Genomic DNA, 46,965 nt, shown 5'->3' with positions numbered 1-46,965 from the left:
TTAATTCCGCCTTGGCCGGGGGCGGCGGGCTGAGCGCCAAAGCGGCGGAAGCCGAGCGGGCGCAGGCGTGCGCGGACGGGGATCGGGCCGCTCCGGCGCCAGCATGCCGCCCCCGGGCTGGCGGAATTCATCGGCGGTTCCCTAGAGAACGGCACCCATGAGCAGTCGATGCCGCCCGCCTCCCGCAGATCTCTGCAAATGTGCAGCCAAACCGTATTGCGATCTTGCTCGCATTGGCATGTCCGAGGGGAGGAAAAACCAGCTGTGAACAGCCCCCGCTACTTAAACGCGATAACTAAAGGGGTAAACAATCAGGAACTGGCCCCTGATCTCCTCCGGAGTCAGGGAGTCGGCTCCTTCAACTTAACCCGCGCTCCCTACGCGGCGAGTTTGCTGGCCTCGACTTTCTTCACGTACCAGCGCATGAACCGCTCGAAGGGTTTGCGCAGGGCGAGCCCTAGGAGCAGGGCGATCGCGGCGAAGGGCAGCAGATAAGCGAGCTCGACCCAGAAATCGCCCTGGTAGACGCCCATCATGGCGGCGCGCATCGCGTTGATCACGTGCGTCGCCGGCACATAGGGGCTCACCTGCTGGAAGAAGTCGGGCAGCATCTGCAACGGGAAGCTGCCTCCGCCTGCGGTCACTTGGATGATCAGGAAGAACACGGCGATGCCCTTCCCCAGGTTCGCAAACGACACCACCAGAGAATAGATGAAGAGCGTGAACACCAGCCCCGCGACCCAGAAGCAGATGAGGTACAGCAGCGGCTCGACGGCCTGGACCTTCAAGAAGACAAGGTTGCCCACGGCCATGATGGTGCTCTGCGCGAGCGAGAGCAGGGCGAACACGCCGAAGCGCCCGAAGAACAGCTCGCGCGGCTTCGGATCGGCCAGATTCTTCCGATTGTCCTTCGACACGACGACCTTGATGGCAACCGCGAGGAGCAACGACCCGATCCATAACCCCAGCGTGGAGTAGAGCGGCGCCATCTGGCTGCCGAAGTTCTCCGCGGGGAACACCTCGTGGCGGTCGAGTTTCACCGGGGCGGAAAGGACCGAGGCGATGGCCTCGGGGTCGCTTCCGATAGCCGCCTTGAGCGCGGCGGCGTCATCGTTGGCAAGCGCCGTGCTCAGCGCTTGGGAAAGGGAGGACAGCCGCGCGGCCGACCCATCGACATCGTCGGCTGCAGCCAGCAGGTCTTCCTTCGTCGACCGAAGCCCGCCCTGCACCGAGTCGGTCGCGCCCGTCAAGTCGCTATCGATGTCGGCGAGCTTGCCCGCGCTGCCCTTGAGCGTCGATACCGCGACGGAAACGCTATCGGCAAGGTCGTCGAGGGCCGGTTCGACATTTTCCTCGAAATCCCGATCGACCTGCTGCGCCGATTCCTTTGCGGAATCGACCTGCTGCTTCGCCTTGTCGAAGCCCTCCTGCGCACCGTCTGCGCCCGCTGCGATGTCGGCGGCGGACTGGGACAGGCTCTTCGAAAGCTCGGCCTGCGCATCGGCGAGGCCGTTGATGCGGGAAGCCGCCGCTGCAAGGGAGTCCTTCGCCGCGCCGTCGGGCAGATCTTTCGCAATCGCGGCAAGCTGGTTCGCCGCACTGCGGTACTCGTCCGAGCGTTTCTGCGCTTCGTCCGCCTGCGTTTGCAGGCGCGACGAGGCGTCGGAGGCACCCTTCTTCGCGGCGCTGAACGCAGACTCGATATCGGACGCGACAGTATCGTAATCGGCACTGCTCTGCTTCAGGGACGCCCTCAAACTGGCGGAGGACTCCTTCAGCACATCGGAAAGCCCCGAGGAGGCCTGATCGCCCTGCTGTGCCGATCGCCCGACATCCGCAACCGCACCTTGCGCCTGCTCGAGCAGCTGCGTCGAATCGCCCACCAATGCCTGCGCGGCATCCATGATCTGCGCGTATGAGCGCAGCACCGAGGACGCCTGCGTCATCTGGCCGCTCATGGCGTTCACGCGCGATGCGATGATGCCGATGCGGCCCTTCGCATCCGATGTATCGACGTAGTCGGACAGAGCGGAGGCCAATCCCAGGGCGGTTTCCGATATGGTTTCGCTGAACACTTTGTTGACCTGGTACGATACCTGATCGGCGCCACGGCCGGTGATCTTGGGCGCGACGGCGTTCTTCTTCTCGTTCGTGTAGTACTCGAGGCTGCTATGCTCGGAGCCCTGCGAGTAGAACGTCATCATGTCGCGGCTGAACGACGCCGGGATGACGACCGCGGCGTAATACTCGCCCGACATCGCGCCATCCACTGCCTCGTCGGCGTCCACGAACACCCAATCCAGCTGGTCGTTGGCGCGCAGCGAGCTCACCAGCTGCTCGCCGATGTTGATCCGCAGGGGCATCAGATCGCTCGTGTACCCTTCGTCGGCGTTCGCCACGGCAACCTCCAGGTTGCCCGTGTTGGCGAACACATCCCAGCATCCGATGATGTTGTACCAGCTGAAAATCGAGGGCATGAACACCAGCCCGATCACGATGATGGCCGTGACCACGTTCATCCCCAGCCGTTTCAGGTCGTCGACGAAGAGGCGCCAGATATTACGCACCGGAATCGCCTCCCGCCGGCCCATCCCCCGGTTCGACGTTCGGTCCGATCTTCTGGCTGCGAACGCGGAACAGGCCCCGCAGCTCCTCGTCGCTCATGTCCGCCAGGCCCAACCGATGCTGCACGCTGTCGCGCACGAACTCGACGACGACCAGGAAGGTTATCATCAGGACCAGCCAGATGAGCCACACCGTCAAAAGCACGACCTTCTCGCCCTCGTTCAACGTCAGCACCACCGTCATCAACGCCGGCACCCCGATCCCGAAGGCCCAAGCGCATGCCTTCAGGCGGGGATAGACGTGCAGGAAGCGGGCGGCCGAGACGCGCATCCCCTCGCGGTACTCCTCGCGGTCCGACAGGGCGTCCATCAGCTGCTCCCACCGGTAGCGCCGCGCGGGGGCGTGGACCTCCTCCCCGTTGAATATGTCGCTTTCCCTGATCTGCGAGGCGAACATGCGGTTGAGGTTGGTCAGGTAAGGCCGCAGCGCCAGGCCGAGAATGAGGAATATCACACCGAACAGCACGAGCATGCCCATCATCGACAGCCATGCATCCTGATAGAAGCCGCCGATGGTCTCGCGCAGCGCGTTGATGCCATAAGTGAACGGGAAGAACGGGTACACGTTCCGGAAGAACTCGGGCATCATCTCCACCGGGTAGAGGCCCGTCGCCCCTGGTATCTGCACGAACACCAGCACGACGCAGAGGCCCTTGCCGATGTGCTGCAGCGACACCGACAACGTGAACTGGATGGTCAGGTACGTGAGGGATGCGACCACCGCGGTGACGAAGAATAGGGGCACGCTTGCCGGAAGCATGCCGAGCACCAGGCACCCGATGCAGCACACCACCGCCTGCAGGGCCGCGATGGGGGCTAGGAACAGGTAGCGGCCCCAATACCGCTGCCCCAGCGTGAGGCCCGGGATGCCCTCGTCGTCGACTTCCTGCAGGAGGATGACCATCAGCATGAACACACCGATCCACAGCGTCAGGTTGAAGAACAGGGGCGCCATCGCCGCGCCGTACGAGTTGGGCGCGTACACCGGGATCGTGGTGATCTTCGTGGGCGAGAGCATGAAATCGGCGACCGTGCCCGAATCGATCTTCCCTCCCGCGATCTGCGACAGGAGGTCGGAGGTTCCCAGCGCGGCGAGATCGGACTGCGTGGATCCGAGTCCCTGCTCGACGTTCGCCATGAGCGAGTCGGTCTGATCGAGCGCCCCGGAGAGGCCGTCGAGCGTCATCGACAGCTGGTTGCATGCCGTGATGGCCTGATCGATGAGCATCTTCTGGGTGGAAGCGGCCGTGGAGAGGTCCGCGGCAAGCGAGACCGTCCGCGAAAGCGCGTCGTTCACCGCGGGCAATGCGGTGTCTGAGACCGCGGATCGATATGCATCGGCGCGGGACAGGGACTGCTGCACGGCGCTGTCGGCGTCGTCGCCGGCTTGGACGATGCCGGATGCGAAGGCCTCGACGTCCGTGTCGGCCGTCTTCAACGCATCGAGGGCGCTCTGGAGCTTGTCGCGGTTGTCCTTCACCTTGGAGAGCACGGCGTCGAAATCGCCCTGCCGGTCGGCGGGAAGGGCTGCTTTCACCTGCTCCAAGCGGGCGATGATCCGGTTGTACTCGTCAAGCGCCCTCTGGCCTTGCGCCAGGGCGGATTTCACCGTGCCCGAAGCGCCCTCGATCGTGGACGCCACGCCGGAAAGCTCCACATGCGCTTTGGAGACCCCCTGCGAGGCGGAAAGCGACCCCCTCTCCAACGACGAGAGGATCCGCGTCGACAGCGGTCCGAGCTCGTTCTGCACGGTGACGGTGTCATCCGAAATGCGGGAGATCTGGTCCTGCAGCGCCTCGACGGTGGACCGCGCCTCCTGCAAGGCGGAAACGGCCTCTTGCGACTTCCCCTTCGCGGCGGATCCGGCAGAGCCCAGGTTCTCGAGCGACACCCGGGCCTCGCCCACGTGGGCCTTGGCCTCCCCGATCTTCCCCGCGGCGCTATCCTGCGCGGAGCCGATCTCCGCGCGGGCGTCATCGAGGTCCTGCTGCAGCCGATCCGCCACGATGCCGCTCGCCACCGAGACGAACGTGCTGTTGATGGTCTGCTCCAAACTGGTGGCGCCTGTGTCGGTCACCTTCGGGGAGACGGCGCCCGCCTTCTCGTTGACGTAGTATCCCAGGGCGGGCTGCTGCACATCGCCGGAAAGCAGCGTCGTGAAGCAGTAGCTGAAATCGGAGGGGATCACGAACGCCGCATAGGCTTCCCCCGATTCCACCTCCCGCATGGCGGTATCGTAGTCGGTGAACGTCCATCCCAGCTGGGTGTTTCCGTGCAGCTCGTCGACGATCTCATCACCCAGGCGTAAGTCGCCCGTGAGCTCGCTCGAGGCGCCCTCGTCCTGATTCACCACGCATATGCGCAGGTTGCCGGTGTTGTCGTAGGGGTTCCAGAATCCCGCCACGTTGAACCAGGTGTACAGCGAAGGCAGCACGATCAGCACCAGCACCACCACCAGGGCGGCAGGCGCCTTCAGCAGACGCAGGATATCGCGCTTGAGCACGCGCCAGATGTTACGCACGGACGGCACCTACTCCGCGGGAGGCATGGATGACGGTCGCTTGAAGCGGCGGTGGGGATGCTTCCGACCGGTCGCATCGGCGATGGCGCTGCCCTCGAGGCTGGGCGACCCTTTGAAGAAGACGCCGTCGGGGGCGACGATGGTACGGCCGGTGCGCTTCTCGAAGAAGTACACGAACAGGGACTTTCCCAAGGCCGCAGCGGGGATACCGAGCAGCATGCCCGTGAGCCCGCCCACGATGCCGCTCATCTGCGTCCCCACCGCCAGGCCGATGACCATCGCGAAGATGACCATCATGGGATGCACATCGACGGTGTCGCTCATGATCTTCGGGCTGACAAAGGTGTACACCACCTGTTGCACCGCCACGGTGAGGATGATCGCCATCAAGGCGGTGAAGGGACTCGTGCCCAACGCGGCAAGGCCCGCTGCGGCACCGCCGAGCCAGGGCCCCACCACGGGGACGAAATTCAAAATGCCGGTGATGATGGCGAACGCCACCGCGTTCGGCACGCCCAGGCACAGGAACAGCACTGCGCAGGCGACCGTGATCAGGCCGCATTGCACCAGCATGCCCTTGATGTAACCGCCCACCACGCGCGTGAAGGTGAAGTAGATGAACTCCATGCTCTCACTATGCGCCCCGCCGGTCAGCCGCCTGATCTCACGGCCCATGTCGGGCAGGGCGAGCAGCATCCAGAACGCCACGACCAGGGCGAAGCCGATGCAGAGCACGGAATTCGCCACGATGATGCCGATGTCGGCCAGGCTGTCCAGCCCGTTGCGCATCGCCTCCTCGAGCGTTCCCACAAGCGAGCTGGTGACATTGTTGACCACATCGGTCACCGCGGGATTCTGCATCAGGTCGGGATGCTCCTCGACGAACCCGTTGTACGCGCTCTGGACGCCGGAGATGTAATCCGGCAGGCTGAGCGCCATGCTCTTGAACTGATCGCCGATGCCGAACAGCGGCGAGGACATCAGCCCCACGATGGCGCCGATGGCGACGGCAAGCACGATATACGACCAGGTGACCGCCACCATCCGCGAATGGCCGCGCTTCTCGATCGCGATCACGAGGCCACGCAGGCAGAAGACGATGACCGCCGACCAGATGAGGATGCCCACGGGAATCGCGAGCACGTTGAGGACGTAGCCGAAGCCGAAGAGCAGGAGGAACGAGCCGATGATGGCCCAGACGGCATATGCTCGGCGCCGCCATGCGCCGAGCGAGACATCGACGCCGCCGGTGCCTGGCACCGGCTCTTGCATCCGGCGCTCCGCTGACTCTGCCTGCCGATCGAATTCTCCCATGGAGAGGCTACTCGACCTTATCCGCTGAATCCCCGTCGGACGCTTCCTCCACGCGCTCTTCGGCGGCCTCCGCCAGCTGGGCGGACATGGAAGACGTCTTCTTGCCGTTCAGGGCGCGATAGAAGCGATCCGAAACGGAGGTGACCAGCTTGGCGGGCGCCGCCGTGACGGTATCCACCGCGCCCGCGGCGTTGGAAGCGGTCGCCGTCACATCACCCAGGTCGCTGAGGAGCTGGTCCACGCGCATGAGTTCCAGGTTGAGCTCGTCGACGGTAAGGTTCACGCGATCCATGAGGGGGTTCGCCTTCTTCACGACGGGCTGGAGGTCGTTCGTGAGCTGCTCCACATGGCCCAGCGTGGGCATGAGCCTCGCCTTCATGTCGTCGACCATCGACGTGACGGCATCGACCGTCTTTTTCAGACGGAGGAAGAGCACGCCCAGCGCGACGACCGCGAAAACGATAGCGAGCACGAGCAGCGCGTTAAGAAGTGTCGCAGCATCCATTGAAGTTACCTCTCTGCCGAAGGGGGCGCCAGCCGCCCGATATACCTCCGGGAAATTCTACCACGCAGCCTGGGGGAATTGGATGGTTTGGAGCAGCCCCCACAAGGCAGGGCGCCCGTTTCGCTATGCATTTTCCGCAACCCGTAAGGCTCGTCTGCCCCGATCGCGGCGGGCGCGGACTCCTCACCCCTTGCGGTCGCGTCAAATGCCACCGGTCGTATTTCATTTAATAATATTTTTTATGATAAAATCTTTTATTATTAAAACCGAAGGGGAGAGACTCATGGAGTTCATCGGCAGGGAATCCGAACTTGCGATACTCGAACGAGAGTACGCGCGGGACCATGGATTCGTCGTTATCTATGGTCGCCGGCGCATCGGGAAGACCAGGCTCGTCAAGGAGTTCGTCTCCGGCAAAAATGCGCTTTACTTCCTCGCCTCGCAGGAAAGCGAGCCCATGAACCTGCAGCGATTTGCCAGGCTCGTCGCAAGCTTCACCGGGGCAGGCTATCTTGCAGAAGCCTCTTTCACCGATTGGCGCCCCCTATTCAACGCCTTCGCGGCTTTCGACCCCGAGACGAAGAAAGTTCTCGTGATCGACGAACTTCCCTATCTCGCAAAAACGAACCCCGCATTCCTTTCGGTGCTCCAGAGCGCTTGGGACGAGATGCTCTCCCAGGCCAATGTAATGCTCATTCTATGCGGCTCATCCGTTCATATGATGCGCGACCAGATCCTCTCTCGCGAGAGCCCCCTTTACGGCAGGCGGACAAGCCAGCTGAAACTGCCTCCCCTCCCGTTCCATGAATTGGAGGCCCATTTCGTCGGGACCCCCTTCAAAAGGCTGGTCGAACTCTACTCGGTCACGGGCGGGGTTCCGAAATATCTGGAATTCTTCGAAGCGGATTCGTTCCGCGAAGAAAGCGACGTGGACCGGGCGATAGCGGAGAATGTTTTACGGACAACCGGCTTTTTGCACGAAGAGCCTTATTTTCTGCTGGGGCAAGACCTCAGCGATCCCGTGAACTACCTTACGTTGCTGACCGCCATCGCCCTCGGCCACCACAGGCTTTCCGACATCTCGCGCATGGTCGGAAAGCGGGCAAGCGATTTGACAGGATACCTCAAGATACTCATCTCATTGGGATACCTGGAGAGAAGGGTGCCCTTCAACGAGGACAAGCCCGAGCGCAGCAAGAACGGCTTGTACCATATAACCGATCCGTTCCTTCGTTTTTGGCTGCGCTACGTGCAACCGTTCGAGGGAGAGCTGGAAATGGGCAATCTGGGGCCGAGCAACGATGCGATGATGAAAACGTTTCGCAGCAACCATGTGCCCTTCGCATTCGAGGACATCTCGCGCGAGACGTTCGGCAGGCTTTGCACACAGGGGCAGATACCTTTTTCACCGAAGCGGATCGCATCGTACTGGAACCGATCCGGAAGCGTCGAGGCCGACGTATGCGCCCAGGCGACGGAGGGGACGAGCCCCGCTCGATTCGTTGGGGAATGCAAATACCATGCAACCAAGGCGTTCTCGGTGCGCGAGCTCCAAGAAGTCCTTGCGAAGCTGCCCTCGATCCCCGGTTCCGACCAACGCACGCTCGTCGGGCTGTTCTCCGCAACCGGTTTCGAAGACGCTCTCATCGAGCAATCGGGAAGCGGAAGATCCCTCATCCTCATCGACAAAAACAGAATCGTCAGCGACCGTCGAGGATGATAGGATGCCCTGCGATGCGGATGCGGAATTTACAAAGGGACCCGGTCGCCAATTCGCCCGATATACCTCCGGGAAATTCTACGACGCAGCCTGGGGGAATTGGATGGTTTGGAGCAGCCCCCACAAGGCAGGGCGCCCGTTTCGCTATGCATTTTCCGCAACCCGTAAGGCTCGTCTGCCCCGATCGCGGCGGGCGCGGACTCCTCACCCCTTGCGGTCGCGGCGGGTGGTTTCCACGCGATAAGCTTCCCATCCACGTTCGGTGGGATGGAAGAACGCACCCTTCTCCAAGCCTTCGGGGAGATAGCGCTGATCCGCCCAACCTCCGGGAAAATCGTGGGGGTATTTGTATTCGCCGTACCCCTCCGAGCCGGGGCGATGGCGGTCGCGCAGGTGGCTGGGCACATCGCGCGCGGGCCCATGGCGCACCTCCGCGAGGGCGGCATCGATGCCCGCCTCCGCCGCATTGCTCTTGGGCGCCAACGCGAGATAGATAGCGGCCTGCGCAAGGTTGATGCGGCATTCCGGCAGGCCGATCACCTCCGCTGCCTTGAACGCGGCCGTGGCGACGAGCAGCGCCTGGGGATCGGCGTTGCCCACGTCCTCCGATGCGGCGATCACCATGCGCCGCGCGATGAACTTCGGATCCTCCCCGCCGTCGATCATGCGCGCCAGCCAGTATAGGGCGGCATCGGGATCGCTCCCGCGCATGCTCTTGATGAAGGCGCTGATCACGTCGTAATGCATATCCTTCCCCTTGTCATAGGGAAGCATGCGGTACGGCGTGGCGGTGTCCACGTCGTCCAGCCCGATCACCGCGGGCGCGTCCGGCGTGCCCGCGTCCACCAGGGCGGCGGCGAGCTCGAGCGTCGTCAACGCACTGCGCCCATCGCCGCCGGAAAGCAGCTCGATGCGGTCGCGCGCTTCGTCGGAAAGCGCGTAGGCGCCGCCGAAGCCGCGCTCGTCCTCGAGCGCATGGTCGAGCAGCTCGCCGATTTCGCCATCGGAGAGCGCCTTCAGCTCCACCACGCGGCTGCGGGACAGCAACGCGGTGTTGACCTCGAAAAACGGGTTCTCGGTCGTGGCACCCACCAGCACCACCGTGCGGTCTTCCACCGCATGCAGGAGCGCATCCTGCTGGCTGCGGTTGAAGCGGTGGATCTCGTCCACGAAGAGGATGGTGCGCCTGCCCTGCAGGGCAAGCCGCTCGTCGGCGGCCTTGATCTCGCGCCGCAGGTCGGCAACCGTGCCTCCGATCGCGCTGACCTCGACGAACATCGCTTTCGTGTGCTCGGCGATGATGCGCACGATGCTGGTCTTCCCCGTGCCGGCCGGTCCGAAGAGGATCACGCTGGTCAGGGTGTCGCGCTCGATCGCGCGGGCAAGCCAGCTATCCGGGCCCACTGCCTGCTGCTGGCCCACGAGCTCGCTCAGGGTGCGGGGGCGCATGCGAACGGCCAAGGGGGCGATCCGCCGCCTCGCCTGATCCGCCAAGTCGCTGAAAAGAGTGTCCATGGAAGTCATTGTATACGACGGTGCAGAGAAAGTTCCACCCCCGCCCTTAGGATGAACCCACCTAAGAAAGGTGGGTGCCCGCAGCCGACTTCCTGGCTTTCGCATCAACGGATGCCAATTCCCATTCCGACGGCAATCTGGAGCTCCCAAAGAAAATGCATCGGTCCATCGCAAAAAACGAGGAACGAAGGTGGAACTATTTTCAGGATACTTTCGCCATTCCCAAAGACAAGTCTTGACTTTGACGCCCAAAGGGAGGAATGCTTTGCGTCCCGCCCATCGCGACGGGAAAACGCACCCTCCGCGCCCGCGCCGGGCGCTATCGGAATGCCTCGGACGGGATCGCCGATGCCGCGAAACCGGTGGCGTGCTGCCGCGCGATGCTGCCGAGGCTATTCGACGGTCCCGTACACCTGGCCCCAAGCATGGCCGCTGATCGCGCTGTTCAGCTGATCGCACATGCGTTGCCGCGTGTACGTGCCAGGAGGAAGCAGGTTCACTATCTCGACCAAATCGGCCGGCAGGTCGAACGATTCAGCCAGCACGATCGCATCCACGCGGCGAACGAACTCGGCGTCGCCGAACAGTACGTCGATGAGATGCTGCAATATCCCGTAATCCTCGGAACGCTGCAGGTTGGTGATGGGCTGGCGGCGTGCCATGGCTACCGAACGGTCGGGAGCCCCGCCGTCGCGGCGGAGAGGGCGCCGGTGTAGCTGGGCGTCGCCGAGCCTGCGGCACGCAGGAACTGCACGCCGGCGGCGCGAAGAAGCTCTGCGGCGGCAACCATGGTGTCGGGATGCCAGTAGGGGTTACCCTCCGCGGGCGCGACCCGGCGCGGCGCCGGCTCCCCCACGTCCAGCTGCACGAGGATGGGCAACCCGCTCGCCCGGGCCATGCGCCTCGCGATCGCCGCGGCATCGGACGGGGCGGCCTTCGTGCGGATACCCACCGCATCAGCTTGGAGATCGTCCGCAACGGCAAGCACGTCCTCGATCGTCTGGCTGCGGCCGAGCAGCGTGCCTTGATCATCCACGTCGACGCTGACGATGACGGGCGTCGCGCACTCCTTGCGCGCCCCCATGAGGGCGCATCGGACGTCTTCGGCGCCCGCCAGCCCGTTGAAGAGGAAAGCGTCCACGTTTTCCGGCCCGAACGCGACCACCGCCTCCGCATACTGGTCGCGGTTGGCCACAAGCGACGCCTTCGACATCGCGTCCAGCGGCAGGCGGGTGGACCCTACCTCCGCGATGAGGTGCTGCGGGCGGAACGGACGGCACAGCCCGATCGCCGCTTGCGCCGCATCGCGCTGGCGGTCGCGCATGCGGGCGTGGGCGAGCCGGGCGCGCGTGATGCCGAAGGTGGGCGTGCACAGGCATTGCGGCCCCGCCGCCATCTGGGTGCGGAGAGCCTGCTCGACGGCTTCTTCCTCGAGCAGGTCGAGCATCTCCAACCCCGATTCCACATCGTACCCCGCCTTCGAGAGCACGCCGTTCAGCGGCTCGGAGATGACGAGCATATCGCGGTGGAACCTCATCTGAATGTCGGGCATGGATCCTCCCTCGCAATTCGAACGGCGTTACAGCGCGTTGCGGCGCACGTACAGGCGGTTGTTGGTGTCCAGCCAGGTGTCCACGGTGCCGGTGTCGAAACCCTCGTCCGGGGCGACGACCAGCGCGTACATCTCCTCTTCGCCCAAGAGCGCCGCCAGTGCGTCGGTCAGTTGGATCTCGCCGCCCTCCCCCGGCTTCGTCGTGGCGAGCAGGTCCATGACGCGCGGCGTCAGCAGGTAACGGCCGAACACGACCATGTTCGAGGGAGCCTCCCACACGCGCGGCTTCTCCACGAGGCCCGTGACCTTCCATACGTTGCTGTCGATCTCCTCGCCGGCGATGACGCCGAAGCGGTCGACCTTGTCGTGCGCAACCGGCATGACGGCGATCACGCTCGCGCCGCCATGGTCGTCGGAAACCTTCTTCATCCGGTTGAGGATGTTGTAGCTGGGGACGATCACATCGCCCAGAAGGACGTAGAACGGCTCGTCGCCGGTCCTCTCGGCGGCGCAATGCACGGCGTCGCCCAGGCCCAGGGGCTCGTTCTGGTACACGAAGCTCACGGGGAGGTTGCCCGCATGGTGCACGGCGTCAGCGCGGTCATCCTTGCCGCGCGCGCGAAGCAGCCGCACGAGCTCGTCATCCTGCCTGAAATGCTGCTCGATGGCCTTCTTATCGTGATTGCTGATGATCACGACCTCATCCGCACCGCTGGCCAGGCCTTCCTCCACGACATACTGGATGACGGGACGGTCGACCACCAAGAGCATTTCCTTCGGCATCGCTTTGGTGGCGGGCAGGAAACGCGTGCCCAAGCCGGCTGCGGGGATAAGTGCTTTCATGCTTTAATCCTTCTTCAAGATGTCTTCCGCGGCACCTTGCCGGCGAGCCGCAAGGGCTTCCTCCAGCACTGCCATCTGCGCCTCGGTTTTCTTCAGGCGCACGGTGATGAAGACAACGTACACCAGCAAGGCCACCCAAATCAACGCATACGCGGCAATTACAAAAGGCGCGGACGGGAGGATGGTGGCATAGATCTGCTCAAGGATGGGGTTCATACTATCTCCTTAGGGGTAATCGCACGGAACGCAAGCGCGGCATTCATTCTTCGTCCAGCAATTCTTTCGCACGCTCCACGCGCTCGGACAGCTCGGCGGTGCGGAGACGCAACCGGAACAGGCCGTACACCACGCACAGCATGCCGAAGAGCGAGAGCAGGAACGGGATGAGCATGTCGGGCGAAAGCCCCGAATCGGTGCGGAACACCACCGGATGCACGCTCGAGGGGATCAGCCGCGTGATCAGCATGCAGATGGGCACATCGACGAACATGATGATGCCGAATACGCTGCTGAACGCGGCCTTGCGCTCGGGGTCGTCGATGGCGGCGCGCAGCACGAAGTACGCAATCACCAGCAGCATGAGGATCAGGTACGTGGTCAAACGCGGGTCCCATGTCCACCACACGCCCCATTCGAACCGCGTCCACGGCACGCCGGTGACCATGACGGCCACCACGAAGACGAAGGAGACTTCGGTTGCCACCTGCGCCCGCAGGTCGAACGCCGCGTCCCGCGTCATGAGGAACCGCACACTGTAGTACGCCTCCACGGTCAGGGCGAGGAAGCTGGCGATGGCGACGGGCACGTGCCAGTAGAAGATCTTCTGGCTGAACAGCAGCTGGTTCGCCACCATCTGCCCGCCGATGAGCTCCACCCCGTTGACCGAGGCGCCGTTCACCGGCCCCGCCAGCGTGAAGGCGAGCACGAAGCCCGCCGTGCTGAGGATCGCGCCGACGACGAGCACGAGGGGGGTCACCCTATCCCATACCTCGCCGACGCGCGGACTCTTTCCCGTTCGATTCATCAAGCTTTTCCTTTCAAGCAATGGCCGCCATCAGGCGCTGATCACGTAGTCGTACAGCACCCAGGACAGCAGCACCATGATCACATCGTAACCGCCCGCCAGAAGCAGCGCGTAGCCGTACACGCCCTCGACGTCGCCGCCCGCGAGCACGACCGTCGTCGCGGAGACGCACGCGTACAGCAGCGGGTAGACCAGGGGTATGAACAGCACCGCCAGCAGCACATCCTTCCCGCGCGTGCCAACCGTGATGGTGGCGAGCAGCGTGCCGATACCCGCGATGCCGACGGTACCCGCCAACAGGGGGCCGGCGATCAGCGGCAGATCGAGGGACGGCGCGGTAGCGGTGAGGAAGAAGAAGTAGAACAGCGGCAGCACGATGGCCTCGACAACGAGCAGGAACAGCAGGTTGCTGGTCGCCTTCGCCAGAAACACGACGCTGCGGTCGAGCGGGACGAGCAGTATGCCCTCGAGGCAGCCGTTCTCCTGCTCGTGCGAGAAGGAGCGGTTCAAGCCCAGCAGGCTCGTGAATACGATGAGCGCCCACAGCAGGCCGCCGCTCATCTGCATGATATCGAATTGGCTGGACGTCTGGCCCAACGCGGCGCCGTACACCACCAGCACCAGGACGGAGTAGATCCCCATCGAGGTGAGCATCTCCTTGGTGCGGAATTCGCGGCGCAGGTCCTTGTCGAGAAGCGCCTTGTACTGCTGCCACGTGCTGGGACGTTTGATCTCGACCGGCACCTACGACACCCCCATCCCCACGGTTCGGCGGTATAGGTCCTCGAACGCGGCGAAATCGATGTCTTCCCTCGGGGCGAACGCGACCTTCTTGCCGCGCGCCAGGACGAGCGCATGGGTGCAGGCGCCGAACCCTTTTTGCAGGTCGTGGCTGACCATGACGAAGGTGCGATCGGATCGCACGCGTTCGATCAGCCCGTCGAAGATCTCGATCGCGTGGGGATCGAGCCCCGAATACGGCTCGTCGAGCAGCACGACCTTCGGGTCGTGGAGCAGGGCGCGGGCGATGCAGACGCGCTGCGTCATGCCCCGGCTGAACGTGCCCACCGTGTCGAGCCGGCGATGCGAGAGCTCCACGGCTTCGAGCATCTCCGCCACCCGCTCCCGCGCATTCGCCACGCCGTAGAGCCGTGCCGAGAGCAGCAGGTTCTCCTCGGCGGTGAGATCGCGGTAGAGCATGCTGTTATGCGAGATGAGGCCGATGCGTTCGCGCGCCTTATCGGGATGCTCCCTCGCGTCGACCCCCGAGATGACAATGCGCCCCTGCGTGGGGCGGCTGAGCGTTGCGAGCATGCGGAGCAATGTGGTCTTGCCCGCTCCATTGGGTCCGAAGATGGAGAGATACGCTCCCTCGGGCACCTCGAGGCTCAAGTTATCGACCGCACGCCGACGGCCGAAGACCTTGCTCACCCGCTCGATGCGAATCGCCGCGTCGCGATTTCCGATCTCTTCCATCATCCCCTGCCCCGCTAGACAGCTGCCCGGATGCGGGCCCCGAGGAGCCGCATCCGGGGGCTGCGGTTAACGCTCTTCCGCCGCCCCGGCGTTCGGCTTCCGCTTCGGGCTCAGGCGCCCCAGCGCCGCCACGGCCGTGCCGACGACCAACATGCCGAACCCGGTCCACACAAGACTGATCTGGGGGTTCACCCGCACATCCATGCTGTATGCACCTTCGGTGTTCACACCCTTGTATACCACGAAAAGGTCCTCGGTGGGCAGGTTGATGACCGCGGCGTTGGCCTTGGTCTGCTGGTTGCGCTCCACCAACTGCATGCTCGGGGCGACGTGGCCGATGTAGTCGTCGCCGCGGTACACGTCGAATTCCACCGTGTAGTAGGCGTTCGCGTGGTTCGCATCCTCGCTGATGGAGTTGCTCGTATACTTGAGCGTGTAATCCTGGATGGTGAACTCCGCGGCGCTGTCGGTGCGCTGGTCGTAGGTGATGTAGCCCGTTTTCTCGGTCACGAACATCGAAGAGCAGACCAGGCCGATGAGGATGACCGCCATGCCCAGATGGGCGATGTAACCGCCCAGGCGCGAGGCGTTGCCGGCGATCATCTGGAAGAAGCCGACGACCGGGTTCTTCCCACCATGCGAGGCGCCCCAAGCGCCCGCCGTCTTGCCGATCAGGAACAGCGTGTTGAAGAAGAGCACGCTCGCGACCAGGAAGCCGGCGACCGCCAGCCCCTTGTAGTACGCGGCCGGCCCCTCGCTCGCAAGACCCTCGCCCATGCTGCCTCCGGCGGCGATGATGGCATCGTAGCTGGGCGACAGGTAGGTGGCGAAGTACACCATCAGCGCGACGAACAGCGCGACGGCGAAAACCGCCGGCACCTTCGCGCGCTTGGCGAACTCGGCGCGGTCCGTATGCGCCCAGCCCAGCAGCGGGCAGAACGCGAGCACGGCAAGGTAGAGGATGCCGAGCGGGCGGGCGATGGCGTTGTAGGTGCCGGTCGCCACGCTCTTGCCCCCGAACGGAAGCCAGGTGGGCAGCGCGCTCGCGATGGTGAGGTAGAGCACCACGAAGGCGAACACCACCATCAGCACATTGTTGAAGTAATAGGCGGCCTCGCGCGAGGCGAGGGATTCCACCGCCTCGTCAGACGCGTTCTTCGGCGCGAAACGCTTCCAGCGGATGATGAGCCCCACCGCCCCCACGATCAGGGACAGGGCGATCAACACCCCGAAGAGCACGGTGGACACCGGGTCGCCGCTGAAGGCGTGCACCGATTGGATGAGCCCCGAACGCGCGATGAACGTCCCCACCACGCTGAATGCGAACGCGATGCTGGCGCACATGATGGCCCAGCGCTTGAACGCGCCACGCTGTCGGTACACCGTGAAGCTGTGGATGAGCGCCACGCTGATGAGCCAGGGGAGCAGGCTGGCGTTCTCGACGGGGTCCCAGCCCCAGTAGCCGCCCCAGCCGAGCACCACGTACGCCCATACGGAGCCCAGGCCGATGCCGATGGTGAGGAACCAGAAGGCGACCATGAGGTAGCGCTGCGACTTGCGCACCCATGTATCGCTCGAATCGCCCGCGATGAGCGCGCCCACGGAGTAGGCGAAAGGCACCGTCATGCCGGCGTAGCCGATGAACAGCGTGGGGGGGTGCACCGCCATGGCCCAATGCTCGAGCAGCGGGTTGATGCCCCACAGCGCAGCCGCGCCCGTCAGATTGCCCTTCGCATCGAGGTACTGGCTCCCGAGCGCGACGAACGGGCAGTTGTCCTGCGAGAACATGAGGATGCCCACGAAGCCCACGAGCACGAGCTGCAGGACCCCCACCGCCGTGGTGTCCAGCTTGTCGAGCTTCTTCAGGTTGCGCATCGCGATGATGGTGGCGAACAGGCTGATGAGCCAGCCCCAGAATAGAAGCGAGCCCTCCTTGCCCTCCCACAGGCCGGACACGCGGTACAGCATGCCCAAGATGCCGTCGGCGTCGCTATGGGCGCGGACGACGTACTCGATGGACGTGTCGCCCGAAAGGAAGCAGAACTCCAGCACGCCGCATGCGACGGTAAGGCCGAGGAATGTGACCAGGACGGCGACGTGCCCGCCCCATACCAGCGTGGAGCCCGACCCCCGGGGGTTCTTTTTGTCCATGATGCTGCCCACGACAAGGCACAGCACCGATATCACGATGCCCGCAAGGGACACCAGCAGGGAAAGCATTCCCACCATGGCAAGATGCATGAATAGTCTCCTTATGGATTGCCGTTAGCCCTGCAGGGCCACATCGGTGGCGGAGAATTCGCCGGAGGCGAGCATGTCGCCCGTCACGACGACCGTCGCGCCGTCGGCCAGGGTCTCTTCGGAAACGGCGCCGTCGAACAATACGGATACCGTCTTGGCGGGGTCGGACGCATCGGCCAAGACGAAGCGCGCGCCGCTCCCCGCGGGGTTCTGGCTGCCCGCTGCCACCGTGCCCTTCACCCGCACGGTCGTGCCGTTCACCTCGGCGCCGTAGTCCAGCAGGCGCGAGACCTCCAGGGCCTCCGTGCCGCTTTCATACTTGCTGGGGCACTTCGTGACCAGCTCGCTCGCGCGCAGGACGCCGTCTTCGCCCATCTTGCCCGTGCAGATGGCGGTGACATCGTTGCCAAACGTGCTTGCCGCCGCGCCATCGTAATCGACCCGCAGCTGGCCCGCGTTCACGTGCTCGGGATCGTAGATGCTGAACGAGAGGACGTTGCCCGACGTCGAGTACGAGTCCTTCACCACATTGCCGGTGACCTGGACACGCTGGTTGGCGTAGGTCCCGCCGGCGGCGTCGGCCAGGGCGATGGTCTTCGCGGACGTCCCGCCGCCGACGATGGCAAGCAGCAAAACGAGCACGATGACGATGATGCCAGTGACGATGACCAGGCGTTTCTTCATTTGGGCATTCATTCGACCTCTTCTCCGATGTCCGCGTAGATCCTCCCGCGCGTAACGTTCTGATGGTATCAAATGCCCCCATCGCCCACCTCGGGGAAACCCTGGACATGCGAAGGGACACACCGAAAATTCGGCATGTCCCTTCGTTTCGTACACCAATCGTATCAAACCCCTCCGATACGATCGGCTGAGTCTCGCGTGGCTACTCGGTGGGAACCAGCTTCTTGCCCTGCTCGTACGTTACCCAGCCGTCGGGCAGCTCGTCCACCGCATCGCTATGGCATTGCGTGCAGTAGAGAACCGACGCACGATGCGACTTGTGGCACGTGGTGCAGGCCTCCTCGCCGTGCTGCCAGCTGTGCGGGTTGCGCTCCATGTTGGCGGTTGCGGCGGTCAGGTCGGCGCGGGTCATGTCATGGCAGCCGCTCTTCAGGCAGAACTGGTCGCCCGTGCCCTCGGCGTGGCCGCTGTTGACCATGAGGGCCTCCTGGTCGACTTCCTCCAAGGCAAAACCCTTGCCGTCGTTGCGGTTGACCACGTAGTAGTTGCCGGTGATCGTCTCCATGACCTCGCCCAGCTGCTGCGTGATGGACGGCACATGGCAGTCAAGGCACGCCACATTGGCTTCCTTGTGAGCCACGACCATCATCGCGCTGCTGTTGGACACCGCGTTGCCGTACTTGTCGACGCCAGCCTGGCCGGCGACGTTGTCGTACGTCTCCACGTAAGCGTCCATGGACTCGTGGCACATCGAATTGCAGAAACCAGGCGTTGCATGCCAGTTCCAGAAGCCAATGCCGGCGACGGCAATGACCACGACAACGATGCCGACCACGACGGGCCACTTCTTCTTCTTTGCAGCAGGCTCTGCAGCTGCCTGCTGTTCAGCGGTCTTCTCGTCCTTCTTTTCCTCTTCGCTCATTTTCTTTCCTCCTTCGCTTGCTTCCTCGAAAACGGGCATTTCCTTCCGCAGATGCGGAACGCACAGGGAACGTCTCGATGCAAGCGGCCCCTCTGCCATCCGCTACGCGGTAATTTAGGGAAAACCCCACCTCACGCCATCACCCATTAAGGGGGATTTGGCTTTTCCCTCGGGCAATTCTAGGCATTTCACCCATTTCGCGCAACACGGCCGGCGCCCCCTCCGGATAGGTCGCGGGTATCCGCACCAGCTCCCGGGATTTCCCCGATAAAGCCCGATCGCGGCATGGCGCGCGACGCTCCGGCGGATCCCTCCTCCGCTTCGCCATTCGACGGAGGCGGGCCGCGGAACGCAAGCCCGAATGCGAGCCCTCTTCCCGATGGGAGCGTACGGGGCCGGTTAACCGAAAGGCGCAGGGCCCGAATCCCTCGCGGCGCCACGGACGGCCCCGTTTTCAAACCCCTTTCATCGCAGAAGGTCTATCGCCGGCGCAGCTCCCAGAACGCGACGGCGGTCGCCGCGGCGACATTGAGGCTGTCCACCCCATGCGCCATGGGGATGACCGCCGCGAAATCGCAGGCGTCGACGGTGCCCTCCGCCAGGCCATCCCCTTCCGTTCCCATGACGATGGCAAGCTTGCCATGCCCGGCGAGGCGCGGGTCGTCCAGAGGCAGCGCATCGGGAACGAGCGCCATGGCGACCGTGGCGAACCCGCGCTGCTCCAAGAGCGCGAGCGCATCCTCCGACGTTTTGACGCGCGTCCACGGAATCTGGAACACGGTTCCCATGGAGACGCGGGCGGCGCGGCGGTACAACGGGTCGTGGCAACGGTCGGTCAGGAGCATCGCGTCGATGCCGAGCGCGGCGGCGTTGCGGAAAATCGCCCCGATGTTGGTCGCGTTCATGACGTCTTCCAGCACGACGACACGGTTTGCCCCTCCGAGCAGCTCGCTCGCACGCGGAAGCGGCGGGCGGACGAGCGACGCGATCGCCCCGCGCGTGACCTCGTACCCCGTGACGGCCTGGAAGACCCGCCTGCTCGCCACCAGAGCGGGCACGGCCGGATCCACCGCATCGATGCGGTCGATGAGCGGCCGGGTCTTTTCGACCCATTTCTCCTCCATGAACAGGCACGAAGGCCACACCCCCGCATCCAGCGCGCGGTTGATCACCTTGTCGCTTTCACCGATGAACAGGCCGGGGCCCGCACCTTCGTCCCCGCGGAGCTGCGCATCGCGCATGCCGGCGAACGGCGCGAGCCGCGGGTCGTGGATATCGTGTACATATTCGAGCATCGAAGCCCCTGCCCCTGTTGACAATTTCCATGCAAATGATCAGAATACCATTCCGCACCGATCGGGGATGTAGCTCAGTTGGGAGAGCGCAGCGTTCGCAACGCTGAGGCCGAGGGTTCGATCCCCTTCATCTCCACCAGAATCGTACAGGGCGAACCCTTTGGAGCGCATAGCTTCCGGGGGTTCGCCCTTTTCGCGTTCCAGATCAGCCGATACTGAGGGTTATAGGCCATTTCGTGTTGATAAATTTACGAATTCTTTGGTGAACGCCAGGGGTGACATGGGGCGAACAGGGGATGTATCGAATGCATTCATATCGCGCGTGAGGATGAGGTCAGCCGCTTCGCTTTCCGCGGTTTGGCGTATCAGCCCGTCTTCAAAATCAGGCTCGTTGGATGCAAGGGCGGGACGAAGATAGCGAGCCTTCAGATCGACAGGCTTGATGTAATCGGCATCGATGAGATGGGAGATAAGCTTTCGAGCAGTTGGCTCGCTTTTCAGCACACGTCGGAGAATGTAGTAGGCATCCTTGTATGAACCAGTCGGGGCAATCATCCTGATGCCCATCGACGCAGCGAGGTGGACTGCCGCAACGGCATTGGCATGTTCGGGGCGTGATATGTCGATGTAGTCGATCAAAACGTTAGTATCGAGGAGCACTGTGCGCACAAGATTATTCGCCATAGCCGAACCTCGTAACCAACTCGTCTGCCAGCAAATCGTCGTCGCTTGCTTGCGGCCAGTCTGAGACGTGGGTAAGTTGGGCCGCCATCGACTCAAACGACAACATCTTCTCCATCATTGAATTATCATCGTGCGGCACCGTGGGGGGAATGCTGATGAGCTCGCCCGACCTTCCCACATAGTCAACCACCTCGCGCAGGTACTGCGAAAGCGAGGTGTGATGAGCCGAGAACACGCTTTCCGCCAGAGCGAGGCTTCCGTCGTTGAAGCGAACGCTTCTCTCTTTCATGATACCCCCTATCTTCAGACAGGAACATTGTAACACGCGTGTTCTCTCATTTACTTTGCTACCATCAAAGATAAACCCCCTGAGCATAGGCACAGTGTGTCTCTTGCTCTGGAAGCCCGTGCATCGAACGCGGATTTATGCCGATGCATCGGTGAGGGATGGAAGATGAAGCGCTGGACTTTCGCTCGTGAGGGACAAGAGTTCGCACTTGCCTATAGAAGACGAAAGCTGCTGGCGCGGTTCTCGTCTTCTCCGTACCCAGACGTAGATTTAGGGTTAGGCGAAAAGAGTTACCCACACTAACTTGCGATGGCTCCCTCTTTGCCCCGTTTGATTTCCGCATCGTTTGGCGGGTGCTTCGATAGGCTTCAGCTACCAGGCGATGGAGAGGGGTCAGTTGATGTTGAATCCTTCGGCAAGCGAAAACGATAGGGGTGATATGGGGCCGGATACCTATTCGAGCTTGGCCGCATAGGGGGCGAGCGCGATCTGGTCGAGCTTGCTCATGACCACATCCTCCACCTCCATCACCATCGGGTGCACCTTCAAATCGTCTTGGAACACGACACGCTGGTACGCGCCGCACTCCTCGCATTTGAGCAGGCGGTGCGCCCGGTCGCCCTCAACGTTCACGTAGTGCAGCTTGCCCTCGTTGCGCGTGCCGCAGGTATCGCAGCGAATGCGATCGAAATCCCATTGGGTACCGCAAGCAGCGCAATAGAGCATGCGCCCGCGACCATCGGTCGCGCCGGTGTTGCCCACCCACGAGGCGCTCGCGGGCGAACCGCATACCGGGCAGTCCGCGGAGATGGCGGGCCGCTTATCGTCGGAAAGCGCCCGGCGATACGCTTCAACCGCCTGCTCCGCTGCCGGCTGGAGATGGGCGCGCAGCGCGAACGCCGGGACCATCATGAAGATCGTCGCGGAAAGCTCGATCGGCACGTCGAAGGCATCGACCGTTTTGATGCACTCCTCGACGAAGCTCGCCGGATCGCTGCCGGCGAGCGCCAAATCGGCACGCTCGCAGAAGGTGCGCCAGTCGTACGACGCCAGCGCCCGCGCCGCCTCGGATACGATACCCGCATGCTCGGCGATGTGGTGGGCGATCGGCGCGCACGTCTCGGCGAAGGAGGCTCCGTCGATTGAGACGGGTGCCTGCGAGAAGACGGGGGCGGAGGCCTCGTACAAACGCACGGCCTCCTCCCCCGATAGAGGACTCCATCCGCCTTGGGAGGCGATGGCATCCGCCCGCCGCTGCACGATATCGTACAGGCCCTCGAAGAACGCGAGCCGCGCGGCATCGCTTGCCAAAGCGCCCTGCCGGTACGCCTCGGCGGCAGCGTGCACGAGCTTCAGATCCATCCTATTCCTTCACTTCCTCGACGTTGCCCTTCCGGATCTCATCGCGGGCCCAGAAACCCCAATGGTACAGGGCGTTCGACTCCGTGACCTTGCCGTCTTTCCACATCAGGCGGGCGGTGCCGCGATACGGCTGGAATATTCCCGCGCCCAGGTAGATGTGCGCCAGGCCGAACACGATGAACACGATGAAGCAGAGGTCGTGGATAAACCGCATGACCATGATGACGTCGGCTGGGGCGCGGAACGCGCTCATGCCGAGCCAGAGCGTCAGGCCGCTGATGGCCATCAGCACGCCGGCGAGGATCATCATGCCGTCGGCGATGCGCTGGCCGCTCTTCACCTCGTCCTGATCGGGCATATGGACCCGTTTGGGGCCCAGCATATAGGGCACGAATTTCTTCATGAACTCGAAATCCTCGGGCGTCCACTTTGTGAAGTACTTCGCCCAGAACGCCTTGAACCCCGAGGGGGAGGCGATGGCGCTCGCCAAAGGCACGATGATGAATATCGCCCCCACGATGCGGTGCGAGAGCCGCATGCCCTGCGAGATGCCGGGATACGCGGCGGCGAGCGCCGGGACGAACACGAACAGCCCCGAAATCGCAAGCCAGATGCATGAGACGGCGACGACGCCGTGGGTGATGCGCGTCTGCAGGGAGTGCCGTCGGATGACACGTTCGGGATATTTCTTCTCAGCCATTAGCGCTCACCTTCCTCCTGCGAGATATGGCGGACGACTTCATCGGTATCGGTATCGATGACATCGCCGCTCTCCTCGTCGTAGTACATCTTGTCGCGCTTGTAGCCCAAACCCGTCAGGAACGAGATGCCCAAGCCGCCCACGATACCGATGGCGCCCACCGCGGCAAGCGGCTTCATGACGCCCATGGCGCTCGTCAGAGCGCTCGGGTGAGCATCTTCGGGCAGCTTCTGGTACATGGAGAGGTCGTATTTCAGCACGTGGATGGAATGCAGGCCGCCGCATTCGGCATCGCCGTACACGCGCGCATCGGCGAAGCCCATCTTATGCAGCTTCTCCACGCGTTTGCGAGCGAGGTCGAGCATCTCGCTGCGCGGGCCGAATTTCAGCGCGTTGGGCTGGCAGGTGGCAACGCATGCGGGCTCCATGCCCTGCCGCACGCGATCGATGCAGCCGGTGCATTTGTTTATCTTGATGCCCGTGCCCGCAAGGCCCACGCCGGTATGGCGCGGAACGTCGAAGGGGCATGCGCTGCGGCAGTACTGGCACCCGATGCACTTGTCCACATCGTAGATCACCAGGCCGCTTCCATCGGGATCATGGTACAGGCACCCGCTGGGACACACGTTGACGCATGCCGCATCCGTGCAGTGCATGCACGAACGGCGTCCGAACGCCCAATCGATCCCATATCTCTCCGCGCGCTCGCGCTCCTCGAAGGTGACGATGAGGCGCGTGTTCTCATCCAGATCGGCGGGGTTCTGATACGAGCCGGTGAATGTGCTCGCACCCGCGTTCTTCTCGATGGGAGAGGGCAGCTCGTTCCAGACCTTGCAGGCAGCTTGGCAGCCGCGGCAGGCCGTGCATTTCGAGGCATCGTAGTAGATGGCCATCTCTTCGGAAAGTCGTTTGGCCGGTTGCTCCATCATCTCGATCGCCTCCTATGCCTTCTCGATATCGACGAGGAATGCCTTGGATTCCGGGATGAAGCAGTTGGGGTCCCCCACGTTGGGCACGAGGTCGTTCGTGACGTCGCCCGTGGAGAACTCGTTCGCCCAACCCCAGTCGTGCACGATGCCGATGACGTCCGTCACCTTCCCGTTCACTTGCAGGGGCGTGAGGCGCTTGGTCACCATGGCGCCCACGACGATCGACCCGCGCTCGTTGAATATGCGCACGTCGTCGCCGTTCGCGATGCCCTTCTCCTCGGCAAGCTCGGCGCTGATCTCGCAATACTGCTTCGGGATCATCTCGTTGAGCACCGGCATGGCGTGCGTTTCCGCGCCCGTCGACCAATGCTCGGTCAGCGAGTACGTGGTCGCGACGATGGGGAACTTATCGATCGAGCCCTTGGTGTCCTTGATCGACGCATGCTCCGAGAACAGGATCGCCGGATTCGATTTCGAGCCGTTGAGCGCGTTCTCGGTCGGACTCTCGAAGGGTTCGTAATGCTCGGGCAGCGGCATATCGTTCATGCTCGAGCTGAACAGGCAGGCATTCTGCTCCCAGCGCATGAAGAAGGCCTTGCCGTTGGGCGCGACAGGGGTCGCGGCGCCGCTGGCGTCGGTCGTGCTCGCCACGAAGTCGGGCACATCGTTGGCGACCCACTTCTCGCCGTTCCATTCGACGGGGACCATGCCCTCGCGCCACGGGCGCCCTTGGGCATCGCATGAGGCGCGGTTGTACAGGATGCGGCGGTTCGCCGGCCAGCTGAACGCCCATTTCGGGAAAAGGTGCAGGTTGCCCGGGTCGTCCTTGCCGCGGCGGCCCACATTCTGCTGCGCGGGATCGAGCGGCGCCGCGGCGTTGCCGTAGTAGCCGGAGTAGATCCAGCATCCGCAGGCGGTCGATCCGTCCGCTTTCAGCTTGGCGTAGCCGTCGACGATCTTCGGCGTGCCCGCCTCGAAGTCGCCCGCGGCGCCTTCGGTGAGGTATCCGTTGAGCTCCCATGCGATCTTGCGATGGTCGGGGCGCCCGTCCTCGCCGCGGTAATCCCACTTGGAGTTGAGGATCGGCTCGGGGAAGACCCCGCCCTCCTTCTCGTACAGCTCGCGAACCTTCTCGTGCAAAAGCATGAGGACCTCGGAGTCGGGCTTCGATTGCCCGACGGGTTCGATCGCCTTGTAGCGCCACTGCATGACGCGGCCGGATTGGACCACGGTGCCGGGCTTCTCGAACATGCTGGATATGGGCAGGAAGTAGACCTCGGTCTTGATGTCCGCCGCCTTGTCCTTCATGTCCGGGGCATCCCAGAACGAGGCCGTCTCGGTCATGTACATGTCGTCGAACACCAGCCAGTCGAGGTTGCCCGTGACCTGGCGAAGGTACTTCGAGTTGGCCAGCGAGCTCAGCGGGTTCTGCCCGAAGAACATATAGCCCTTGATCACGCCCTCCTCGATGAGGTGGAACGCGTTCTGGATGGACCGCTTCGGCGCGGAATCGACCTTCGGCAGCCAGTCGTAACCGTAGTCGTTTTCGAGCGTGGCGTTATCCCCGAAGAAGGACTTCAGGAAGGACACCAGGAATTTGGGCTTGTTCGCCCAGTAGCCGTCGCTGGCGGTCTCGTTCGCCAGGTACTCGGAGAGCGTGCGGTCCTTGGTATCGCTCGGCCACTGCAGGTAGCCGGGCATATCGCCGGGCGCCACGCACATATCGGTGCAGCCTTGGACGTTGGGCTCTCCGCGGAGCGCGGCGAGCTGCCCGCCGGGGACGCCGATATTGCCCAGGAGCAGCTGCACGATGGACATGATGCGGGTGTTGCCCGCGCCGATGCTGTGCTGGGTCTGGCCGAGGGCGTACAGTATGGTGCCCGCCTTGTCGGCCGTGCCGGTGCTGGTGTAGATCTCGTATACCTGCTCGAGCGCCTCTTTGTTCATGCCGCAGACGTTGCACACGGTGTCAAGCGTGTAGCGGGAGTAATGCTTCCTCATGATCTGGTATACGCAGTTCGGGTCCTGAAGCGTGGGATCCTTCTTGGGCGTCTTCAGCGTGGGCGTGGTGAAGGGGGGAACCCCCTCGCCCGCGGTCCACGCATACGGGCCGGCGGCGGAGGTGTCCCACTGGCTCTCGGATTCCGTCTGATACGCCCAGCTCGCTTTATCGTAGGACTTCTTGTCCTTGTCGAAGCCCGTGAACAGGCCGTCTTCGACGCTGAAGCTGAAATCGGGGTTGATCAGATAGGAGATATTGGTGAATTCCAGGCAGTAATCGCGCTGCCAGCGTTCCTTCTCGAACATGTAGTTGATCATGCCGCCGAAGAACGCGATATCGGTGCCCGGGCGGATCGGGCAGTAGATGTTGGCGAGCGCCGCGCTGCGGGTGAAGCGCGGGTCGACCACGATCCACGTTGCCCCGTTTTCGCGGGCCCTATCGACCCATTTCATTGAGATAGGATGATTTTCGGCATTGTTGCAGCCGCATGTCATGAGCACGCTGGCGTTAGCGAGGTCTCCCCACTGACCCGTCATCGCGCCGCGGCCGAATGTTGGTGCCAGACCGGCAACCGTGGAGCTGTGTCAAACGCGCGCCTGGTTGTCCAGGGTGATGGCACCCAGCTCCCTGAAGAGCTTGACGATGAAGTACTCCTCCTCGATCGTCATCGAGGAGCCGCCCAGAGCGGCGATCGCGGGCGTGCGGTTGACCGTGACGCCCTTGTCGTTGACGCGTTCGAAGGTTTCGTCGCGCGTGTCCTTCATATGGCGCGCGATCTCCTCGATCGCATCGTCCCATGAGATATCCTCCCACTGGCTTGCGCCCGGACGGCGGACACGCGGCTTCAGGATGCGAGTGGGATTATCCACCAAAGCGCCGGTCTCCGGATCGACGATGCGCTCCGTCTGGAACTGGGCGGCGCCCTTCGGGCACAGGCCTCCTTCGCTCACGAAGTGGTCCGGGTCGCCCTCGACGTGGACGAGCTCGCCATCGCGGACGGAGGCGATCATGCCGCAGCCGCCTGCGCAGTAGCAGCAGATCGTGGTGTATTCCTGCGTTCCTTCCAACTTCCATGGCCCCTGCGTCGCATCAAACGCGAAGGCATCGGAAGCGGTGGACAGTTCGTAGGCCATCGATCCCGCGAATGCAAGCGCCGTGGCTTTGAACAAACCGCGTCGTGTGATCTCCATCGAACCGACCTCCTTTCTTTCCTTTCGTCTGCATAGAAAAGAATTTTCCCCTCATGCGGGGCTCGGGATCGATTATGCAATGAAGCAATTCCCATAACTAGGTGGTTATCCCTAATGATGCGGGCGCCCGCCGCGAAATGACGAAAAACGACGCCCAACGGCTCAAGAGAATCCGACTGCTGACCTGGTATTATTCTTGATTGAATATAATACGGCAGCCGCGAGTCCGGAAGGCATGGCGCCCCTCGAGGCGCAGTTCCGTTTCGAGGGTGCAATGGGGAACGGCCGGGGCGCCCCGAATCCCGGAAGCCGGCCCTGAACCTTCCGATCACCGCTTCCGCTCGAGAAAGTACAGGAAGGACGAGAGCTTCTCCCCCTCCGAAGAGCCCAGCGTTCCGTCGAACGAAAGATGCAGGACGGGCAGGGGCGCCGGGGCGGCCGATTCGATCAGCTGGCCCATGATGTCGGCGTTCTCGTACATCGACGACACGCACACCACGCCGTCGAACCTCCCCGCCGCGCCGACGGTTCGGGCGATGCGGTATCGGATGTTCGCGGCGCGGACGCGCCCGACGCGGTCGGAGGCGATGCCCCTCAGCGCATGCGGATCCGCGGCGAAGGGGGATGCCGGCCCCAAAAGTCCTCCGATCTCCTCCATCGCCTCCACCAGGGGGGCGAACCGCGCCTCATCCTCGAACGCATCGCACCATAGGAACCAGGCGTATTCGGAAAGCGCCATGCGGCAGACGGTGCATCCCCGCTCCTCCGCCGCGGAGAGCACGCCCGAATTCAGCCCGTCTTCGGCGACGATGAGCCATTCCCCCACTGCGAGGACGCGGCAGGCGGAATCGAGCTGCGACGGATCGGCCCCGTCGCGGCGTGCCGTGCATCCGACATCCTCCGCCGCCCCCATGAGCGCTTCGGGCGCGCAGCCGGAGGCGGTAAGCTGCTCGAGGATTCGGGCGCGGTCCGCCGGGCGGGCGGCGGCAACCACATCGCCCGCCAAAAGGCAGCGGAACAGCCCTTCGAAGTCGCTGACAAGTTCGGGCAGCCTCTCCAGGCGCGGCGCGACGTAGCGCACGCCGGCGCGCCCGCCCGGCGCCTCGTTCTCCATGACGCTCTGCACGACGCGGTCGTAGACGCCGTCGGCATCGGACCCCTCGCCCGACGGCAACAGGAGCTGGAACGGCTTGCCCGCAGCTGCATCGCGGGCCGCGAGCCCCATCCCCAGCAACGCGGAGAAGCTCAGGTACTCCTTCGTGGTGGAATACGCCTTGCCGCGGGAAAGGCTCCCCCGATCCAGCGGCACGGCACGGGCCTCGTAGCCCCTGCCCTCCAGCCAAGCTGCGATGAGCTTCCCATACGGTCCGAACGAGGGGATGAGCACCGGCAGGTCGCGAGAGAGGGTGTCCGAGCGGCGGACGCGCATCCCTTCCGCTTCGAAATCCCCCTCAGCCGCCGCGCGTTCCTTTATCGTTGGATTCTCCTCGGCAACCATCCCCGCCCGGTGGTCCAGGCTGTTCAAAAACGCCTCTATGCGCGTGATCACGCCCACCTTCGAGAAGTGCTCGTCCACTTCGATCTGCAGGTAGGGCTTGTCGCCCATCTCCTCCGCGACCAAATGCGACAGCATGGTATCGGGACCGCAACCGTGGTTCGTCAGATACACGGCGAATAGGCGCGGGTCGCGGGCGATGATCTTGCAGGAGGATAGGATATGCTGGCCGAAGGGCCAGTACACGTTCGGATAGTCGTCGGATATATCGATGTCGTGGCCGTGGAGGTGGGAGATCGTGATCACCTTCTGCCCACGGTCGATCAAGGCGTCGGGGATGCCCATGTTCAGCACGGCGTCCTCTATGCCGTAATTGCGCGTGACCATGACGATCACGCGTTCGTCGGGCGCCAGCGATGCGAGGAGACGCTCCCCCGCCTCCTCGGTCTTGCGGGTGAACTCGCCGACCGCGCGGCTCCCCGCCAGAAGGCCGCGCGCGGCCTCGTGCGGATCGGCGCCCAGCTGCTCGCCCACCCCCAGCATCGCACTGGCCATGGCTTGCTGCCCGAAATCCAGATCCAGCAGGGGCGAGAGCAGCTTCACGCCGCGCCCCTCCAGATCCAGCTCGTTCGCAACCAGCCGCGGCGCCTCGTGCATGTAGGGGCAGCCGTAGTTGTGCGCGAGCGTGGAGTGCTTGTGGCGGATGGTGTGGATCGAGGGCATGAAGATATAGTCCGCCCCGCGGTCGAGCAGCTGCCGCATATGCCCGTGGATGAGCTTCACGGGATAGCAGGTCTCCCCCTGCGCCAGGCGCTGGGCGAGCGCGATGGTCTCCTCGCTGCTCTCGTCGGAGATGAGCACGTTGAAGCCCAGATGGTGGAAGAATGCGTTGAACAGCGGGAACAGCTTGTAGACCATAAGGCAGCGCGGGATCCCCACGGTCTTTTTCGAGGGGTCTGCCACGGGCTCGTAGCCCTCCAGCAGCAGATCCTTCGTCGCATGGAAGAACGCGCGGTTCTCATCGATCGCCGTCGACCCCGCTTTGCGCCTTTCCGCCACCGGCCCCTTCAGATCGAAGCCGCGGAACGACGTGCGAGGAGGGGCGGCTTCCCACGCCAGCAGCGCGGCACCCACTGCGCCGCTGACCGCGAAGTGCGGGGACACGCTCACCCTGTCGCCGTAGAACTGCTTGAAGGCGGCAACCACCCCCGCATTGTAGTTCACGCCGCCTTGCAAAACGATATGGTCGCCCACGCGCTTCTGCCCCACCACGCGGTGCAGGTAGTTGCGGATGACGGATTGGCACAGGCCGGCGGCGATATCGCGCTTCTCCGCCCCTTGGGCGAGCGCGGCGTTGATCGCCGTCTCCACGAACACCGTGCAGCGCTCTCCCAAGTCCACCGGGGCGGTGGACGAAAGGGCTTGCCTTCCGTAGTCTTCTAGCGGGATATCGATGCGCGCCGCCTGCTCTTCGATGAACGATCCGGTCCCCGCCGCGCATATCTTGTTCATCTGGAAGTCCACGACCGCACCGGCCTCAAGCGCGATGTACTTCGAATCCTGCCCGCCGATCTCGAACACGGTATCCACCTGTGAGTCGATCTCCGCCGCCGCACGCGCCTGCGCGCTGATCTCGTCGCGGACCGCATCGGCGCCGACGAGATGCCCGATCAGCGAACGCCCCGATCCCGTGGTGGCGACCGACACGATGCGCACCCGCTCCCCCAGGCGCTCCCCGATGAGGGCGAGCCCTTCCCGCACCGCCTTCTGCGGGTTGCCGCGCGTGCGCGCGTACTGCGCGTGCAGCACGCCGCCCTCCCTGTCCACCAGCACCAGGTTCGTGCTCGTGGACCCCACGTCGATTCCCAGAGCGCAGGGAACGCGCCCATCCCCGTCAGTCGGCCAGGGTTCCGGCGCGAGGACGTACCCCGGGCCGGTTTCCAATGATACGGGGGGAAGGGGCTCCAGCCGCGGCAAGGGCTCCCCGACGATCTCGCCGCGGCATGCATCTAGAAGGTCGCGCAGGCGCGGCGAGCCATCCCCGCCAGCCTGCCGAACGTCCTCCCACGCTTGCAGGGCCGCTCCGGCCGCTTGGAAGAACAGCTGGCCCTCGTCGGCGAGCAGCTCCCCTTCACCCAGATCGAACACCTCGCGTACGGCGCGCACGACGCCCGCGTTGCGCAGCACCCCGCCGGAAAGGGCGACGGGCGCCTGCACGGGAAGCTTCCGCACGATGAGCGCCCGGTAGCTGCGCACCATCGCGTAGCAAAGCCCCAGCAGTATGTCCTCGACGGGCACGCCCTCCTGCTGGCGGTGGATGATATCGGTCTTCGCGAACACGGCGCACCTCCCCGAGAGCCGGGGGATGGAGGAGGCGCCCGCGACGAGGCGCGAGTAGTCCTCGATTTCGCGCCCGAGCCTTCCCATCTGGTCTTCGAAGAACGACCCCGTTCCAGCGGCGCAACCGTCGTTCGCCGCGAAGCGGGGAGGGCGGGCCGCCCCCACGTCGGTGATGTAGCACGCGCTCTGGGCACCCATCTCCACGATGGAGCGCGCATGGGGGGCGATGAGCTCCGCGCCCAAGGTAAGGGCCGGCACGGTCCCGAGCGAGCGCGCATCGGGCACGAGCTTGGAGACGGAGCCCGCGCCCGCGCCGGTGGTACACCATCGCAGGCAGGCATCCAAGCCGAGATCGGCATCCACCTCGCACAGCAACCCGGCAAGGCACGCAAGCGCATCGCCGCCGTGCCGGAGCTGGCGGGTGAGCAGTATGGTGCGATCCTCCCCCACGGCGACCAGCTTCACCGATGACGAGCCTATGTCTATTCCCAAGCAGTACATCTTCACCCTCCTGCTTCTTCGCTGCAACCCCCGAAACCCCGTTTGCGGGGCGGATCAGAACGGCGCGTCCACGGCTTTCCCCGCACCCGGCGCGAGCGCGCCGCCACGCGCCTTGTAGTCCTCATATTCCGCGAGGAAGGCCCGCCGATCCAGCTGGTGCATCTGCACCACGTCCTCGAACGTCACGAGCTCGGTGATGGGGTTCTCGATGGAGAAGGGAAAGCCCTTGTCCACCAGGAAGTCCCCGAAAAGGGGTTCGTCCAGCACCACGTCGCGCATGCACTTCCCGTCGTCGATGGCAAACATGTCAATTCCTTCCGTCTGCATGGATATCGCCTGGCCACATCGGCGCGGCCTCCGCTCGGACGAAAACCGGAACGCGAGGCCTTCGCCCTCCAAAGCGTTCACTTCCCCTGAATCTCCGCTAGCTGCACCTTCTCGGCATCCAGCAGGTCCGCGTCATCCTCACCGTGCGTCGACACCAAAAGCGTGCGCCCGTCCAAATGCCGTGCGACGAAATCGATGACCACCTGCTTAGTCGCCCGATCGAGCCCCGTGAAGGGCTCGTCCATAACCACCAGGCTGCTGGGAAACGCCATGGCGCGGACCAGCGAGACGCGCCGGCGCTGCCCGCCTGACAGGTTGAGCGCCGGCTTGTCCAGGCATGCCGCGGGAAGCACCTCCGCCAGCAGCGCGCGCAGCGCACGGCGGCTCGCCCGGCCCGGCATCACGAGCGCGATATTCTCCACCGGCGTGAGCGCCGAGCACAGCCGATCCTCTTGGAAGACCATCGACGCCGACCCGCGCGGCAGGCCCTCGATGGAACCCGCGTCCGGGCGCTCCAGCCCCAGCAGGATCCGCAGCAGCGTGGTCTTACCCGCACCCGAAGGCCCCATGAGGCAGTAGCGCCCGCCGTCTTCCAATACGAGCTCCAACCCATCCAGCACGCGCTGGGAGCCGTAGGATTTCCCTACGCCCGACATCGTCACTCTCATACGCCGTACCCCGCCGCACCCGGGCCCGCACCGGGTCCATCGTCTTCGCCGCGACCCAGAAACGATCCCAAAGGACCCGCCGCCTTCTTCAGCAGCTCCATGAACAATCTCTCGAACAGCCAGCTCAGCAACATGACCACGACGGTCCACGCGAACAGGTCGGGGGTGTTCAAATACGTGCGCGCCTGCGCCATCTCCTTGCCGATCGAGGGCTTGGGCGTGGCCAGCACCTCGGCCATGATGCCGCTCTTCCAGCTCATGCCCAGCGACAGCTTGCTGCTGCTGACCAAGAACGGCATGAAGGCGGGCCGGTACACGTACAGGAAGCTGCGCAAAGGCGAAAGCCTGTACACCCGCGCCATCTCCAGCATCTGCGGATCGACGTTCTCGAGCCCCGCCAGCATGTTCATGTAGATGAGCGGAAGCACGATGAGGAAGGACAGGTACACGGTCAGCATCTGGTTGCCCACCCATATCAGCAGCATGATGATGATGCTGATCACGGGGATGGTGCGCAGAAGCGATATGACCGGCTCGATGAAATCGCGCACGATGCGCACGCGGTACGATGCCAGCGCAAGCGCCATGCCCACCGTGAACGACAGCAAAAACCCCGCGGCGATGCGCGAGAGGGAGGCTGCGCATACGAACCAGAAATCCGGCTTCGCCACCTGATCGGCCAACGCTTCGATCACGCGCAGCGGACCGGACAGGACCAGCCGGTTGTCCATCGCCATGTCGAGCAGTTGCCACACGGCCAGCCAGAAGAGGATGATGGCCGCCTTCTTCAGGGCGGCGCGGATCCTCCGCGCACGACCGGCGTGCGCATCCGTCTGCGCACGCCCGCGCGCGGACGCGGCGAGGCGGTCGGCCTCTTCGGCGGATACCATATCCTGCGAGCACATCAACGCGATGATGCGGTCCTCGCCTGCCCCCACGTACACGAGCATGGCGAACAGCTTGTCGGCGGGCATGCCCTTGGCATGCGCCATGGCCATCATGGAGGAAAGCTGGGGCTCGTCCACGCCGTTCGTGCGCAGCACCTGGATCATCTGCGCGACCTTCTCCTCGGGAAGCCCCAGCACCCGCGCGATGTCGGGCACCGGCACGGGAACGGCCTGCGCGGGATCCGTTTCCGAACCCCGCGCCGCAACTGCCCCCAGCGTCGTTTTCACAGAGGAAGCCAGCCCCATCTACGATTGCGCCCCCGTTGCAGCGGCCGCCTGGGCCTTCCCGACGGCATCATCCTCGATCAACCCCGCCGGCGGAAGGTAGTAGTACCCGCCGTCGGGCACGGCGCCGCCGATGGAGGCGGGGTTCGCCTTGAACAGCTCTTCGTAAAAGCCCGCCAATGCCGTGCGCATCTCCACGCCGGTCAGGCATGTCATGGAGATGCTGGGCATGGCATTCAACGCCACGCTGTTGTTCATGAAGGTGCCCAGCTCTTCCTGCAAGGCGGCCGCGTCCGCCATGTTCTCCAACGACCAGGACACGGAATTCCCCGCCATGCGCAGGTATTCAACCACGGCCTGCTCGTGCTCTTCGATGAAGGTCCGGTTGGCGATGGTCACCGTGGTGACCGCCTGGCTGCCCGTGTCCGCGAAGGCGCGGTCCCATTCCGACGTAATGTTCACGGGGACGTACAGCAGATCCACCATGAGCTTCGAAAGCGCCACGAAGGGCTGCGGCAGGATGGCCACGCAGTTCGGCTCCTGCTGCATCAGGTTCAGTACCTCGAAGGGCGTTGATTTGAACTCGACCGTGAAGCTGTCCAGCAGGCCCATCTTGGCCAGAAGCGCCTCGATGGTGTACTCGGGCGTGCCGCCTTCGCCATAGCTGTACACGCGGCGCCCTGCCAGATCGGCAAGGGACGACACGCCCGCATCGGTGGTCATGACGTACAGCACGCCCAGGTTGTTCACGCTGATGACCTGGTACCGGTTCTTCAGCTCATGGTTGTTGTACAGGATCGGGCCAATGTTGGACGGCAGGGTGGCGATGTCGTAGTCGCCCTCGTTGAGCGCCGCGGAAAGCCCGATGTAATCGACGCCGTTGACCGTGAAATCGAAGGCGTTTTCGGTTCGGTCGTTGCGCGCCGCCAGCATGAACTGGGAAAGCCCCATGGAAGGCGGCCCCATGATGAGCCCCACCCGCACCGCGCAGGGGTCGGTGGATCCCATGAGGGCACGGTCTTCGAGCGGCGCATCCATGCCTGCGGACGATGCGGACCCGGACCGGGCGGAACCCTTGTCGGATCCGCCCGCGCCTGCCGAGCACCCCGCGAGGACCGGCCCCGCCGCGAGGGCGGCGGCGCCGGCGAGCGCCAGGAATTCCCTACGCGTGATGCGCCCCGTCATCGGACGCCCCCTTCATCGGAAGGCTGCTTCCTGCGGTGCCTGCCGGAGGCGAGGAACCACCCCAGAACGCCCAGCGCGGCCAGGGCGGCAAGGGCGATCGCGGGCAGGAAGGGCGAGAGCCCCCCTTCGGACGCCGCATCGGCATCCGGGTCCGCGGAGGCGCCTTTGCCTCCCAGCGTCTTGCCCGCCGAGGCGTTCGCACCCCCGGAACCCAGCGCGGCGAGCGCGGCCTCCTCCGCCCTCTGCGCCTTGGATCCGGCGTCCTCCGCCGTCCCGTCGGCGCCCTGCCCCTCCATGAGCCTGCGCGCCGCCTCGGGGACGGTGCCGCCACCGGACTGAGGCAGACCGGAGAAGTTCATCTGGAACACCGCGTTCCACGTGCGATTCCGCTCGCCGCCGATGATGGTGGAGGCGAGGTCGCCTAGGCGGACGGAGGCGGTGCAGTATTTAGTCACCACGGTGTCGGACGGGGAGAGGATCCCCATGTCCACCGTTATGCTGCTGAGTCCCGCGCCATCGCGCTCGGAGGACACGATATCCAGCCCGCTGATGGACAGCACCTGCATGATCCTGGCCTGGATGACGATGGGCACCGTCAGGTAGGCATGGCCGTCAGATTCGACGCGCAAGGTGGCGTTTTTGGCGACCGGGTTCATGGGCGGGAAGGATGCGTTGGTGAAATGCGGCTGCAGGGGCAGGCCGGAGGTCGCCTTATCCACCCATATGTTGGCGGACACGGTGTAGGTGCCTGCAGCGATGCGGTCAGGCCGGGAAGGATCCGTCGGCTGGGAGGGCTTGGCACCGGGATCGGCCGGCACATTGGGATTGCCGGGCGTGCCCGGCTGCGTACCGCCGCCTTGGTTCGGATCGGGCTGGGGTTTCACATTCGGATCGGGTTGAGGCTGCGGAGCAGGATCGTCCCCACCTTGCTCCGACCCATTCAGCCCGGGGATCTTCGTGCTGTCGGACGTGCGGCGCGCGCTGCCATAGTCGACCGTCAGCTGAAGCGCCACCGGCCCCGCGGGGGCGATCTCCATGTCCAGCGGCACGGCGTAGAGCACCGAGCCGGCGAAGTCGTAGGATCCCACGCCCGAGGACTGGGAGCCGGGCAGGCGGATAAGCGCCTTGTGGATGCGGTCGGCCCTCTTGTTGTAGGAGCCGCTCCATTCCCCGCCGCCGGCGGTCGGCGCCACGCGCTCGACCCGGACATCGGGCAGCTCGGCGCACGTTCCCAGCGACTGCGTCGTGAATATGGGGTTCTTGATGGGCAGCAACAGGTGGCGCGCACCGTCGGGGCCCATCACCAGCGTCGCGTTCATGCTCTGCGGCTCACGCGGGACGGCACGCCTCACCTCGGCGGGGTCGTTCTCGTCGATTGTGGGCCCGAAGGGGTTGTCGGGGCTGTTCGCATACACGGTCAGCCCGGGGATGGCCGGGTTGTAGGCGCCCGACATGGCGAGGTTGGCCGTGACGGCGTACGTGCCGGGGGCGAGCCCGTCCGGCTTCGGCCCGGCCGCGGCGACCGTGAGCGTGCCCTTCTCGTATCGGGTGAACTCGTAGTTCTTGGCGCTTCCGCCCGAAACGCCGAGCTCGTAGGTCCTGCCGGGCTCCAAGCCGTCCGCCGTCACTCCCGCGGGCAGGGAGACGGTGGGGGCGGCGTACCCGGCCGCGGTCTCGGCGGTCTCGCCGCCCTTGAAGCCCGTGACCTCGGCTTCGAGCTTCAATTCGTCGCCGCGGGCCACGGTGACGTCCTTTGCCTTCGCGGTCAGCGGTGCCTTGGCGATGGACCAGCGCACAGGGACGGGCTCCCTGCCGCCGTCGGACCATGCATAGCCGAGTTCGGGCGTCACCGTGGCAACGTAATCTCCCGCATTCGTGGCGATGGCGCCCTCAAGGGCGTACCCCTCGCTCTTGGCTACGCCGACCTGCCTCTTCCCGTTGTACACAAGATCGGTGGCAGCTGCAGGCATTTCGATGAACGTCGGCTTCTGGATGAAAACCCGGTAGTTCTCGCATCCCGCGCACGGGGGACCGAAATAGTAATTGTCGAAGGATGGATCCTGGTCCCAATTAACCATGTCCGAATACCTGAAGTTATAGCTCACTCCCGGCTCCACCACTGCAGGGCGGCTCGACTCTTTGATGTACTTGGGTTTGATCCCGACGGATTCCGGAGTGTCATCCCCCTCGAGTCCTTTCACCGTCGAGGTGAACGTGGGCACCTCCCCGTACTTGAGGTATTCGTTATCTTCCCAGGAAAGGTACTTCTTCTTGATATTCCACGTCAGCTCCTTGTCGGCCGTCGTCCCATCGGCCCACGTATAGCCGTCCTTCGGCTTGAAGGAAGCCGTGTACGTTCCCGCGTTCTTTGCGGATATCATGCCGCCCACGAGCTCGCATGTTGCCTCGTCAAAGGCGATGCCCGTCTGATCCGCAGCGTTGTACACCAGATTGCCCGCCACCCGGGGATCGGAGGCGATGGTCGAGTCGGAATCCAAAACGACGAAGTAGGCAACGGGCGCCGTCGCGCTCGCGGAGCCGATCCCGTTCTTCCAGCCGTTGTGCAGATCGGAAAGGAGCTTTGTCGCCTCCCATTTGCCTATCCAGCTCGAGGAAGGAAGCAGGGCGAACGAGATCTTCCCATCTTTGACGGATGAGGGAAGGTGCGTAAGGGAGGTGGTGGAACCATCCGTTCGAACGAGCGCCACGCTCTTTCCGTGCGAGCCGGCGGGAAGCGAGAAGCTCAGGGAAGCCGGGGTGTTATCATTCCACCAGACCTTCAGTTCTTTGTCCTGCGGCGGAAAGTGCATTTGAAGGCTGAAAGTGTACGCATCCCCGAATTCGCTCGGTTCCTTCCCGGTTTGGAAAATAAGATGGCCCTTGTAGCCTTCCACTCCGGTCTGCTCGGATGCAACCTTCATCTTGCCTGAGACTCCGGTTGATTCATCGGAAAAATCGAAATCTACCCAATAGTATGCGGAGTTCTGTTCAACAACGGCGAAGATGCCCAAGGAGCTATCGGATATGAGGACGTTGCCCCCCTGTTTGAACGAGGAAAGGGTGACCAGCAAATCCTCTTGCACGCGATACGAATCGATATAGCGTATCCCGGTCGGAATGGTGACCATCACATTGCTGCCGTCCACGGATATCTCGCTGCCGTCAGCATCGAGCAAGGCGATGGAATACAGCTCCATGGTCGGCGTGCTCAGAAACGTTTTCGAGAATGCCTTTGCCGCCGTCTGGTAAGTATCGTCCTCCCGATTGTGCTCGGCTACCGCAAGCTCAGCCGCACCGAGCCTGGCGGCAAGCCCTGCGTCCTGAGTGGACACGGCAACGGTTATCCCGGTGACGGCATCGGTATACGTTTTGCTGAACGTATCCTGCCCAGGATCGACGGTGGATCCGCCCTTCTTCATGCTGGCGAAATCCACGTCGACGCACATGCGCCAATGCTGGTCGGCACCCCCGCCGAACACCGTGGGACACTGCGTGCACGACCCGAGGGCGAACGTGGAATCGGTCGCGTTGTCAAGGGAGAGCACGAGCTTGGTGATGCGGTCGGCATGCGCCCCATATGAAGAAGACGCCCCGCCCCGCTCGGCGCCGAGCACCTTGATCTTCTCGCCGCTGGTCGCATCCTGGAGCGTGAACACTTCGTTGCTCACGTAGAGCGTGAGCGTCAACGAGCCATCCGCACCTACCGTCAGCCGGGCATTGTCGGATTCAGGCACAAGAGGCGGGAACTTCGCGGTGGTCATATAGGCTTTCGCCCCGATGGGCGCGTCCGCGGCAACCACATACAGATTCGCTGTGATGCTGTAATTGCCCGCTTCCAACGTCGTGCTGGGAATCTCGCTCAGGTTGTCGCCGTTGAGGGCGACGAGGGTCACGAGCCCGTCGAAGGAGAACTCGTCCGTGTACCCGACACCGGGGCAGGGGCCGCTCGCGCCGGGGGCCACCTCGGTGAGGGAGCCGTCGGCGCCGAGCAGGAAGAACTTGGGGGACTCCCCCAGGCCGGCGAAGCCGGGCATGCCGTAGCCGTCGACGTAGCGCATGAACTTCAGGCCGACCGACGAGCCCTCGGGCAGCGGCAGGTCGGCGCCGCCCGCCTTCAGCTGCATGTCCCACACCTCGAAGGTGAGGTCGCCGGAGTAGCGCGCCTGGAGCGCGGCGCGCGCCGCCTCGAAGCGGGCCCCGGACGCCTCCAGCGCCAGGGAGAGCTTGGCCTCGCCCGATGAGCACGCGGCCAGGAACGCCGCGTCGGAGGTCTCGCCGGAGGCCGTCAGCAGCGAGCCGGAGGGGCTCGGCCCCTCGAGGGAGAACGGGGAGAACGGGGAGGCCGCTTCGGGGGCCGGCAACGGAGCGGGAGCACGCCCCGTTTCGGGGGCAACAGCTTCGGGGGCGTCAGCCGGCTGCTCTGCGCGGGACTTGTCCGCTGTGTCTAGAACCTGAGCCTCATCTTCCGAAGAAACGCTGGAAGCTTTGCCGGCAGATTCACCTTTCGGCTCCGGAGCGACCGCCTGCGAACCGTCATCGAACTCCGTCTGCGTATTCTCCCCCGCAGCCGCAGGCAACCCTTCAGCAGAGGGGCTTTCGACCGCAGAAGCGGCTTTCGATGGCGGTTCCGCCATAGTGATTTCGCCCGCGTAGAGATAATCAACTCGCAACGACGAAAAAGCGAGGACGAAGGTCAGCATAATCGCAAGGGCACTCCGACCTATCCTCCAAACCTGCCTATGCTTTCGTATCATTTCGCTTCACTTTCTTTATTAGCAATCTCAGGCAAACCCGTCATGGGTTCTCATTGGAAACAGGGGGAGCCCTCAATCGAGCTCCCCTCCGCAAACCGGTAGGCGAACCGTTACGCCTCTTTCACACTATTGAAGTCGACATTCAAATAGATATCCCAGTACTTCAGAAAGTCGCGACGCGATACGGATTGGAGATTGGTTTGAGACATGGAGATCATCCTTTCCCCGGGCGCTTCGCAAGCGCCCGATACGCGGCCTCTTCGGTTAGGGCCTTCTAATTAGACTCCCCTAACTTACATGGTTTCGAAAATCGCGTTGTTGCTATAGCAACAGATCGGAAACTTTTTTGAAAAATTCGTCAGATCACCATGTCCGACGCGACACGGCATCCGGCACTTCGTCCCGCTCCTTCGCGTATGGCGAAAGGAGCTCGGCTGCACGCAGGAGCGGGTGGCCGCGTCCATGGGGCTGCAAGCCCGCGCCTCATCGGCGAGACCGCGATGCTGTCGCCATCGGCACCGTCATCCACTACGCGAACGGCCTGGCGATGGATTTACTGCCGAGCACGCGGAATGGCGGCAGGCCATGAGCGATACGGACATCGACGTGTTCCGGGAGATGCTTTTCGAACCTGGAACGCTTACGTTTCGAGGAAGCTTCTGTCGAGCACGCGGATGGTGTTCCCCTCCAGGGCCAGCACGCCTTCATCGCGCAGCTTCCCCAGCTCGCGCGAGAGGGAGCTGCGATCGGCGCTGAGGTATTTCGCGAGCGCCGCCCGCGTCATCTCGAAATCGACCTGATCGTTTGCGGCATCTTGGCGCTCCCTCTGCAGAAGATAAAGCTTGATGCGGTCGCGGAGCCTCTTCTGCGCAAGCATCTGCATCTTCCTGTTGAGCATCATGTTCTTGCGCGCCAGCAGGCGCATGGCGTTCACCATGACCATGCCGGCATAGGGGCTTCCCGCCATGTATTCCGCCGACATGATGCGGGGGATGTCTATCCAGAGCACCTGGGTGGGGCCGACAGCCTGCACCTGCACCAAGCTGGGATCCCCCGAGCATGCGATGGCCTCGCCGAAGCTCCCGCCCGGACCCAGTTTAGCGATGGTGGAGGGGTTGCCCGCCTCGTCGTAGAAGTCGATGCGGACCCTCCCGGACACGACGATGCCCGCGTTGCGGCAGATCGAACCCAGGCTTAGAAGCAGTTCACCGTCCTCATACGAGGACGGGTACACGTCGAGTTTCTTCACCGCAAGGTCGAGGTCGCATCGCGCGAGCCCCGCGAAGAGGGTGCTCTTGATTATGGCATCGGCTACATTCTGGTCCATGGAAGCTCACCGTCGCTTTGGATTCCGCTTGGAAAAGGAAAAAGTAAGGAAAACCTAACAAACCGCTCGGGAAGGGTCAAGAGGGGAAATCGCACCTCGATGCGCGATCCGAGGTCCGGAATCACGACTTCGCGAGCTCGCGGTTAGAAGCGGCCGATCAACGCGCGGAGAGCACTCGGATGCGCGCGGGGAAGCCTTTCCGATACCCTTCGCATACTGAAAGCCGGACCGGAAGAGAGCATCCGGCCCGGCTTGTAAAAACGCGATGCGACCCCGCGCTTCGGCTTCGGAAGCGCCCGTTTAATCGAGCAGCCGCGTGGGCGCCTCCACGGTCATCTTGTCTTCCGGCTTCTCGTTGAGGGCTTCCAGAAGCGGCCCGAACAGGGATTCGCCATTCTGGCTGAGCTGCACGGTCCCCGTGAGGACATCGACATACTGATACGATTGGCGAGCTTTGCGGCCCCGCTTATGGTCGACCTCCATGATGAAGAGCTGCGGGTGCACCTGGACGAGGACGCCTTCGCTCTCGATGATCTTGGACCGCCCCATATTAGCGCGGACGCGCAGACGCTGGCCGACGAACGAGTCGAGCGTGTCGTGGATAGAGGTGACGATATTTGCCTGTTGTTCGAGTTCCATCTACTACATTCTTCTTTCTCATTACGAGAGCGCAAAAATACGCCCCGTATTCTACCATCGCGGTCAATGATTCCCATATTCCCTACAAGTTGGAGGGAATTCCCCCATGAACGCTTCATAAGAGTCGCTTTCCAGCGCTTCATAAGCTTCATGAGCCCAGAAGGGGGCGACGCGCAAGGCAACGAGCGATAACGGGGCGCCATTGGAAACGGCGGCAGCGATGCGCGCCCCGCCCGGCACGTGCGCGGATCGAGGGCGCCTAGGAAAAGCGGGCGCCGAGCCGAACACCCCTTGCAGAGGACGCCGCCCTGGAAGCGGTCTCGCAGCGCATGCGGGCCGCCGCCCCGGCTGCGCGCCGATGCCGACAACGTTGCAACATGCAACGCCTATGCGAGCCTTGCGGAACGGGCCGCTGTCGCGAGAGCGCGGAAATCGTCGAGCGAAAGGGTCTCCCCCCGGCGCCGGGGATCGATCCCCGCTTCCGCGAACACCGCCGCGAGCTGGTCGGCGGTCGCACGCTCCCCGAAATAGGCGCGGCACGAATTCGCGATGGTCTTCCGGCGGTTGGCGAATGCGGCATCCGCCATCGTCGCGACCGCGGGATCGGCCTCTCCGCCAACGCGGTCCAAGCGGATGACGCTGCTCTGCACATGCGGGGGCGGGAAGAAATTCCCGGGGGCCACGTTGAAGCGGCCCGCCACCCGCGCGAGCTGGCGCAGCTTGACCGTGTACGCCCCGTAGTCCTTCGCGCCGGGAGCGGCGGCCATGCGGTCCGCCACCTCGGCCTGCACCATCACCGTCGCCTGGCGCAAGCTGGGGAACCGTTCGAAATACCCCAGCACCACCGTCGCCGCGACGGCATAGGGCAGGTTGCTGACCAGCTTCGTCGGCTCGAAGGGAAGCTGGGCGGGAGCAAGCCCAAGCGCATCGCCCTCGACCAGCGTGAACCGGTCCTTCCAGGGCGCGCAGGTCTCCGCGAGCACGGCGGGCAAGTCGCGGTCGCGCTCGACAGACACCACCCGGCCTGCGGTTTTCAGAAGCGCGATCGTGAGCGTGCCGATGCCCGGTCCCACCTCGAGCACCGCATCCGCGGGATTCAGATCGGCGAGCGCCGCGATCTTCTTCAGAATCGCATCGTTCACCAGGAAGTTCTGGCCCAACGACTTCTTCGCGTACAGGCCGTGGCGCTCCAGCACCGCGCGCGTGGCGGCGGGCGTCGCCAACGGGGACAGCCTGCCTTCGTTTCCGCTCATCGCGCCTCCAGCCATGCCCGGATATGGCCGCGCGGATCGTCGCCGATCGAAGCCTCCACGCGCTCGACGGAGAATCGGGCAACTGCCAACGCCGACCGCACGCTCCCCACCAGCGGTTCGAACCCATGCGGATCACCCCCGCCGCCTATCACCATCAGCCGCGCGGGGCGAAACGGCACACGATCCCCCCTCGGGGTGTCGGCCCATTTCCAATACAGGGGCTGCAAGCGATCGAGCACCGCTTTGAACTGGGAGGGTGCCCCCGCGAAGTACACGGGGACGGCGAGGTAGAGCTCGTCCGATGCCGCAAGGGCTTCCAGCACGCCGTCCATGGCGTCGCGCCGGAAGCAGCGGTGCGTATCTCGGCAGGCATCGCACCCCACGCAACCTTCGACGCCGAGGCGCCCTGCGGCGATCATCTGCACCGCATCGCCGGGGAACCGTTTCTCAAGGAGTTCGACCGCTTCCCCGCACGCACGCTGGGAGGCCCCGCCGGCGTGCGGCGAGCCGCATATCACCGTTCGACGCGTTGCCATGGCATCGGCTCCCTGTCCAGTAGGCTGACTGCGTTCTTATGGAGCTGCGCGAGGAACGCGCGACGTTCATCGCCCGGTCGAATACCGCGCACGTCCGCAAGCTTCGCGGCCGTGAACATCGTGAACTCCGGGCCGTTCTCGACCCCGCGCAGCGGTACGGGGGCCATATACGGGGCATCGGTCTCCGTCAGAAGCCGTCCTTCGGGAACGAGCTTCGCCCCCTCCCGGGCTTCATCCAGCTTGGCGAATGTGACCGCCCCGCCGTAGGCAATGAAGCACCCCCGGTCGATCCACGGCCGGATCTCATCGGGGGGCAAGCTGCAGCAATGCAGTATCGTGCCCGCTGCGGGCAACCCCTCCTCATCGAGGATGCGCAGGGCGTCTTCGTGAGCGTCGCGCACGTGCAGCGCGAGGACCAGCCCCGTCTCGTGGGCAAGCCCGATCTGGCGTCGGAAAACATCCTGCTGCACGCCGCGGGGGGAAAGATCGTAAAAGTAGTCGAGGCCCACCTCGCCGAGGCAGCTGACGCGCGGATCGCGCAGGAACCCCAGCAGGCGGCGCTCGGCCTCACCATCGTATTCCTTGGCGTTATGGGGGTGGCAGCCGCACGCCACGCGCACGCGCGGCACCTCCACCGGCCTTTTCGGCGTGAGGACGTCGAGCCATGCCCGGGCGGACAAGCGCCATCCTTCGACCGCCGCGAGGGATGGCGCGGCATCCTGTACCACGTCCGTGATGTCGCAGACGAAATCGACGCCGTGGTAGCCGGCGCGGGCGAGGCTCATATCGCAGCGCGACAGCGACCCCAGGTGGCAATGGGTGTCGGCAAGGGAGCCCTCCAGAGCCGGCTCGGGTGCGGGCACGTCCTTGCACGTACCGCTCTTCCGCCTGATGCGGAAAGCGAAATCGTAGGACGTCGAATCGGCACGCCTCGACCTGTCTTTCGCGCGGGAAACCGACACGGCGCCCTATTCCATATCCAGATCGATGGCATCCGCGTCCAGGCGCGGGAACAGAGGGTCGCCCTTCTCCACCCGGTTGCCGACAGGCAGCCGGCCCCACGCAGACGCCGCTTCGATATCCGTGCACTCCTCCAGCGCGCCCAGGCCCAGTCGGCGGAACACCTCCGCCGACGTCGTGGGCATGAACGGCGCCATGAACAGCGCGATGATGCGGCATGCCTCGAGCGCGTTGTATATGACGGCAGCCAGGTCGTCTGCCTTCGCGGGATCCTTCGCCAGATTCCACGGGGCGCTGTCCTCCACGTAATGGTTCGCGGCGCCGGCGAGCTTCTGCACGGCGGCGGCGGCCCCCGTGAAGTCCACGTCGCGCATGCAGGCATCATACGCCGCGTACAGCCCTTCGGCGACCTGCGCGAGCGGGTTCGACTCCGCCCCGGCAGGCGCCGCGGGAACCGTTCCGCCGAAGTACTTGCCGCACATGTTGAACACGCGCGACACCAGGTTGCCCCATGTGTTGGCCAAATCGGCGTTGTACACCTGCACCATGCGCTCCATGCTGATGTTGCCATCGTGGCCGAACTGCACATCGCTCATGAAGTAATAGCGGTACGCATCCACCCCGAAGATCTTCACCAGGTCCTTCGGCTGCACGCCGTTGCCCTTGCTCTTGGACATCTTCTCGCCCTTTGTGAGCAGGAATCCATGCCCGAACACGTGCTCCGGCACGGGCAGGCCCGCGGCCAGCAGCATGGCGGGCCAGATCACGCAGTGGAAGCGCGTGATATCCTTGCCCACGAAATGGTACTGGTACGGCCAGCGGGCATCGAACTCGCCCTCGCGGCCGGGGTCGGCGTAGCCGATGCCCGTGAAGTACGCCAGCAGCGCGTCCGCCCACACGTAGGCCACGTGGCCCTCGTCGAACGGCAGCGGCACGCCCCAGTCGAACGTGCTGCGGCTGATGGACAGGTCCTTCAGGCCGCCTTCCACGAACTTGACGATCTCGTTGCGGCGCGTTTGCGGCAAGATGAAGTCCGGATGCTCGTCGTAGAACCTCAGCAGCGGCTCCTGCATCGCGGAAAGCTTGAAGAACCAGTTCTCCTCGCCGCCGGCGCGCTCCACCGGGCGTTTGCATTCGGGGCACACGTACACGCCGTCCTCGTCCTTTTCAAGGTCGCTTTCGGCGTAGTACGTTTCCTCGTGCACGCAATACCAGCCCTCGTAGCTGCCCTTGTACAGCCACCCCTTCCCGTGCAGATCGTTCCAGAACCTCTGCACGGTGCGCGCCTGGCGCGGTTCGGTGGTGCGCACGAAATCGGTGTAGCGGATATTCAGCAGATCCCATGCCTCGCGGAAGGCCGGCTCCATGCTGTCGCACCATTCCTGGGGCGTCATCCCCCTCTCCGCAGCGGTGTCGGCGACCTTCTGGCCGTGCTCGTCCATGCCGGTCACGAACGCGACATCGTAGCCGTCCATGCGCTTGTAGCGCGACAGCGTGTCCGCTCCCACCGTGGTGTACGCGGTGCCCAAATGCGGCGCCGCATTCACGTAATAGATAGGCGTCGTTATGCTGAAAGTGCCCTTGGACATGGCGGCTCTCTTTCCTTGGTCGAGTATGCGAATCGTGGATTCTAGCACAGGGGCATGGGGGCGATATGAAGGGACCGGCCCCGGATGGATTCCGGAGTCGGCCCCTTCTTGGATGCCCGGCATCTTATGCGCCCGTCGCAGAATCCGGGACCCGGCTTTTGCGCGCAGGCGCCCCATGGGATGCGACGGCGCGAACGGGCTCTCGGGTTAGCCGGGTTAGTCCAGGCTCTCCACGCAATGCGCCATCGCCTCGCCGCCGAATCCCCGCGCACCTTCCACGGAGACCGCCGCAGCATCCACATCGCAGGTGCCTGAGCCGGGCAGGTGGAATTCGCTGACATCCAGCGGCTCGATCGCCGTCTCCTCGGGCTTCTCCAGCTGGGGGATCCACTCGTAGGGGATGCGGTAGGCGCGGTAGAGCAGCGCCTTGCCGGTGTAGGGGTACATGTACTCCCAAACCAGTTCCTTATCGGGGGTGTACTCCATGAAACGACCGCTCGTGCCCTCGCAGATGAACGTGTTGCCGTTGGGCAGGCGCTGGGCGTCGCTGGTCAGCGGGCTGTAGAAGTAGTGGGCGTTGAACATGAAATCGCCGTCGGCGTTGGTGTCCTTGAGCTCCCACTTGATCTCGAGCGTGGTGGGGTCGAACTCCACGACGCGGCTGCCGTCGCGGCGCGTGACCTTCAGCCCCATGCGGGAGTGCTGGCAGGGGTCGCCGTAGCCGGCCCAGCCGCCGTTGTCGTAGACCATGACGTTCCCCTCGCCGGGCAGCCCCTTGGGGATCATGTGGGTGTGGTGCGGGCCCACGACGGTGCCGAGCATGCGCA

Annotated in this window: 36 protein-coding genes, 1 tRNA gene and 1 other RNA gene; 2 read left to right on the top strand and 36 right to left on the bottom strand. The window is 64.0% G+C overall.

Translation table 11 applies throughout. The features are described from left to right. Positions 1–377: 377 nt before the first annotated feature. Genes NOV21_RS03630 through NOV21_RS03615 form a run of 4 tightly spaced genes read right to left on the bottom strand, consistent with a single transcriptional unit; the run spans position 378 to position 6,964 of the window. Complete coding sequence (locus NOV21_RS03630; protein ID WP_283171434.1) at positions 378–2,567, bottom strand: YhgE/Pip domain-containing protein; 2,190 nt, start codon at positions 2,565–2,567, stop codon at positions 378–380. Beyond that, positions 2,560–5,145 carry a YhgE/Pip domain-containing protein gene (locus NOV21_RS03625; RefSeq protein ID WP_283171435.1) on the bottom strand — a complete coding sequence of 862 codons (2,586 nt, stop codon included), beginning with the start codon at positions 5,143–5,145 and terminating at the stop codon, positions 2,560–2,562. The genes NOV21_RS03630 and NOV21_RS03625 overlap by 8 nt, the downstream gene beginning before the upstream one ends. 9 nt (positions 5,146–5,154) lie before the next feature. After that, a complete protein-coding gene (locus tag NOV21_RS03620; RefSeq protein WP_283171761.1) occupies positions 5,155–6,417 on the bottom strand; it encodes an AI-2E family transporter in 1,263 nt (420 codons plus the stop codon). A gap of 49 nt (positions 6,418–6,466) precedes the next feature. Further along, positions 6,467–6,964, bottom strand: coding sequence for a DUF948 domain-containing protein (locus tag NOV21_RS03615; RefSeq protein ID WP_283171437.1), 498 nt, complete (start codon positions 6,962–6,964; stop codon positions 6,467–6,469). Between the two features lie 283 nt (positions 6,965–7,247). Here NOV21_RS03615 and NOV21_RS03610 point away from each other — a divergent pair, with 283 nt between their 5' ends. After that, entirely contained in the window at positions 7,248–8,684 is a 1,437-nt protein-coding gene (locus NOV21_RS03610; RefSeq protein ID WP_283171438.1) for an ATP-binding protein, read from the top strand. 204 nt (positions 8,685–8,888) lie between these two features. Here the strand turns inward: NOV21_RS03610 and NOV21_RS03605 are convergent, their stop codons facing one another. The 13 genes from NOV21_RS03605 to NOV21_RS03550 form a co-directional block, all read right to left on the bottom strand. Then, positions 8,889–10,199 carry a replication-associated recombination protein A gene (locus NOV21_RS03605; protein WP_283171439.1) on the bottom strand — a complete coding sequence of 437 codons (1,311 nt, stop codon included), beginning with the start codon at positions 10,197–10,199 and terminating at the stop codon, positions 8,889–8,891. A 28-nt stretch (positions 10,200–10,227) separates the two neighbouring features. Beyond that, positions 10,228–10,398: non-coding RNA, 6S RNA (gene ssrS / locus NOV21_RS11315), on the bottom strand. A 193-nt stretch (positions 10,399–10,591) separates the two neighbouring features. Continuing rightward, positions 10,592–10,861, bottom strand: coding sequence for a hypothetical protein (locus tag NOV21_RS03600; protein WP_283171440.1), 270 nt, complete (start codon positions 10,859–10,861; stop codon positions 10,592–10,594). A gap of 2 nt (positions 10,862–10,863) precedes the next feature. Further along, entirely contained in the window at positions 10,864–11,751 is an 888-nt protein-coding gene (locus NOV21_RS03595) for a homocysteine S-methyltransferase family protein (RefSeq protein WP_283171441.1), read from the bottom strand. 27 nt (positions 11,752–11,778) lie between these two features. Beyond that, positions 11,779–12,594: a UTP--glucose-1-phosphate uridylyltransferase gene (locus NOV21_RS03590; RefSeq protein ID WP_283171442.1), complete on the bottom strand. Its 816-nt coding sequence runs from the start codon at positions 12,592–12,594 to the stop codon at positions 11,779–11,781. A 3-nt stretch (positions 12,595–12,597) separates the two neighbouring features. Then, complete coding sequence (locus NOV21_RS03585; protein WP_283171443.1) at positions 12,598–12,810, bottom strand: CcmD family protein; 213 nt, start codon at positions 12,808–12,810, stop codon at positions 12,598–12,600. Between the two features lie 43 nt (positions 12,811–12,853). Further along, the gene (ccsA, locus tag NOV21_RS03580) at positions 12,854–13,618 is read right to left on the bottom strand and encodes a cytochrome c biogenesis protein CcsA (RefSeq protein ID WP_283171444.1); all 765 of its coding nucleotides are present in this window, start codon (positions 13,616–13,618) and stop codon (positions 12,854–12,856) included. 30 nt (positions 13,619–13,648) lie between these two features. Continuing rightward, positions 13,649–14,362: a heme exporter protein CcmB gene (locus NOV21_RS03575; RefSeq protein ID WP_283171445.1), complete on the bottom strand. Its 714-nt coding sequence runs from the start codon at positions 14,360–14,362 to the stop codon at positions 13,649–13,651. Next, complete coding sequence (locus NOV21_RS03570; RefSeq protein ID WP_283171446.1) at positions 14,363–15,097, bottom strand: ABC transporter ATP-binding protein; 735 nt, start codon at positions 15,095–15,097, stop codon at positions 14,363–14,365. 63 nt (positions 15,098–15,160) lie between these two features. Continuing rightward, on the bottom strand, positions 15,161–17,335 hold the full coding sequence (locus NOV21_RS03565; protein ID WP_283171447.1) for a heme lyase CcmF/NrfE family subunit: 2,175 nt from the start codon (positions 17,333–17,335) through the stop codon (positions 15,161–15,163). A 24-nt stretch (positions 17,336–17,359) separates the two neighbouring features. Then, positions 17,360–18,019, bottom strand: a complete 660-nt coding sequence (locus tag NOV21_RS03560; protein WP_283171448.1) for a cytochrome c maturation protein CcmE domain-containing protein — start codon at positions 18,017–18,019, stop codon at positions 17,360–17,362. A gap of 202 nt (positions 18,020–18,221) precedes the next feature. Further along, positions 18,222–18,941, bottom strand: coding sequence for a cytochrome c3 family protein (locus NOV21_RS03555; RefSeq protein WP_283171449.1), 720 nt, complete (start codon positions 18,939–18,941; stop codon positions 18,222–18,224). Positions 18,942–19,420: 479 nt separating this feature from the next. Then, on the bottom strand, positions 19,421–20,236 hold the full coding sequence (locus NOV21_RS03550; protein WP_283171450.1) for a TrmH family RNA methyltransferase: 816 nt from the start codon (positions 20,234–20,236) through the stop codon (positions 19,421–19,423). A gap of 63 nt (positions 20,237–20,299) precedes the next feature. On the opposite strand from NOV21_RS03550, the gene NOV21_RS03545 reads away from it, so the two are divergent. After that, positions 20,300–20,375 (top strand) — tRNA-Ala (locus NOV21_RS03545). A gap of 83 nt (positions 20,376–20,458) precedes the next feature. Here NOV21_RS03545 and NOV21_RS03540 read toward each other — a convergent pair. The 19 genes from NOV21_RS03540 to NOV21_RS03450 all read right to left on the bottom strand — a co-directional run. Beyond that, the gene (locus NOV21_RS03540) at positions 20,459–20,920 is read right to left on the bottom strand and encodes a PIN domain-containing protein (protein ID WP_283171451.1); all 462 of its coding nucleotides are present in this window, start codon (positions 20,918–20,920) and stop codon (positions 20,459–20,461) included. Then, a complete protein-coding gene (locus tag NOV21_RS03535) occupies positions 20,910–21,209 on the bottom strand; it encodes a hypothetical protein (RefSeq protein WP_283171452.1) in 300 nt (99 codons plus the stop codon). The genes NOV21_RS03540 and NOV21_RS03535 overlap by 11 nt, the downstream gene beginning before the upstream one ends. Positions 21,210–21,662: 453 nt before the next feature. Further along, positions 21,663–22,571, bottom strand: coding sequence for a formate dehydrogenase accessory protein FdhE (locus NOV21_RS03530; protein ID WP_283171453.1), 909 nt, complete (start codon positions 22,569–22,571; stop codon positions 21,663–21,665). Between the two features lies 1 nt (position 22,572). Further along, complete coding sequence (locus NOV21_RS03525) at positions 22,573–23,271, bottom strand: formate dehydrogenase subunit gamma (RefSeq protein ID WP_283171454.1); 699 nt, start codon at positions 23,269–23,271, stop codon at positions 22,573–22,575. After that, positions 23,271–24,200 carry a 4Fe-4S dicluster domain-containing protein gene (locus NOV21_RS03520; RefSeq protein WP_283171455.1) on the bottom strand — a complete coding sequence of 310 codons (930 nt, stop codon included), beginning with the start codon at positions 24,198–24,200 and terminating at the stop codon, positions 23,271–23,273. The genes NOV21_RS03525 and NOV21_RS03520 overlap by 1 nt, the downstream gene beginning before the upstream one ends. 12 nt (positions 24,201–24,212) lie before the next feature. Further along, positions 24,213–27,392: a molybdopterin-dependent oxidoreductase gene (locus tag NOV21_RS03515; RefSeq protein ID WP_283171456.1), complete on the bottom strand. Its 3,180-nt coding sequence runs from the start codon at positions 27,390–27,392 to the stop codon at positions 24,213–24,215. Between the two features lie 328 nt (positions 27,393–27,720). Further along, positions 27,721–31,728: an acyl-CoA dehydratase activase gene (locus NOV21_RS03510; RefSeq protein WP_283171457.1), complete on the bottom strand. Its 4,008-nt coding sequence runs from the start codon at positions 31,726–31,728 to the stop codon at positions 27,721–27,723. A 54-nt stretch (positions 31,729–31,782) separates the two neighbouring features. Next, on the bottom strand, positions 31,783–32,034 hold the full coding sequence (locus NOV21_RS03505) for a nitrate ABC transporter ATPase (protein WP_283171458.1): 252 nt from the start codon (positions 32,032–32,034) through the stop codon (positions 31,783–31,785). A gap of 98 nt (positions 32,035–32,132) precedes the next feature. Next, a complete protein-coding gene (locus NOV21_RS03500) occupies positions 32,133–32,723 on the bottom strand; it encodes an ABC transporter ATP-binding protein (RefSeq protein WP_283171459.1) in 591 nt (196 codons plus the stop codon). After that, positions 32,720–33,898, bottom strand: coding sequence for an ABC transporter permease (locus NOV21_RS03495; protein ID WP_283171460.1), 1,179 nt, complete (start codon positions 33,896–33,898; stop codon positions 32,720–32,722). The genes NOV21_RS03500 and NOV21_RS03495 overlap by 4 nt, the downstream gene beginning before the upstream one ends. An 18-nt stretch (positions 33,899–33,916) precedes the next feature. Next, positions 33,917–35,080, bottom strand: a complete 1,164-nt coding sequence (locus NOV21_RS03490; RefSeq protein WP_283171461.1) for an ABC transporter substrate-binding protein — start codon at positions 35,078–35,080, stop codon at positions 33,917–33,919. Continuing rightward, entirely contained in the window at positions 35,077–39,714 is a 4,638-nt protein-coding gene (locus NOV21_RS03485) for an MBG domain-containing protein (protein WP_283171462.1), read from the bottom strand. The genes NOV21_RS03490 and NOV21_RS03485 overlap by 4 nt, the downstream gene beginning before the upstream one ends. Before the next feature lie 760 nt (positions 39,715–40,474). Beyond that, a complete protein-coding gene (locus NOV21_RS03480) occupies positions 40,475–41,161 on the bottom strand; it encodes a Crp/Fnr family transcriptional regulator (protein WP_283171463.1) in 687 nt (228 codons plus the stop codon). Between the two features lie 300 nt (positions 41,162–41,461). Beyond that, positions 41,462–41,800 (bottom strand): Veg family protein, encoded by a 339-nt coding sequence (locus NOV21_RS03475; RefSeq protein ID WP_283171464.1) that lies wholly within the window; start codon positions 41,798–41,800, stop codon positions 41,462–41,464. Between the two features lie 386 nt (positions 41,801–42,186). Beyond that, positions 42,187–43,053, bottom strand: a complete 867-nt coding sequence (gene rsmA / locus NOV21_RS03470) for a 16S rRNA (adenine(1518)-N(6)/adenine(1519)-N(6))-dimethyltransferase RsmA (protein ID WP_283171465.1) — start codon at positions 43,051–43,053, stop codon at positions 42,187–42,189. Further along, positions 43,050–43,589 (bottom strand): flavodoxin family protein, encoded by a 540-nt coding sequence (locus tag NOV21_RS03465; protein ID WP_283171466.1) that lies wholly within the window; start codon positions 43,587–43,589, stop codon positions 43,050–43,052. The genes rsmA and NOV21_RS03465 overlap by 4 nt, the downstream gene beginning before the upstream one ends. After that, a complete protein-coding gene (locus NOV21_RS03460) occupies positions 43,568–44,551 on the bottom strand; it encodes a TatD family hydrolase (protein ID WP_283171467.1) in 984 nt (327 codons plus the stop codon). The genes NOV21_RS03465 and NOV21_RS03460 overlap by 22 nt, the downstream gene beginning before the upstream one ends. 6 nt (positions 44,552–44,557) lie before the next feature. Beyond that, a complete protein-coding gene (metG, locus tag NOV21_RS03455; protein WP_283171468.1) occupies positions 44,558–46,138 on the bottom strand; it encodes a methionine--tRNA ligase in 1,581 nt (526 codons plus the stop codon). Positions 46,139–46,354: 216 nt separating this feature from the next. Beyond that, positions 46,355–46,965 (bottom strand): aryl-sulfate sulfotransferase (locus tag NOV21_RS03450; RefSeq protein WP_283171760.1); only part of this gene is annotated, 611 nt, incomplete at its 5' end.

Source organism: Curtanaerobium respiraculi (assembly GCF_024609215.1).
Classification (GTDB): Bacteria; Actinomycetota; Coriobacteriia; order Coriobacteriales; family Eggerthellaceae; genus Curtanaerobium; species Curtanaerobium respiraculi.
This window is presented reverse-complemented; position numbering and strand designations above follow the sequence as displayed.

Bases quoted from the DNA above. Each gene is read 5' to 3' on its own strand.
- NOV21_RS03620 (WP_283171761.1), bottom strand. From the start codon at position 6,417: ATGCAAGAGCCGGTGCCAGGCACCGGCGGCGTCGATGTCTCGCTCGGC.
- NOV21_RS03615 (WP_283171437.1), bottom strand. From the start codon at position 6,964: ATGGATGCTGCGACACTTCTTAACGCGCTGCTCGTGCTCGCTATCGTT.
- NOV21_RS03610 (WP_283171438.1), top strand. From the start codon at position 7,248: ATGGAGTTCATCGGCAGGGAATCCGAACTTGCGATACTCGAACGAGAG.
- NOV21_RS03605 (WP_283171439.1), bottom strand. From the start codon at position 10,199: ATGGACACTCTTTTCAGCGACTTGGCGGATCAGGCGAGGCGGCGGATC.
- NOV21_RS03600 (WP_283171440.1), bottom strand. From the start codon at position 10,861: ATGGCACGCCGCCAGCCCATCACCAACCTGCAGCGTTCCGAGGATTAC.
- NOV21_RS03595 (WP_283171441.1), bottom strand. From the start codon at position 11,751: ATGCCCGACATTCAGATGAGGTTCCACCGCGATATGCTCGTCATCTCC.
- NOV21_RS03590 (WP_283171442.1), bottom strand. From the start codon at position 12,594: ATGAAAGCACTTATCCCCGCAGCCGGCTTGGGCACGCGTTTCCTGCCC.
- NOV21_RS03585 (WP_283171443.1), bottom strand. From the start codon at position 12,810: ATGAACCCCATCCTTGAGCAGATCTATGCCACCATCCTCCCGTCCGCG.
- ccsA (WP_283171444.1), bottom strand. From the start codon at position 13,618: ATGAATCGAACGGGAAAGAGTCCGCGCGTCGGCGAGGTATGGGATAGG.
- NOV21_RS03570 (WP_283171446.1), bottom strand. From the start codon at position 15,097: ATGATGGAAGAGATCGGAAATCGCGACGCGGCGATTCGCATCGAGCGG.
- NOV21_RS03565 (WP_283171447.1), bottom strand. From the start codon at position 17,335: ATGCATCTTGCCATGGTGGGAATGCTTTCCCTGCTGGTGTCCCTTGCG.
- NOV21_RS03560 (WP_283171448.1), bottom strand. From the start codon at position 18,019: ATGAAGAAACGCCTGGTCATCGTCACTGGCATCATCGTCATCGTGCTC.
- NOV21_RS03555 (WP_283171449.1), bottom strand. From the start codon at position 18,941: ATGAGCGAAGAGGAAAAGAAGGACGAGAAGACCGCTGAACAGCAGGCA.
- NOV21_RS03550 (WP_283171450.1), bottom strand. From the start codon at position 20,236: ATGCTCGAATATGTACACGATATCCACGACCCGCGGCTCGCGCCGTTC.
- NOV21_RS03540 (WP_283171451.1), bottom strand. From the start codon at position 20,920: ATGGCGAATAATCTTGTGCGCACAGTGCTCCTCGATACTAACGTTTTG.
- NOV21_RS03535 (WP_283171452.1), bottom strand. From the start codon at position 21,209: ATGAAAGAGAGAAGCGTTCGCTTCAACGACGGAAGCCTCGCTCTGGCG.
- NOV21_RS03530 (WP_283171453.1), bottom strand. From the start codon at position 22,571: ATGGATCTGAAGCTCGTGCACGCTGCCGCCGAGGCGTACCGGCAGGGC.
- NOV21_RS03525 (WP_283171454.1), bottom strand. From the start codon at position 23,271: ATGGCTGAGAAGAAATATCCCGAACGTGTCATCCGACGGCACTCCCTG.
- NOV21_RS03520 (WP_283171455.1), bottom strand. From the start codon at position 24,200: ATGATGGAGCAACCGGCCAAACGACTTTCCGAAGAGATGGCCATCTAC.
- NOV21_RS03510 (WP_283171457.1), bottom strand. From the start codon at position 31,728: ATGTACTGCTTGGGAATAGACATAGGCTCGTCATCGGTGAAGCTGGTC.
- NOV21_RS03505 (WP_283171458.1), bottom strand. From the start codon at position 32,034: ATGTTTGCCATCGACGACGGGAAGTGCATGCGCGACGTGGTGCTGGAC.
- NOV21_RS03500 (WP_283171459.1), bottom strand. From the start codon at position 32,723: ATGAGAGTGACGATGTCGGGCGTAGGGAAATCCTACGGCTCCCAGCGC.
- NOV21_RS03490 (WP_283171461.1), bottom strand. From the start codon at position 35,080: ATGACGGGGCGCATCACGCGTAGGGAATTCCTGGCGCTCGCCGGCGCC.
- NOV21_RS03485 (WP_283171462.1), bottom strand. From the start codon at position 39,714: ATGGCGGAACCGCCATCGAAAGCCGCTTCTGCGGTCGAAAGCCCCTCT.
- NOV21_RS03480 (WP_283171463.1), bottom strand. From the start codon at position 41,161: ATGGACCAGAATGTAGCCGATGCCATAATCAAGAGCACCCTCTTCGCG.
- NOV21_RS03475 (WP_283171464.1), bottom strand. From the start codon at position 41,800: ATGGAACTCGAACAACAGGCAAATATCGTCACCTCTATCCACGACACG.
- rsmA (WP_283171465.1), bottom strand. From the start codon at position 43,053: ATGAGCGGAAACGAAGGCAGGCTGTCCCCGTTGGCGACGCCCGCCGCC.
- NOV21_RS03465 (WP_283171466.1), bottom strand. From the start codon at position 43,589: ATGGCAACGCGTCGAACGGTGATATGCGGCTCGCCGCACGCCGGCGGG.
- metG (WP_283171468.1), bottom strand. From the start codon at position 46,138: ATGTCCAAGGGCACTTTCAGCATAACGACGCCTATCTATTACGTGAAT.